Annotated in this window: 55 protein-coding genes and 1 tRNA gene (1 of these 56 running past the window's edge); 33 read left to right on the plus strand and 23 right to left on the minus strand. The window is 69.7% G+C overall.

Annotation, left to right across the window (positions count from 1 at the left end; translation table 11 throughout):
- Nucleotides 1-125: 125 nt before the first annotated feature.
- Nucleotides 126-356: a hypothetical protein gene (locus AC0IW9_RS04525; RefSeq protein WP_471647017.1), complete on the minus strand. Its 231-nt coding sequence runs from the start codon at nt 354-356 to the stop codon at nt 126-128.
- A gap of 238 nt (nt 357-594) precedes the next feature.
- On the opposite strand from AC0IW9_RS04525, the gene AC0IW9_RS04530 reads away from it, so the two are divergent.
- The 3 genes from AC0IW9_RS04530 (at nt 595) to AC0IW9_RS04540 (ending at nt 4,257) form a co-directional block, all read left to right on the plus strand.
- Nucleotides 595-1,833: a glycosyltransferase family 4 protein gene (locus tag AC0IW9_RS04530; protein WP_471647018.1), complete on the plus strand. Its 1,239-nt coding sequence runs from the start codon at nt 595-597 to the stop codon at nt 1,831-1,833.
- Between the two features lie 248 nt (nt 1,834-2,081).
- Entirely contained in the window at nt 2,082-2,738 is a 657-nt protein-coding gene (locus AC0IW9_RS04535; RefSeq protein ID WP_471647019.1) for a response regulator transcription factor, read from the plus strand.
- 103 nt (nt 2,739-2,841) lie between these two features.
- The gene (locus tag AC0IW9_RS04540; RefSeq protein ID WP_471647020.1) at nt 2,842-4,257 is read left to right on the plus strand and encodes a mannose-1-phosphate guanylyltransferase/mannose-6-phosphate isomerase; all 1,416 of its coding nucleotides are present in this window, start codon (nt 2,842-2,844) and stop codon (nt 4,255-4,257) included.
- Between the two features lie 352 nt (nt 4,258-4,609).
- Here AC0IW9_RS04540 and AC0IW9_RS04545 read toward each other — a convergent pair whose 3' ends face one another.
- The 8 genes from AC0IW9_RS04545 to AC0IW9_RS04580 all read right to left on the minus strand — a co-directional run bounded on the left by AC0IW9_RS04545 (nt 4,610) and on the right by AC0IW9_RS04580 (nt 12,874).
- Nucleotides 4,610-5,734, minus strand: a complete 1,125-nt coding sequence (locus tag AC0IW9_RS04545) for a Bug family tripartite tricarboxylate transporter substrate binding protein (RefSeq protein ID WP_471647021.1) — start codon at nt 5,732-5,734, stop codon at nt 4,610-4,612.
- Nucleotides 5,735-5,836: 102 nt separating this feature from the next.
- A complete protein-coding gene (locus tag AC0IW9_RS04550; protein WP_471647022.1) occupies nt 5,837-7,108 on the minus strand; it encodes a TRAP transporter large permease in 1,272 nt (423 codons plus the stop codon).
- Nucleotides 7,105-7,629, minus strand: a complete 525-nt coding sequence (locus AC0IW9_RS04555) for a TRAP transporter small permease (protein WP_471647023.1) — start codon at nt 7,627-7,629, stop codon at nt 7,105-7,107. The genes AC0IW9_RS04550 and AC0IW9_RS04555 overlap by 4 nt, the downstream gene beginning before the upstream one ends.
- Nucleotides 7,630-7,631: 2 nt before the next feature.
- A complete protein-coding gene (gene dctP / locus AC0IW9_RS04560) occupies nt 7,632-8,654 on the minus strand; it encodes a TRAP transporter substrate-binding protein DctP (RefSeq protein ID WP_471647024.1) in 1,023 nt (340 codons plus the stop codon).
- 267 nt (nt 8,655-8,921) lie between these two features.
- Entirely contained in the window at nt 8,922-9,350 is a 429-nt protein-coding gene (locus AC0IW9_RS04565) for a hypothetical protein (protein WP_471647025.1), read from the minus strand.
- Between the two features lie 7 nt (nt 9,351-9,357).
- The gene (locus tag AC0IW9_RS04570; protein ID WP_471647026.1) at nt 9,358-9,651 is read right to left on the minus strand and encodes a hypothetical protein; all 294 of its coding nucleotides are present in this window, start codon (nt 9,649-9,651) and stop codon (nt 9,358-9,360) included.
- Nucleotides 9,652-9,750: 99 nt separating this feature from the next.
- Nucleotides 9,751-10,392, minus strand: coding sequence for a response regulator transcription factor (locus AC0IW9_RS04575; RefSeq protein ID WP_471647027.1), 642 nt, complete (start codon nt 10,390-10,392; stop codon nt 9,751-9,753).
- Entirely contained in the window at nt 10,382-12,874 is a 2,493-nt protein-coding gene (locus AC0IW9_RS04580) for a PAS domain-containing protein (protein ID WP_471647028.1), read from the minus strand. The genes AC0IW9_RS04575 and AC0IW9_RS04580 overlap by 11 nt, the downstream gene beginning before the upstream one ends.
- 496 nt (nt 12,875-13,370) lie before the next feature.
- On the opposite strand from AC0IW9_RS04580, the gene AC0IW9_RS04585 reads away from it, so the two are divergent.
- The 3 genes from AC0IW9_RS04585 to AC0IW9_RS04595 all read left to right on the plus strand — a co-directional run bounded on the left by AC0IW9_RS04585 (nt 13,371) and on the right by AC0IW9_RS04595 (nt 15,885).
- The gene (locus AC0IW9_RS04585; RefSeq protein ID WP_471647029.1) at nt 13,371-14,198 is read left to right on the plus strand and encodes a PRC-barrel domain-containing protein; all 828 of its coding nucleotides are present in this window, start codon (nt 13,371-13,373) and stop codon (nt 14,196-14,198) included.
- Nucleotides 14,199-14,335: 137 nt separating this feature from the next.
- Nucleotides 14,336-14,497, plus strand: coding sequence for a DUF1328 domain-containing protein (locus AC0IW9_RS04590; RefSeq protein WP_471647030.1), 162 nt, complete (start codon nt 14,336-14,338; stop codon nt 14,495-14,497).
- A gap of 116 nt (nt 14,498-14,613) precedes the next feature.
- Entirely contained in the window at nt 14,614-15,885 is a 1,272-nt protein-coding gene (locus AC0IW9_RS04595; protein WP_471647031.1) for a cation:proton antiporter, read from the plus strand.
- Nucleotides 15,886-15,929: 44 nt separating this feature from the next.
- Here AC0IW9_RS04595 and AC0IW9_RS04600 read toward each other — a convergent pair whose 3' ends face one another.
- Together AC0IW9_RS04600 and AC0IW9_RS04605 are read right to left on the minus strand one after the other, a co-directional pair.
- On the minus strand, nt 15,930-17,018 hold the full coding sequence (locus AC0IW9_RS04600) for an endonuclease/exonuclease/phosphatase family protein (protein ID WP_471647032.1): 1,089 nt from the start codon (nt 17,016-17,018) through the stop codon (nt 15,930-15,932).
- Between the two features lie 692 nt (nt 17,019-17,710).
- On the minus strand, nt 17,711-18,412 hold the full coding sequence (locus AC0IW9_RS04605) for a dienelactone hydrolase family protein (protein ID WP_471647033.1): 702 nt from the start codon (nt 18,410-18,412) through the stop codon (nt 17,711-17,713).
- 236 nt (nt 18,413-18,648) lie between these two features.
- On the opposite strand from AC0IW9_RS04605, the gene AC0IW9_RS04610 reads away from it, so the two are divergent.
- The 5 genes from AC0IW9_RS04610 to AC0IW9_RS04630 all read left to right on the plus strand — a co-directional run bounded on the left by AC0IW9_RS04610 (nt 18,649) and on the right by AC0IW9_RS04630 (nt 22,743).
- On the plus strand, nt 18,649-20,118 hold the full coding sequence (locus tag AC0IW9_RS04610) for an MFS transporter (protein WP_471647034.1): 1,470 nt from the start codon (nt 18,649-18,651) through the stop codon (nt 20,116-20,118).
- A 94-nt stretch (nt 20,119-20,212) separates the two neighbouring features.
- On the plus strand, nt 20,213-20,623 hold the full coding sequence (locus tag AC0IW9_RS04615) for a hypothetical protein (protein ID WP_471647035.1): 411 nt from the start codon (nt 20,213-20,215) through the stop codon (nt 20,621-20,623).
- Nucleotides 20,624-20,704: 81 nt separating this feature from the next.
- Nucleotides 20,705-21,217: a flavin reductase gene (locus tag AC0IW9_RS04620; RefSeq protein ID WP_471647036.1), complete on the plus strand. Its 513-nt coding sequence runs from the start codon at nt 20,705-20,707 to the stop codon at nt 21,215-21,217.
- Between the two features lie 38 nt (nt 21,218-21,255).
- Entirely contained in the window at nt 21,256-22,182 is a 927-nt protein-coding gene (locus AC0IW9_RS04625) for a LysR family transcriptional regulator (RefSeq protein ID WP_471647037.1), read from the plus strand.
- Nucleotides 22,183-22,527: 345 nt separating this feature from the next.
- Nucleotides 22,528-22,743 (plus strand): hypothetical protein, encoded by a 216-nt coding sequence (locus AC0IW9_RS04630; protein ID WP_471647038.1) that lies wholly within the window; start codon nt 22,528-22,530, stop codon nt 22,741-22,743.
- Between the two features lie 278 nt (nt 22,744-23,021).
- Here AC0IW9_RS04630 and AC0IW9_RS04635 read toward each other — a convergent pair whose 3' ends face one another.
- The 5 genes from AC0IW9_RS04635 to AC0IW9_RS04655 form a co-directional block, all read right to left on the minus strand.
- Nucleotides 23,022-24,131: a branched-chain amino acid ABC transporter substrate-binding protein gene (locus AC0IW9_RS04635; RefSeq protein WP_471647039.1), complete on the minus strand. Its 1,110-nt coding sequence runs from the start codon at nt 24,129-24,131 to the stop codon at nt 23,022-23,024.
- A gap of 64 nt (nt 24,132-24,195) precedes the next feature.
- Nucleotides 24,196-24,918, minus strand: a complete 723-nt coding sequence (locus AC0IW9_RS04640; RefSeq protein WP_471647040.1) for an ABC transporter ATP-binding protein — start codon at nt 24,916-24,918, stop codon at nt 24,196-24,198.
- Entirely contained in the window at nt 24,915-25,757 is an 843-nt protein-coding gene (locus tag AC0IW9_RS04645; protein WP_471647041.1) for an ABC transporter ATP-binding protein, read from the minus strand. Before AC0IW9_RS04645 ends, AC0IW9_RS04640 begins: the two co-directional genes overlap by 4 nt.
- Nucleotides 25,757-27,064: a high-affinity branched-chain amino acid ABC transporter permease LivM gene (gene livM / locus AC0IW9_RS04650; protein WP_471647042.1), complete on the minus strand. Its 1,308-nt coding sequence runs from the start codon at nt 27,062-27,064 to the stop codon at nt 25,757-25,759. The genes AC0IW9_RS04645 and livM overlap by 1 nt, the downstream gene beginning before the upstream one ends.
- Entirely contained in the window at nt 27,061-27,975 is a 915-nt protein-coding gene (locus AC0IW9_RS04655) for an ABC transporter permease subunit (RefSeq protein ID WP_471647043.1), read from the minus strand. The genes livM and AC0IW9_RS04655 overlap by 4 nt, the downstream gene beginning before the upstream one ends.
- A gap of 131 nt (nt 27,976-28,106) precedes the next feature.
- Here AC0IW9_RS04655 and AC0IW9_RS04660 point away from each other — a divergent pair, with 131 nt between their 5' ends.
- The 10 genes from AC0IW9_RS04660 (at nt 28,107) to AC0IW9_RS04705 (ending at nt 37,804) form a co-directional block, all read left to right on the plus strand.
- Nucleotides 28,107-28,700 carry a carboxymuconolactone decarboxylase family protein gene (locus tag AC0IW9_RS04660; protein ID WP_471647044.1) on the plus strand — a complete coding sequence of 198 codons (594 nt, stop codon included), beginning with the start codon at nt 28,107-28,109 and terminating at the stop codon, nt 28,698-28,700.
- Nucleotides 28,701-28,739: 39 nt separating this feature from the next.
- Nucleotides 28,740-29,795, plus strand: a complete 1,056-nt coding sequence (locus AC0IW9_RS04665) for a hypothetical protein (protein ID WP_471647045.1) — start codon at nt 28,740-28,742, stop codon at nt 29,793-29,795.
- Nucleotides 29,796-29,933: 138 nt separating this feature from the next.
- Entirely contained in the window at nt 29,934-32,060 is a 2,127-nt protein-coding gene (locus tag AC0IW9_RS04670; protein WP_471647046.1) for an acetate--CoA ligase family protein, read from the plus strand.
- A 51-nt stretch (nt 32,061-32,111) separates the two neighbouring features.
- Nucleotides 32,112-33,227 (plus strand): Zn-dependent alcohol dehydrogenase, encoded by a 1,116-nt coding sequence (locus AC0IW9_RS04675; RefSeq protein ID WP_471647047.1) that lies wholly within the window; start codon nt 32,112-32,114, stop codon nt 33,225-33,227.
- Nucleotides 33,224-33,535 carry a DUF6166 domain-containing protein gene (locus AC0IW9_RS04680; RefSeq protein WP_471647048.1) on the plus strand — a complete coding sequence of 104 codons (312 nt, stop codon included), beginning with the start codon at nt 33,224-33,226 and terminating at the stop codon, nt 33,533-33,535. Before AC0IW9_RS04675 ends, AC0IW9_RS04680 begins: the two co-directional genes overlap by 4 nt.
- Nucleotides 33,536-33,725: 190 nt before the next feature.
- Nucleotides 33,726-34,463 carry a GntR family transcriptional regulator gene (locus AC0IW9_RS04685; RefSeq protein WP_471647049.1) on the plus strand — a complete coding sequence of 246 codons (738 nt, stop codon included), beginning with the start codon at nt 33,726-33,728 and terminating at the stop codon, nt 34,461-34,463.
- Nucleotides 34,464-34,515: 52 nt separating this feature from the next.
- Entirely contained in the window at nt 34,516-35,322 is an 807-nt protein-coding gene (locus AC0IW9_RS04690; RefSeq protein ID WP_471647050.1) for a sterol desaturase family protein, read from the plus strand.
- A 4-nt stretch (nt 35,323-35,326) separates the two neighbouring features.
- Nucleotides 35,327-35,530, plus strand: coding sequence for a hypothetical protein (locus tag AC0IW9_RS04695; protein ID WP_471647051.1), 204 nt, complete (start codon nt 35,327-35,329; stop codon nt 35,528-35,530).
- Nucleotides 35,531-36,376: an aspartate/glutamate racemase family protein gene (locus tag AC0IW9_RS04700; protein ID WP_471647052.1), complete on the plus strand. Its 846-nt coding sequence runs from the start codon at nt 35,531-35,533 to the stop codon at nt 36,374-36,376.
- A 555-nt stretch (nt 36,377-36,931) separates the two neighbouring features.
- Nucleotides 36,932-37,804, plus strand: a complete 873-nt coding sequence (locus AC0IW9_RS04705; protein ID WP_471647053.1) for a hypothetical protein — start codon at nt 36,932-36,934, stop codon at nt 37,802-37,804.
- Here AC0IW9_RS04705 and AC0IW9_RS04710 read toward each other — a convergent pair whose 3' ends face one another.
- The 4 genes from AC0IW9_RS04710 to AC0IW9_RS04725 form a co-directional block, all read right to left on the minus strand.
- Nucleotides 37,805-38,860: a 2-oxoacid:ferredoxin oxidoreductase subunit beta gene (locus AC0IW9_RS04710; RefSeq protein WP_471647054.1), complete on the minus strand. Its 1,056-nt coding sequence runs from the start codon at nt 38,858-38,860 to the stop codon at nt 37,805-37,807.
- The gene (locus tag AC0IW9_RS04715) at nt 38,857-40,692 is read right to left on the minus strand and encodes a 2-oxoacid:acceptor oxidoreductase subunit alpha (RefSeq protein WP_471647055.1); all 1,836 of its coding nucleotides are present in this window, start codon (nt 40,690-40,692) and stop codon (nt 38,857-38,859) included. The genes AC0IW9_RS04710 and AC0IW9_RS04715 overlap by 4 nt, the downstream gene beginning before the upstream one ends.
- An 11-nt stretch (nt 40,693-40,703) precedes the next feature.
- On the minus strand, nt 40,704-42,503 hold the full coding sequence (locus AC0IW9_RS04720) for an FAD-dependent oxidoreductase (RefSeq protein ID WP_471647056.1): 1,800 nt from the start codon (nt 42,501-42,503) through the stop codon (nt 40,704-40,706).
- Between the two features lie 202 nt (nt 42,504-42,705).
- Entirely contained in the window at nt 42,706-43,479 is a 774-nt protein-coding gene (locus AC0IW9_RS04725) for a hypothetical protein (RefSeq protein ID WP_471647057.1), read from the minus strand.
- A 146-nt stretch (nt 43,480-43,625) separates the two neighbouring features.
- Between AC0IW9_RS04725 and AC0IW9_RS04730 the strand changes: the two genes are divergently transcribed.
- The 10 genes from AC0IW9_RS04730 (at nt 43,626) to AC0IW9_RS04775 (ending at nt 50,263) form a co-directional block, all read left to right on the plus strand.
- Nucleotides 43,626-43,850 carry a hypothetical protein gene (locus tag AC0IW9_RS04730; RefSeq protein ID WP_471647058.1) on the plus strand — a complete coding sequence of 75 codons (225 nt, stop codon included), beginning with the start codon at nt 43,626-43,628 and terminating at the stop codon, nt 43,848-43,850.
- Between the two features lie 148 nt (nt 43,851-43,998).
- Nucleotides 43,999-44,553: a dCTP deaminase gene (gene dcd, locus AC0IW9_RS04735; protein ID WP_471647059.1), complete on the plus strand. Its 555-nt coding sequence runs from the start codon at nt 43,999-44,001 to the stop codon at nt 44,551-44,553.
- An 11-nt stretch (nt 44,554-44,564) separates the two neighbouring features.
- On the plus strand, nt 44,565-45,824 hold the full coding sequence (murA, locus tag AC0IW9_RS04740) for a UDP-N-acetylglucosamine 1-carboxyvinyltransferase (RefSeq protein ID WP_471647060.1): 1,260 nt from the start codon (nt 44,565-44,567) through the stop codon (nt 45,822-45,824).
- Between the two features lie 17 nt (nt 45,825-45,841).
- A complete protein-coding gene (gene hisG / locus AC0IW9_RS04745; RefSeq protein WP_471647061.1) occupies nt 45,842-46,525 on the plus strand; it encodes an ATP phosphoribosyltransferase in 684 nt (227 codons plus the stop codon).
- The gene (gene hisD / locus AC0IW9_RS04750; protein WP_471647062.1) at nt 46,522-47,820 is read left to right on the plus strand and encodes a histidinol dehydrogenase; all 1,299 of its coding nucleotides are present in this window, start codon (nt 46,522-46,524) and stop codon (nt 47,818-47,820) included. The genes hisG and hisD overlap by 4 nt, the downstream gene beginning before the upstream one ends.
- A gap of 142 nt (nt 47,821-47,962) precedes the next feature.
- Complete coding sequence (gene infA, locus AC0IW9_RS04755; RefSeq protein ID WP_471647063.1) at nt 47,963-48,181, plus strand: translation initiation factor IF-1; 219 nt, start codon at nt 47,963-47,965, stop codon at nt 48,179-48,181.
- A 26-nt stretch (nt 48,182-48,207) separates the two neighbouring features.
- Complete coding sequence (locus tag AC0IW9_RS04760) at nt 48,208-48,774, plus strand: Maf family protein (RefSeq protein WP_471647203.1); 567 nt, start codon at nt 48,208-48,210, stop codon at nt 48,772-48,774.
- Nucleotides 48,771-49,922 carry a ribonuclease E/G gene (locus AC0IW9_RS04765; protein WP_471647064.1) on the plus strand — a complete coding sequence of 384 codons (1,152 nt, stop codon included), beginning with the start codon at nt 48,771-48,773 and terminating at the stop codon, nt 49,920-49,922. The genes AC0IW9_RS04760 and AC0IW9_RS04765 overlap by 4 nt, the downstream gene beginning before the upstream one ends.
- The gene (locus tag AC0IW9_RS04770; protein WP_471647065.1) at nt 49,912-50,106 is read left to right on the plus strand and encodes a DNA gyrase inhibitor YacG; all 195 of its coding nucleotides are present in this window, start codon (nt 49,912-49,914) and stop codon (nt 50,104-50,106) included. Before AC0IW9_RS04765 ends, AC0IW9_RS04770 begins: the two co-directional genes overlap by 11 nt.
- Nucleotides 50,107-50,187: 81 nt before the next feature.
- Nucleotides 50,188-50,263: transfer RNA gene (locus AC0IW9_RS04775), tRNA-Phe, on the plus strand.
- A 154-nt stretch (nt 50,264-50,417) separates the two neighbouring features.
- Here AC0IW9_RS04775 and AC0IW9_RS04780 read toward each other — a convergent pair.
- Nucleotides 50,418-52,046: a flavin-containing monooxygenase gene (locus tag AC0IW9_RS04780; RefSeq protein WP_471647066.1), complete on the minus strand. Its 1,629-nt coding sequence runs from the start codon at nt 52,044-52,046 to the stop codon at nt 50,418-50,420.
- 153 nt (nt 52,047-52,199) lie between these two features.
- Between AC0IW9_RS04780 and AC0IW9_RS04785 the strand changes: the two genes are divergently transcribed.
- Nucleotides 52,200-53,180 carry a Bug family tripartite tricarboxylate transporter substrate binding protein gene (locus AC0IW9_RS04785; RefSeq protein WP_471647067.1) on the plus strand — a complete coding sequence of 327 codons (981 nt, stop codon included), beginning with the start codon at nt 52,200-52,202 and terminating at the stop codon, nt 53,178-53,180.
- A gap of 9 nt (nt 53,181-53,189) precedes the next feature.
- Here the strand turns inward: AC0IW9_RS04785 and AC0IW9_RS04790 are convergent, their stop codons facing one another.
- Nucleotides 53,190-53,960: an enoyl-CoA hydratase/isomerase family protein gene (locus tag AC0IW9_RS04790; protein WP_471647068.1), complete on the minus strand. Its 771-nt coding sequence runs from the start codon at nt 53,958-53,960 to the stop codon at nt 53,190-53,192.
- Nucleotides 53,957-54,898 (minus strand): alpha/beta hydrolase, encoded by a 942-nt coding sequence (locus tag AC0IW9_RS04795; RefSeq protein WP_471647069.1) that lies wholly within the window; start codon nt 54,896-54,898, stop codon nt 53,957-53,959. Before AC0IW9_RS04795 ends, AC0IW9_RS04790 begins: the two co-directional genes overlap by 4 nt.
- Nucleotides 54,899-55,051: 153 nt before the next feature.
- Here AC0IW9_RS04795 and AC0IW9_RS04800 point away from each other — a divergent pair, with 153 nt between their 5' ends.
- A protein-coding gene (locus AC0IW9_RS04800) for a LysR family transcriptional regulator (protein ID WP_471647070.1) crosses the window boundary here: on the plus strand, nt 55,052-55,502 show its 5' end (the start). It continues 524 nt past the right edge of the window; 451 of the gene's 975 nt are visible here — the first part of the coding sequence; it begins with the start codon at nt 55,052-55,054; its stop codon lies beyond the right edge, outside the window.

Raw genomic sequence — 55,502 nt, forward strand, 5'->3', positions numbered from 1 at the left:
TGAATTCAACCCTGGATTAATTTTCCCAATGGATTTCACTCATCGTGATGGGAATCCGACGCGGCATGGCCATCCCACTTGCGCCGCCTGACGGCACGGCACACCTGGATGCGCTGCCCGGCGCCTCAGCCACCCAGGCGCAGCAGCACGGATTGCCGCACCGCCGGGTGCCGCAGCCCGATCCGCCCCGGCGCCATCGCGGCGCTCCAGCCGCTCGCCCGCGCATGGCGCATGAGGCGCGACGGCAGCACCACCACCCCCTCCAGGGCACGGCGGGAGGAGACCAGGATCTGGTCACTGTCGAACTCCACCCGCCAGCCATCACGCTGTGCCAGGCGAAGCAGGGTCGAGAGCACGGACCAGTCGGTCCTTTCGAGCGCAGCTTGCATGTTTCGGGAAAGACGCGAGCCGCGCCGCTGTTGCCGCGCCGCGCGCATTCGTGCAGCACGCAAGCGCGAACCGCGTGCAGGCCCGCCCATTGGACTCCTTCGGCCCGATGCGGCATGAGCGGCCTTCGCCCGGCGCCGCCACCCCCGGAATGATCGGCCCCATGGTCGGCCGCAACGGTTGACCCGAGCACAGGACCCGAGGCCCATGCGCGCGCTCTTCGTCCATCAGAACTTCCCGGCGCAATATCGCCACGTCGCCCGCGCCCTGGCGGCCCGGCCCGGCGTGCAGGTCATCGGCCTCGGCGAGAATGCCGGGGAGACGCTGCCCGGCGTGCAGCACCTGCGCTACAAGCCGCCCGCCACGGGCGCCGCCTCCACCCACCGCTACCTCCGCCGCTTCGAGAATGCGGTCTTCCGTGGCCAGCAGGCAGCCCGCGCCGCGCTGCAGCTGAAGGAACGCGGCTTCACCCCGGATATCGTCTGCTGCCACCCCGGCTGGGGCGAGGGGCTCTTCCTCCGCGACATCTGGCCGGACACCAAGCTGCTGTTCTACTGGGAGTTCTACTACCACTCCACCGGCGCCGACGTCGGCTTCGACCCGCCGGGGCAGGTCTCGATGGATGATGCCTGCCGGGTCCGCATCCTGAACGCCAACCACCTGGTCGCCCTGCAGACCGCGGATTGGGGCCAGACGCCCACGCAGTGGCAGGCCAGCCGCTTCCCCGCCTGGGCACGGGAGAGGATCTCGGTGGTGCACGAGGGCGTGGATACCGAGGAAATCCGCCGCCTGCCCGATGTCGACATCACCCTGCCCGACGGCTGCCGCCTGCGGGAGGGCGACGAAGTGGTGACCTTCGTCGCCCGCGGGCTCGAGCCCTATCGCGGCTTCCACGTCTTCATGCGCAGCCTGCCGGAGATCCTGGCCCGCCGCCCCGCCGCGCAGATCGTCCTGGTCGGCGGCGAGGACCCGCACTACGGCGCCAAGCCGGCCGCGGGCGGCAGCTGGAAGGAGGTCATGCTGGCCGAGCTGGGGGAGAAGCTGGACCTGGCCCGGGTGCATTTCACCGGCAAGGTCCCGCACGCGACCCTGCTCGGCCTGCTCAGCCTGTCCCAGGCGCATGTCTACCTGACGTTTCCCTTCGTCCTGTCCTGGTCGATGCTCGAGAGCATGGCGCTCGGCTGCCTGGTCATCGGCTCCGCCACCGCCCCCGTGCAGGAGGTGATCGAGCATGGGGTGAACGGCCTGCTGGTCGACTTCTTCTCGCCGCAGGACGTCGCCGATACCGTGGTCCGCGCCCTGGCCGACCCCGCCGCGCATGCCCCGCTGCGGGCCGCGGCCCGCCGGACGGTGGTGGAGCGCTACGATCTCAACCGTGTATGCCTACCGCAGCATCTGGCCCTGATAGACGCATTGGTTGACGGAAGGAAACCCGAAGCTACCTGAAGCTGATGATGCAACCAAGGTAACACCTTGTTAACGCCTTAACGGGCGCTGGTAACGAGTTGTTGAAGATTTGCATGGCACGATTTGACTCGTGACAAAGGCGTGCTGCACTGCACACTATCATTCGTAAACAATCCTGGGTTGATGGATTGTCGGCTTGGCGAGGTGGCTGCAACAGCGGCAGAGGATAGTCCATGGTTCAGCTTGGGCTCGGCATTATCGAAACCGACGCGACGTTTGGTCGGAAAATGGCCAATTTTTTCACGGAGCACGGCTTTTCCGCCGAGGTTCACGATGACGCGCGGCCGCTTCTCGCCCGCCTGCCCAGCCGCCCGCCTCGCATGGTCGTGCTGGGCGAGGGCCGGGAACCTTCGGCCGCCCTGCAAACATTGCGGCGCATCCGGGATATCTCCCTGGTCCCCTGCATCATGATCGTCGGCCGGTCGGATGACCTGAGCGAGATCATGGTGCTGGAAGCCGGGGCCGATGACCTGGTGGACCGGGACCTGCCGCTGCGCGCCGTCCTCGCCCGCATCCGCGCCGTCCTCCGCCGCGCCGAATGGGGCGCGTCCGAGGCCGAGCCGGCGGTCTCGGTCGGGGGCTGGCGCCTGATCGCCAGCCGCCGCCAGCTCCTCCGCCCCGATGGCTCGGAATGCGCCCTCACCACCGCGGAATTCGACCTGATGACGATGCTGGTCGAACACCGCGGCCGCGCCATCAGCCGCGACTCCATCGCCGAGACGGTCTTCCGCCGCCCCTTCCGGGCCGAGGACCGCACGGTCGACAACCTCGTGCTCCGCCTCCGCCGCAAGCTCGGCCCGGCCCAGCTCGATTGCATCAAGACGGTGCGCGGCGCCGGCTACATGTTCGCCGGCTTCGCCGATTGCGGGCTGCGGGTCGCCTGATCGCCCCGCCCGGGAACAAATGGCCCGATAACGTCTTGGCGCTGCCGGCTTCCCGCCATCTTCCTTCTGCTATAACTCGCCCCAAGCTTGGCGGAGGGTGCTCGTGACGATCGTGCCGGTTATTCTCTCGGGTGGCACCGGGACGCGGCTCTGGCCGCTTTCCCGTGAAGGCTATCCGAAGCAATTCTGGCCCCTGGTCAGTGCCGAGACCATGCTGCAGGAAACCGCCGGCCGCGCCCTCGGCCCGGATTTCGCGCCGCCCGTGGTCATCTGCAACGAGGCGCACCGCTTCCTGGTCGCGGAACAGCTTCGCGCCGTCGGCATCAAGGGCGCCCGCATCCTGCTGGAACCGGCCGGCCGCAACAGCGCCCCGGCCGTCGCCGCCGCCGCCCTGCTGGTGGCCGAGCAGTCCCCGGATGCGGTGCTCTGGCTCATGGCCGCCGATGCCGCCATCACCGACATGCCCGTCCTGCATGCGGCGCTGGACAAGGCCGTGGTCGCCGCCCGCGCCGGCCAGATCGTCACCTTCGGCATGCAGCCCACCGCGCCCGAGACCGGCTACGGCTATATCGAGGCCGGCGCCGAGCTGCCCGGCGCCCCCGGCGTCCAGGCCGTGACGCGCTTCGTCGAGAAGCCGGATGCCGCCAAGGCCGCCGATTTCCTCGCCGGCGGCCGCCATCTCTGGAACAGCGGGATGTTCGTGGCGACCGCCGCCACCCTGCTGGCCGAGCTCGAGGCCCATGCGCCGGAGGTCCTGCGCAGCGTCGCCGCGGCCATCGCCGCCGCGACCCGGGACCTAGACTTCGTCCGCCTCGGCGCCAGCGCCTTCACCACCGCCCCGGCCATCTCCATCGACTATGCGGTGATGGAGAAGACCCACCTCGCCGCCGTCGTCCCCGCCAGCATCGGCTGGTCCGACCTCGGCTCCTGGGGCGCCCTCTGGGAAGTCGGGGCCAAGGACGCCCGGGGCAACGTCGCCACCGGCCCGGTCGAGATCGTGGACAGCTCCGGCTGCTTCATCCGCTCCGAAGGCACCCTCACCGGCGTCATCGGCCTGACGGACATCGTCGTGGTCACCGCCGAGGATGCCGTCCTCGTCATGCCGCGCGACCGCGCCCAGGACGTGAAGCAGCTGGTCGACCAGCTCCGCCGCGCCGGCCGCAAGGAAGCGACCGAGCACCGCCGGATCTACCGCCCCTGGGGCAACTACGAAGGACTGATCCAGGGCGACCGCTTTCAGGTGAAGAAGATCCAGGTCCGCCCGGGCCAGAAGCTCTCCCTGCAGAAGCACTTCCACCGCGCCGAGCACTGGGTCGTCGTCAACGGCACCGCCATCGTCCACCGCGACGGCGAGGACATCATGCTGCGCGAGAACGAGAGCATCTATCTCCCGCTCGGCTGCGTCCACCGGCTGGAGAATCCAGGGATGATCCCGCTGAACCTCATCGAGGTCCAGGTCGGCGCCTATCTCGGCGAGGACGACATCGTCCGCATCGAGGATACCTACGGCCGCAGCTGAACCCGGCGCCGGGGGAGTATGCGCTTGCCCATAAGCTGTCCCTGCCCAGAACCGCAGCGCTTCCAGCATGTTGCGGTGGGGTGCAGACATCGACGGCTTATGGGAGAGGGCGGCGGCCTTCGCGCCTGAGCGAGATTGCCTGGCGCGCAAGGTCACCCCATGGCGTCCTGTCAGGCTGCTTCGCAGCCGGTGCGGTTGGGCTCCGCCCAGCCGCGAGTGATGGGCCGGAACGGCGCCGGCGGCTGGGATGCTCGCAGGCCCGGCAGGAGAACCATTCGCGGACGGTCTGGATGACCTTCTACCGGCCCGGCCGCCGCCGGCAGACCTCCGGACGCTGGGCATGAACGCCTCGTCAGTTCACCGCCGCACCCGGCAGTTTCGCGCCTGAGGTCCGGATCAGGTCAGCGAAAAGTCGCTCCTGCGCCTGCCGGAAATCGATCAGCTCCCTGGAGGTCGTCCACCAGGTCGTGGCGCCATTCTCCTCGAACCGGCGCCGCAACCCGGCATCTCCCAGTGCCTCCTTCGTCATCGCCGAAAGGCGGCTCACCACCGCCTGCGGCATCCCGGCCGGCCCGACCAGGCTGCCCCAGGAGGTAATGCTGAAGCCCGGCAGGAAATCCGCCATCACCGGCAATTCCGGCGCCGCCGCGCTGCGTTCGCTGCTGGTGACGGCGAGGGCCCGCACCTGACCATCCCGCGCCGCCACGATGGCGGTCGTCATGTTGTCGAACATCAGCTGGATCCGCCCGGCCAACAGGTCGAGCATGGCGGGAGCCCCGCCGCGATAGGGGATGTGCAGGATATCCAGCCCCGCCTTCTGCTTGAACATCTCCATCGACAGATGCGGCGAGGTGCCGAAGCCGCTGGAGCCGTAGGTGTACTTCCCCGGGTTCCTCTTCAGCAGCGCGATCGCCTCCGGCACCGTGCGCGCGGGAAAGTCCTTGGCGACGATCAGGATATTCGGGACCTTCCAGATGCCCGAGATGAAGCTGAAGTCGCGCGCAGGATCATAGGGCAGGTCAGGCAGGATGCTGGGCGCGATCGAAAGCGAAGCGACGCTGCCGAGCCCGACCGTATAGCCGTCGGCGGGCGCCTGCGCGATCGCGGCCTGGCCCACGGTACCGCCGGCGCCACTCCGGTTCTCGACGATGAACTGCTGTCCGGCCAGGCTGCTCATCCTCTCGCAAAAAAGCCGCGAAAGGGTGTCGGTGGTACCACCCGGCGTGAAGACGTTGATATAGACCACCGACCGGTCGGGCCAACCGGCTGCGGCATTGCCCTGCGCCTGCACCGATGTCGCGCCCGCCAAGCCCGCTGCCCCCAGCAGCAATGCCCGCCGCGGAAGGCGCGCGGAGTCCTTCGTCTGCTCCATGATCCTGTCTCCCAGTGCCCGGCTCGTTGCTGGCCGGGTCGATTGTTGTGTCGTCCATCGAGGCGAAGCGCAGGCACGTAAGGCAGCAGCGGCGCTGGTCTGCATGGCGGGCCACCGCCATGCGCGGACCGGCGCGGTGCTACCCGATCGCCGCACCGCCCGGCCCGGCAGGCCAGGGCAGGCACGGACGCCCGGGTGCCCGGCCCATCACCCGTAGACCAGCCAGGGCAGGGTCATGGAAATGGCCGGGATATAGGTCACCAGGATCAGCAGCACGAGCATCAGCACGAGGAAGGGCCAGATGCCGCGGATCACCTCCGACAGCGGGCACCCCAGGATGCCGGCCAGAACGAAAAGGTTCAGCCCGACCGGCGGCGTGAGCAGGCCGACCTCCATGTTCATCGTCGTGATCACCCCGAAATGCACCGGGTCGATGCCGAGCGGGTGCAGCAGCGGCAGCAGCACCGGCATCGTCAGCAGCAGCACCGAGAAGACCTCGAGGAACATCCCGAGCAGGATCAGCAGCAGGTTGACCGCGATCAGGAACTGCCACCAGGCCAGGTCGAATTCGGTTGCCCAGTCGACGATCCGCGACGTGACGCCGGACTCGGTCACCCAATGCCCGAAGACCAGGGCGACGGCGATGATGATCATGATGGAGGCGGCATTGCGCACCGCCTCCGCCATCACGCGCAGCAGCTCGCCCGGGCGCACGCCCTTGTAGACGAAGACCGAGAGGAAGATGGCAACCACGGCCGAGAGCGCGGCGCACTCGGTCAAGGTGACGACACCGCCGTACAATCCCCCCAGGACGATGACCGGCACCGAAAGCGCGGGCAGCGCGAAGATGCTGCGCCTCCAGCGCTCATCGGATGACAGCTTGGCCTCGCGGGCATAGCCCTTGCGCCGGGCATAATAGACCACCCAGCCGCCGATGGCCGCCGCCTGCAGCAGCCCCGGCACCAGGCCGGCGAGGAACAGGCGGGTGATCGCCTCATCCGCCAGCACGCCATAGACCACGAAGGCCAGCGACGGCGGGATGAGGATGCCGAGCGTGCCCGAAGCCGCCACGATGCCGGCGGCGAAATGCCGCTCGTAGCCGGCCCTCAGCATGGCCGGCACCAGCACCGTCCCCATCGCCATGGCCGTGGCGACCGACGAGCCGCACATCGCGGCGAAGATCGTGCAGCAGACGACGCAGACCAGGCCGAGCCCGCCGGGGATGTCGCCGACCCAGGCCTCGGCGGCGCCGATCAGCGCGCGCGCGACATTGCCGCGCTCCATGAAGACCGCGGCGGCGACGAAATACGGCACGGCGAGCAGCGTCGTCGAATTGAGCTCGTCGACGATCTTCTGCGCCATCGGCAGCAGGCTCTGGCCCTCGGCCAGCATGGCGGTCATCGCCGTCGTGCCCATCACCAGCCAGATCGGCACGCCGAGCGCCAGCAGGACCGCGAACAGGGGCCAGATGAGGATCATGCCTTCCCTTCCCCGATGCCGAAGGCCCGGCCGAGCCGCAGCAGGTAGCGCAAGGCCATGAACCCCATGCCGAGCGGCAATGCCGCCTGATAGATCCAGAGGGGAAAGCGGAGGGTCGTCGTCGAGACGTCGCCGAAGTCCCAGGTGTCATAGGTGATCTGGGTGCCGAGCCAGCAGAAGGCGACTGACATGGCAAAGCCCAGGGCATCGCCCAGGACCAGCACCGCCCGGCGCATGCCGGCCGGCATCCGGTCGACGAACAGATCCGCCTTGATGTGGCGGTTCGCCGCGGTCACCGCGGCGAAGGAGATGCAGACGGCCCAGACGACGAGATAGACCTGGACCTCGTCGCCCCATTCGATCGTATGGGCCGGGAAGAAGGTCCGCAGCAGGACGTTGATCACCGAGAGCGCCAGGGCCAGCAGCCCAAGCCCCCCCACGATGATCGCGTCCAGCCAGTCCAGCAGGCCACGGCGTTCCGCGGCCGCCCCGGTCGCCACCTCCGCGCTCGGATAGGCCATGGTCAGGCGACGCCGGCGGCGCGGATTTCCTTGAGAACGCTGGCGACGAGCGCCTTGTCCACGCCGATATCCGAGGCGACCTCGTCCTGCGTCGCCATGAGCTTCTCACGGATGGCGGCCACCGCCTCGGGCGGAGCGGTGACGATCTTGATGTTGTTCTTCTCCAGCATGTCGCGTGCTTCCTGCTGCGCCTTGCCGGCCTCGGCCCGCTCCTCGGCCACGCCTTCCTGCCAGGCGGCCGTCAGCGCCGATTGGTCCCTGGAGGAAAGCTTGTCCCAGAACCGCCGGCCCACCATCGGGACATACTGGTTGAAGCACTGGAAATCCTCGAAACAGTAGCGCACGCCCGCGTCCCAGAGCTTGGCGGTGCTGGCGCTCTCATGCGTCGTGATGAGGCCATCGACCGTGTTCTGGCTCAGCGCCAGCGGCACATCGGGCCAGGGCACCAGCACGGGGTTGCCGCCTATCGTGCGGATGCGGGCCGCATTGGCGCTGCCCCCCGGATGCCGGATGCGCAGCCCCTTGATCGCATCGAAGCCGTCGAGCGGCGTCGTGGTCGCGTAGAAATGCTGGGGGCCGAGATCCCACCAGCCGCCGAGCACCTTCACCCGCAGTCGCTCCTCGACCTTGCCGTTGATGGCCTGGCCGGCAGGCCCATCCATGATGCGATGCAGGAGGTCTGCCTTCAGTCCGTAGAACATCGGCAGCGAGGACAATGCGGCGTCGGGGGCGACGCCATCGAGGTTCCACCAGCCCGGCAGCCCCATCTCGACGGCGCCCTGGCGCAGGCCCTTCGGGATATCCCGGTCGCGGAAAAGCTGGGCCGACGGGAAGAGCCTCGGCGCGACCGCGGCACCGAGCCGCTGCTGGATCCGCGCGATGAAGGCCTCGGTCTTCTGGTTGCGCACATGGGTCGGATTGGTATCGAGCGAGATGCGCATCTGCTCGGCGGCGAAAGCCGGACGCAGCGGCAGCGCCACGGCTGCACCCAAGCTGGCAAGCATGAACGGACGGCGCTTCATCATCACTGGCTTGTCTCCCTGACATCGCTTTTTATTTACGGCCATGCTTGGCGAGGCGGCCTTCATGACCGCAAGGCCAGCCCGCGGGGCTCGGTCGGCGCGTGCCGCCCCTCGTCGTCAACGCATGCGGTGAAGGCCACCAGGCGTCACGCCGTGCGCGGCCTGATCCGCCCATCTGGCGTGATCCATGACGAAGGGCGACCCCGTGCCATTACCTAGGGAACCGATTCGATCACGCCCGGCCCAAGTCCCGGTGCGGGAGGGCGGAGGCTACGGCGCCTTCAAATTCGTGCAGGCGGTCCACCATTCCGTCGTGGCCACGGCATCGCGCAGGGCAGTCACCACGCCACCATCCTGCTGGCCGAAGTCCAGGGCGCAGACTGCTCCTGCGGGCGTCTCCAGCCGTCGGATCGTCACCTGCCGGCAGCCATCCGGCAGGGCGCCGCCGGCGTTCCCCTGCATGAGGAGCTGGGCGCCGTCACGCGATTTGCAGACCGACAGCTGCTGGGACTGCGCCCATGCCGGTGCCGTGCCGACGATGCCCAGAAGGGCCATTGCACCCATGAAGCCATGTCGCATGCTGGTTGCTCCGCTGTTTGGCCCAGACAGGATGTCGACCTGGCTGGGGAGTTGCGTGCCTGCATCCATCGTTTCGATACCACGCGCCCGGCGCTGCCTCGCCCATGTGGTCCCGGCCATCCTCCGCTCAGCCCCGCTGTCCCAGCCGCCAATGGCGCTGCCCTTCCGGAAGCAGGTACTCAAGCGCGGCGACTCCCGCGCCCACCCCCACGAAGGCAATGAGGAAGCGGACCGGAACGCCGGACAGCGAGGTGCCCATGAGTGCCGCCCCGCCGATGCCGTTCAGGATCCCGGCAATGGTCGCCGCCAAGAAAATGCGGATCCGGGCGGTGAAATACGGGCGGCCGGTTATGAAGAACAGCAGCACGACCACGACCGCGGCCAGCACACGGTACATATTGGCGGTTGTATCCAGCATCATCGCCGCTCCAGCTCCTTCGAGGGCACAGGCTGCAAAAGAGTGGTGCTGCCTCCCCGGCGCCGGAACACCGTAGTTTCCCCTAGCTCGGCCTGCGCGCGGCTAGCGCAGCACCGGCTGGTCGAGACCCGCCGCGAGAGCGATCCGCACCGCCTCCGACAGGCTTTCCGCCCGCAGCTTCCCCATCAGGTTGGCCCGATGAATTTCCACGGTGCGCGGACTGAGCCCGAGATCGATGGCGATGACCTTGTTCTGCCGGCCGGCCACCAGGCCCTGCAGCACCTCCCGCTCCCGCGGCGTGAGCGCGGCGACACGCCCCGCCGCATCGGTCGCCTCGCGCGCCCGTTCCAGCGTTTCGTCCCCACGCCCGAGCGCCGCTTCGACCGCACCCAGGATGGTCGCCGCGGCATAGGGCTTCTCGACGAAGTCGCAGGCCCCGGCCTTCATGGCCTCCACCGCCAGCGGCACGTCGCCATGCGCGGTGACGACGACGACCGGCAGGTGGAGGCCGCGCCGCTTCATCTCCCGCAGCACCGCCAGCCCATCCATGCCAGGCATGCGGATGTCGAGGAGAACGCAGCCGAAGGCCAGGCTTCGTTGATCCGTGCCGAGGAATGCCTCGCCCGAGGCATGCGCCTGCGTCCCGATCCCGGCTGCCTGCAGCAGCAGGGTGAGGGACCGCCGCACGACGGCCTCGTCATCGACCACATGCACGATCTTCGCCATGCCGCCCTCATCCTGCATCGGCCTGCTCCTCCTCATCCGGGCCATGCGGCAGGGCGGGAAGCACGAAGTGAAACACCGTGCCGCCTCCTGGCCTTGCCGCGGCCTCCAGCCTTCCGCCATGCGCCTCGACGATCGAGCGGGAGATCGACAGGCCGATTCCCATCCCATCCTGCTTCGTCGTCACGAAGGGCTCGAACAGGCGTCCGTCGAGACCCGCGGACAGGCCCGAGCCGGTATCCGCCACGCTCACCGCGACAGCGCCGTCCTCATGCCGTCTGGTGGCGACCACGAGGTCCCGCCTCGGTGCCTCCTGCATGGCCTCGATGGCATTGCGCACGAGATTGACGATGACCTGCTGCAGCTGCACGGAATCCACCAGGACCGCCGGCGCCGCCGCGGACAATTCCAGGCGCAGCGCGACACCGCAGTCCGGCATGCCGCTCAGAACCAGCGAGACCGCTCGCTCGATGATCGCGTTGATGTCGGCGCGGCGCTTCTCCGTATCGCCCCGGCCCACGAATTCCCGCAGGCGCCGGAGGATGCGCCCGGCCCGGACCACTTCCCCGGCCGAATCCCCGATCAGGTCGCGCACCGCCGCATAACCCGCCGGCTCCAGCGGCGGGTCCCGCCGCAGGAGAAGGCTCGCGGTTTCGGCGAAGTTCGCCGCGGCCGTCAGCGGCTGGTTCAGCTCATGCGCCATCGCCGTTGCCATCGCGCCCATGGCATTGATGCGGGCAACCCGGAAGAGCTCGCCCTGGGTCTCCTGCAGCCGTGCCTCCGCGCGGCGCCGGGCGGTGATATCGCGCGACACGCCGACGATGCCGAGCATGGCACCGCTGGTGTCGCGCCACGGCGCCTTGGTCGTCAGGATGTTCCGCTGCGTGCCGCCGGGCCCGCTGACCTCCTCCTCCGACATCTGCGCCTTGCCGGAGGCAATGACCACGCGGTCCGCCGCGTCGATCTGCGCGGCGATGCCCGGTGGCGCCAGATCCTCGATGCGGCGGCCCAGGGCGGCCTCGGCCGTCGTGCCGAGCAGAGCCGCGGCGGATGGGTTGAGCAGGACATACCGCCCCTGCCGGTCCTTGGCGAAGATCGAATCGGCGCTGCATTCGAGCACGGAGGACAGCAGGTCCCGATTGCGCCGCAAGGCCGCCTCCGTCTCGCGCAGCGCGGTGATGTCGTTGCAGGCCTCGACCACTTCCGTCGTCCCGCCGTTGCCGTCGCGGCGCAAGGCCCATTGGCTCGCTACCATCACCTGCTGGCCATCCGCCCGCCGGTGGCACAGGGCACCATGCCATTCGCCGCAGGCGACGAGCTCGGTCCTGAGCTCGGCGAGCGGGCGGGGATATTCGGTCGAGAGCAGGTCGCAAGCGACTTGGCCGATGGCCTGCGCCCGCGTCCAGCCCAGCAGGCGCTCCATTCCCGCAGTCCACAGGGTTATCCGGCCGGCATGATCGCGCACGAAGACCTGCGCCTGGTCCAGCGTCTCGAGCAGTGCCTCCCGCTCGGCGGCGCGGCGGCGCGCTTCCGCCTGCGCCGCGGCGAGGACCTCGGCGACGGCATTCACCTCCCGCACCGGGGTGGCGAAAGGGCTGCCCGGCGCGGGCGCGGCCGCGGTTTCCGCCATGCCGGCCAAGGCCTCGATCGGCAGCGCGATGCGGCGGGCGAAGGCATGCGCCAGGGCTGCCGCGAGGGCGCCGAGCGCAAGGCCGAAGGCCGTGGTGAGGCAGGCCGATCGGCGCAGCGGCGCGGCAAAGACCGCTTCCGGCAGTGAGACGACGGTCGTCCATCCCGAAATTGCCGAGCGCGCATAGGCGGCGACCGAAGGCGTGCCGTCGTTCGCTTCCGCCCGCAGCCAACCATAATCCTCCTCGCCGATGCCGTTCAGCATCTGGGCCGGCAACCGCAGGCCGGCGTACCGGGCGGCATCGCTGCTGCGTGCGGCGACGATACCCTTGCGGTCGGCCAGGCTGGCGACCATCCCTGGCGGCACTTCCTCCCGCGACAGGAGGCTGCCGAGCACGGTGGTCGGAACCGCCAGCTCAAGGAGGTAGCGAACCGTCCCATCCTGGGTCCTGACCGGCGCCACCACCAGGAAGCTTTGCGGCGTGGTCATCAGCACGTCGGAGATCTGCGGCCGTCCGGTCGCCACCGCCGCCTCGTCGGGCTTGCTCGATGGCCCGGTGCCCACCCGGTGCGGCCCGCTCGGGCCGGTGCTGGTCAGCAGCCGCCCCGAAGGATCGCGCAGCATGATGGAGGCGCCGGCCGGTCGCGGCACCTCCGCCGACCTGTCCTGGAAGGCAGCGAGATTGCCGGCGCGGAGATAATCCGAGGTCGCCAATACCTCGAGCATCGCCTGATAGGTGGCCAGCCCGCGATCGAGGGAGATCGCGATCTGCCGCGCGGCCTCATGCGCGACGCTCTGATGCCGGGCGCGCTCCCCCTCCGCCATCTGGAACAGGAGGAAGCCACCGAGGCCAAGCATCGGACTCAGCAGCACGGCGCATAGCACGCCGAGATGCCAGGCCACTGGTCGGCCCGATGAAGCAGGCTGCTGCATGTCCCTGCTACTTCGCTGTGACTTTGGCAGACCCAGGGTCCGGTGCCGTGCGCAGGAGCGCGGCACTTCAGGCGAGGGCTGCGCGTCGAAACGTCTCCGCCGTTGCATCGGTTCCCTAGGGGTTGATCCGGGGTCGCGTCCGCTGCCGCGAAAGCCCAGCTTCCGGTGGTCTGTGGCGACGTCGACGTCCGTCGCCGGGTTGCTGCCCGCGATGGGCAGGCCGTCTCGCCGCAGACGCCGCGGGCCATGCGCATAGCGGCAGTTCGTCCGGTGGCTCCAGCGCCGCCTCGGGCGGCGGCAACGCGAGCGGAGGCAGCCAGGGCCGCCAGGTCGCGGCTGCCAGGTCGAGGCCGCCACGCCAGGTCTACCGGATCAGGGCGGCATGACCCGATCGGCGCCTGGACCACCGGGCCAAACAGAACGACGGAGGCGACCGATGAATCCCTATCGCACGACGACAGCGCTGGTGACCCTTCTGGTCCTCGGCGGCAGCGGCCTCGCCGCAGCCCAGGGGCCGCAGGGAGCCAGCCAATCCGCCATGCCGCCGCAGGCCGCGAGCCAGGGCCAAGGGCAGGGCCAGGTGGCGAAGCAGCTGCAGCAGGCCGAGCAGGGCCTGCGCCAGGCGCAGCAGCGGCTCTCCGACGGCGGCCAGGGCGGGCAGCAGCCGGACATGCAGCCCGTGCGGCAGGCCTTGACCCAGGCGAAGCAGGCGTTGGGCCAGATGCCGCTGCAGGCACAAGGCCAGGATGCCTACGAGAAGGCGCAGCAGCAGCTGACCGAGACGCAGGACGCGCTGCAGGGCAATCCGCCGAACCGGCAGCGGGTCGCCACCCGGTTGCGCGAGGCGGCGGATGCCTTGGCCGGGCTGCACCGCGGCATGGGCAGCGGCGGCACCGCGGCCGCCTCCGGCCCGCAGCAGCAGGCCGCCGGCATGCCGCTCATGAGCGTGCAGAACCTCATCGGCACCAATGTGGTCGGCGCCGATGGCAAGGATACCGGCGAGATCCAGAACCTGCTGATCGACGGCAACAACCGGGTCCGCGCCGCGGTCGTCGAATGGGGCGGCTTCCTCGGCATCGGGGACCGGAGCGCCGTGGTGCCGATCGACCGCATCCAGCTCGGCAGCGCGGCCGGCGGCACCGGCAAGGCCGAGCTGAAGATGACCAAGGGGGAGCTGGAGAAGCTGCCGCGCTACGACAGCAGCCATGCCCGCGACTACGGCCGCGAGCAGGGCTGGGGCGACAGCATCCGGCTGTTTCGTTGACCTGGGCGGGGTGCGCCGGACCGACCACCATTCCGCAGCGATAGCCCGACATCCGGATCGAACCGGCCGGATCCGCGACGTCCCGGCCTGCCTCATGCAGGCCGGGACCGCCATCATCGAAACCGAGGGAAATCGACATGCTCACCTGGGCCATCATCGCATTGGTCGTCGCCGTCATTGCCGGCGCATTGGGCTTCACCGGCGTGGCGAAAACGGCGGGCACGCTGGCGAAGGTGCTGTTCGGCATCTTCCTCGTGATCGCCCTGGTGCTCTTCGTCCTCGGCGCCGCCATCGTCTGACCTGCAGGGCAGGCCGGCGCAGGGGGACGTCGGCGACTTGACCGCAGGGGGCAGGCGCGCCATTGCCGAAGCCGGGGACGGGACGCCGTCGCGGAGATCTTGCCCATGGTGCCGTCGTGATCTCGAACTTCGATCTGCTGGCGCTGCTGCTTACCCTTTCGGCGCTGTTCGGGTGGCTGAACAGCCGCTTCATCCGCATGCCGCACAGCATCGGGCTGCTGGTGATGGGGCTCATCTCGTCGCTGCTCCTCGTGCTTCTGGAACTCGCCTATCCCGAGGAGCAACTCTACGACGACCTCGCCCAGGCGCTGCGGCAGATCGACTTCACCGCCGTGGTGATGAACGGCATGCTGGCCTTCCTGCTGTTCGCGGGCTCCATCAACGTCAACCTGGCAGCGCTGCGTGACCGCGCCTGGCCGGTCGCATCCCTGGCCGTGGTGGGCACCCTGCTGTCCACCGGCATCGTCGGGGGAGGGTTCTGGGCCGTGGCCCAGCTGGCCGGCCAGCCGATACCGATCCTCTGGGCCCTGGTATTCGGGGCGCTGATCAGCCCGACCGACCCGGTGGCCGTGCTCAGCGTCCTCAAGAACGTCGCGGTGCCGGAATCCCTCAAGGTCGAGATGGAGGGCGAGGCGCTGTTCAATGACGGCGTCGGCATCGTGCTGTTCACCCTGCTGGTCGGCTTTGCCACCGGCGCGGGCGGTGACCACGCCGGTGTCGGCACCGTGCTGGGCCACTTGGCGCAGGAAGCGGGAGGCGGCCTGGCGCTGGGGTTGATCACCGGCTACCTCGCCTACCGGGCGATGCGAAGCATCGACGACTTCGCCGTCGAGGTGCTGATCACCCTGGCCCTGGTCGCCGGGACCTATGCCCTGGCGCAGTGGCTCGGTGCCAGCGGGCCGCTGTCGATGGTGGCGGCAGGACTGCTGATCGGCGACCGCGCGCCGCGCGACGCCATGAGCGACCGCACGCAGGGCTACGTGACGGCCCTGTGGACCCTGGTGGACGAGGTCCTGAACTCCCTGCTGTTCCTGCTGATCGGCCTGGAGGTGCTGGTGCTGCGCTTCCAGTCCAGCGTGCTCGCCCTCGCCCTCGCGGCCATCCCGGTGGTGCTGCTGGCACGCCTGATCGCCGTCTCGGCGCCCCTGCTGGCCTTCCCCTGGAGCAACCGGCTGTCGATCCGCAACGTCCCCTTCCTGACCTGGGCCGGGGTGCGCGGCGGCATCTCGGTCGCCCTGGTCCTGTCGCTGCCCGAAAGTCCGTTCAAGGCCGCGTTGTTGGCCGCGACCTACGCGGTGGTGCTGTTCACCATCGTCTTGCAGGGCTCCACGCTCGGGTTGGTGGCGAAGTACACGCTGGAACGGCCCGGAGTTCACAAGCGGGACTGACTGCGGGAGGACCGCCGGCCGGATATCCAAGGGACCGTCGCTGGTCAGTCCCGGTCGACAGCCTTGCCCTGCCCTCGTGCCACGGTCCGGCGCGCTTGCGCGACGTCATCGTGATGCATGCTGCGGCGCGCGATGGGGCCGCGCAGCCGGCAGAGGTCGACCAGCAGCGGCAGGTGATCCGAACCGAAGGCGGGCAGCACGCGCATCGCCGCCACGGACCAGCCCGGGCCAGGCAGCACGTGGTCGAGCGGCCAGCGCAGCAGCGGATGGTCCGCGTGCCAAGTCATGAACACCCCCCGGCCGATGCGGGGGTCGCCGAAGCCGCCGAGATGCCGGAGGCGTTGAAGCGCTTCCTCCCACGGCACCGCGTTGAGGTCCCCCATCACGACATGTGGCAGGGCGTCCTCGCTCGCCGCCAGGGCCGTGGCCATCAGCTGGGCGTCGCGCTCCGCGGTGCTCTGCCCCACCTGCGGCGGACGCGGATGGATCGCGTAGAGCTTCACCAGGTCGCCCGATGGCAGCGTCACGGTCGTGAATACCGACGGATTGCGCGAGCCGGTCAGTTGCCGGATCTCGGTATCCTTCAGCGGCAGCCGGGAGAACAGGTGCACGCCGAAGTAGTTCTCCTGCGCCTGCGCGACGCCATGCGGCATGCTCGCGCTGAGCGGGGCGAGTTCGCCCTCCCACCACGCATCGGTCTCCTGGAACCAGGCGATATCGGGATCGGCCTGCCGGACGAATTCGAGGAGGCGGTGATCGTGCTGGTTGGTCATCTGCACATTGACCGTGAGGATCCGCAGACGCTCCCCGACGGCGCATCGTCCCGACACGACCTCCGGCGCCGGCCAGGGCAAGGCCAGCGGTGCGACATAGGGCGCAAGCAGCACGGCGTCCCAGGCGATGGCCGCGGCCAGCACGGCGGCACCGCACCAACTCCACCGGCCCCGGCGCGGCAGCAGGATCAGCAGCGCCAGCGCGACGGCCATTGCGGCCAGCACCTCGAGACGAGGATAGTCGAGATAGCGGACCCACCACAGGTCGGTCGGCCACGCGGGCAGGACGGTTGCCACGAATCCGGCCATCGCCGACAGGAGCAGGACGGCACGCGCTCCGGCGAGGATCACCGCCGGCATGGAGACGGTCCGCACATCATCTGCTGGAAAGGTCCTTGCGTCGCTCGCGCTGAAGCTGCTGCAGGTCCAGACGACAGTCCCGGTCTGTCGGAGGCCTTGCTTGAATCGTGCCGGCAATCCCGGCACAGCCGCTCCCGGACGATGATTCGACCTCGAAGAATGAAACTAATATTGCCTGGTTCGGTTAGGACAACGTTGCATCCGGGGTCTCGTCATGAAGAAACAGCTTTTGGTCTTGGTTGCAGGCTTGGGCCTGCTGGCCGCATGCGACATGTCCGGCAATCGGCACTCGACGACCAGCGGTGAACCGATGAGGCCGAGCGCATCGTCGCCCACAGGATCCGTCAACAGCGGGGCAACGGGTGGTGGCGTGCCGACCCCGATCCAGCCTGGTGGCGCCGGGGGCGTTGGGAGTGGCAATCAGCCGGGGCGCGCCGGCACGTCCTCCCGCTAGCAGACGGGCGCCGGGCGCATCGTTCCTGGCCTGTTGAGCGGCCAGGAACGATGCGTGTCGCCGCCCCCCGCAGCCCGGCCACCAGCCGCAGCGCCAAGGCTGCCGATGCCGGCCAAAAGCTGCCGCGCGCCTAGCGAAGGCCGCGACGGCTCATGGAGGCATGCCGCAAGCCTTTGCAAAGCCGGCTTCTGGGCCAGCGCATAGCCGGGGAGAGGATTCCCTCCCCGGCCCCCCCGTCTCAGCCCAGCACCTTCGCCAGCAGCTCCGCCGTCCGCCCATTGGCGATGGTCGCCGCCCGTGCGTCCCAGCTATGCCCGCCCATCCGCGCGAAGGCATGGTCCACGCCTGGATAGACATGCACCGCCACGCCAGGCTTGTCCTTGAGCCCGGCCACGATCTTCTCCCGCGCCTCCGGCGGCACGAAGCCGTCCTTCTCCGCGATGTGCAGGATCAGCGGCGCCTTGATCGCCCCGGCCTCGCCCAGCAGACCCTCCAGCCCGACGCCGTAGTAGCTGACATTGGCATCCGCATCGGACCGCGCCGCCATCATGTAGGCCAGCCGGCCGCCGAGGCAGAAGCCCATGGTCGCCACCTTGCCATTGGCGCCGTCCATCGTGCGGGCCTGGGCCACCACCGCCTTCAGGTCCTCAATCGCCTTGTCCTGGTCCATGCCCTTCATCAGCGCGAAGGCCCGGTCCCATTGCGCCTGGCCCTGGTCGGGGTCGAGCTGCACGCCAGGCTCCTGGCGCCAGAACAGGTCGGGGCTGATGGCGATGAAGCCCATCTCCGCCACCCAGTCGCTGAGCTTGCGCATGGCGTCGTTCACGCCGAAGATTTCCTGGATCATGACGACGACCCCGGCCGGCTTGCCCTTGGGCATCGCCAAGTAGGCACCGAACCGGCCGCTGCCATCGGTCGCGGCGATCTGGATCTCGGGCATTGCTCTCTCCTCCTTGCGTCGAACGCGCTGCGCGGCATCTAAGCCGTACATGCCCCGCTTTGCCATGCCCGTTGCGATGACAACGGCGGCCCCGCGGCGCGGACAAACGCCTCGGTTGAGGCCGGTTCGCACCCCCATGGCCACACCCGACGCCGCCAGCCAGCCATCCGGTTACGTTCGGTTAAACCACCCCCACCCCGCCGCGTTGCACCCCCCGCAAGGGAGACCCGGCCAACATGCGCGATACGCCCGGCACCGCCAACGGTGACCGCTTCGAGACCGACGTCCCCGCCCGCCTCGACCGCCTCCCCTGGAGCGGCTTCCACTGGCGCGTCGTCATCGCCCTCGGCATCACCTGGATCCTGGACGGGCTGGAGGTGACGCTGGTCGGCAGCCTCGCCGCCGCCATCCACCAGAGCCCCAGCTTGGCTCTGACCGAGACCCAGATCGGCCTCACCGCCTCCGCCTACCTCATCGGCGCGGTCCTCGGCGCGCTGGGCTTCGGCTGGCTGGCCGACCGCATCGGCCGCCGCCGGCTCTTCTTCATCACCCTCATCGTCTACATGGTCTCCAGCATCGCCACCGGCTTCGCCTGGAATTTCTGGACCTTCGCGCTCTGCCGGATGCTGACCGGGGCCGGGATCGGCGGCGAATACGCCGCGGTGAATTCCGCCATCCAGGAACTCATCCCCGCCCGCCTCCGCGGCCGCGTGGACCTCTTCGTCAACGGCACCTTCTGGGGCGGCGCCGCCATCGGCGCCATCACCTCCCTGGTGGTGCTCGACCCCGCCATCATCGACCCCGAGATCGGCTGGCGCGCCGCCTTCGTCGTCGGCGGCGCCCTCTCGCTCGGCGTGCTGCTGCTGCGCCGCCACCTGCCGGAAAGCCCCCGCTGGCTGATGCTGCACGGCAAGCCGGAGGAAGGGGAGCAGATCGTCGCCGCCATCGAACGCGACGTGGCCGCCGAGAAGGGCCCGCTGCCGCCCACCACCTATGGCCCGACCAAGCTGCATCGCCGCGGCGCCGCCAGCCTCGCCGAGATCTGGCACACCATGTTCCAGACCCACCGCGACCGGGCGATCCTCGGCCTGACGCTGATGTCCTGCCAGGCCTTCTGCTACAACGCGGTCTTCTTCACCTATGCCCTGGTACTGACCAAATTCTACGCAATCCCGGCCCATCACATCGGCTGGTTCATGCTGCCCTTCGCCCTCGGCAACCTGGCCGGCCCGCTGCTGCTGGGCCGCTTCTTCGACACCATCGGCCGCCGCCAGATGATCACCGCCACCTATGGCCTGGCCGGGCTGCTGATGGCGGCGACCGGCCTGGCCTTCGCCCAGGGCTGGCTGACCGCCTGGGAACAGACCGCCGCCTGGACGCTGATCTTCTTCTTCGCCTCCGCCGCCGCCTCCGCCGCCTATCTGACGGTCGGCGAAAGCTTCCCGCTGGAGATGCGGGCCATGGCCATCGCCCTGTTCTATGCCATCGGCACCGCGGTCGGCGGCGTGGTCGGCCCGACGCTGTTCGGCTGGCTCATCTCCAGCGGCCAGCGCGGCGACATCCTCTGGGGCTACCTCATCGCCGCGGCCCTGATGCTGGTCGCCGCCGCCACCGAATGGCGCCTCGGCTTCGCCGCCGAGGGCCGCTCGCTCGAGGATGTCTCGGCGCCGCTTTCCAGCAACACGAACAGCGCGCATCCGGGATAACGATAAATTATGGGTTAAAGCCCTTGGCGCAACCGAACTGGCCTCTTATCATCGCGTTACGCAACTTGTGATTGTGTGACGCAAGGCGAGTAAAATGGTCTCCAGCGGTCAATTCGGCGTCGCCCAGGATGATTGGGAACAGGTCTGGCAGGACTATGACCGGCGTAAGCCCGCCGCCGTGGTCCAGCCCGTGGCGGAAGTCCGCCCGTCCCTCCGCAACCGCGTATCCCGGTCGCAACGCCAGCACCGCAACCTCGGCGCCCTGCTGGCCCTGGCCGGCTGCCTGAGCCTGTCGCCCCTGCCCGGCGTGTCGGAGGCCAACCGCTACCCGGCCCCGGCCGAGGCCCTGGCCAGCCTGGTCTCCCTCGCGCCCGAGGAAGCGGAGCTGCCGCCGCTGACCGCCGCCGTCTCCCGCCTCGCCGCCGAATCCTCCGCCGCCGCCTGCTGGGTCATGCGCCTGGCGCCCAGCGCAACCCCCTGGGCCCAGCCCTGCGTGGAGCCCTGACGGCAATGGCCCGCCCCCCGATGGCATGCGCGGCACGCCGCATGCTTTAATCGCGCCCAACAACCCAAGGCGCGCCTCCCCATGTCCGTGACCAAGCAAGACTACCGCGATGCCATGGCCCGTCTGGGCGCCGCGGTGAATGTCATCACCACCGGCGGCCCGGCCGGCCGCGGCGGCTTCACCGCCAGCGCCGTCTGCAGCGTGACCGACGACCCGCCGATGCTCCTCGTCTGCATGAACCGCAACGCGACGGCCGCCCCCGCCCTGCGGGAGAACGGCACCGTCTGCGTCAACGTCGTCGCCGCCGGGCAGCAGGATGTCGCCATGGTCTTCGCCGGCGTCACCAAATGCACCATGGCGGAACGCTTCGATGCCGGCACCTGGGCGACGCTCGCCACCGGCGCGCCGGTGCTGCAGGGCGCCGTTGTCTCCTTCGACTGCAAGGTCGCCGATATCGTCGACAAGGGCACCCACAGCGTCATCTTCGCCGAGGTCGCCGGCATCCGCACCGGCAGCCAGCACGACCATGGGCTGATCTACTTCGGCCGCGACTACCACCCCGTGGGGCATCCGGCCGGCAAGACCGCCGCCTGACGCGCCCCCCAGACCCGGCACCCAGACCCGGCACCCGCATGGCCCTGCGCCCGGATGAATCGGAGCTTCGCCGGCTCGACCTGAACCTGCTGCCGGTCTTCGTCGCGCTGATGCGGGAACGCAGCGTGACGCGGGCCGGCCAGGCGCTGTTCCTGTCCCAGCCCGCGACCTCCGCCGCCCTCGCCCGGCTGCGCGCCGCCTTCGGCGACGAGCTGCTCATCCGCAACGGCAAGCTGCTGGAGGCGACGCCCCGGGCCGAGGCCCTGCTGGCCACCCTGGTCCCCTCGCTGCAGGCCATCGCCGCGACCCTGGCCGGCGCCACCCCCTTCGACCCGGCGACCGACGAGCGGGTCTTCCGCGTCGGCTGGACCGACGACGTCGGCATGGCCGCCAAGCCGCTGCTGACGCGCATCTGGAAGCTGGCGCCGCATTGTCGGCTAGTGATCCGCGCCGCCAATTACCGCACCATCCCGACCATGCTGGAAAGCGGCGAGATCGGCTTGGCGCTCGGCTTCATGACGGATGACCTGCCCGCGGTCGCCAAGCAGCGGGTCCTCCGCCGCGGCCATTTCCAGGTGCTGCGCTCGGCCGATACCCCGCCCGTCGACCTCGACGCCTATTGCAGCCGGCCGCATGTGCTGGTGACGCCGCGCGGGGACCTGACCGGCTTCGCCGATGCCGCCCTCGAACGCATCGGCCGCAGCCGCCGCGTGGTGCTGGGCGTGCCGGAATTCGGCCTGCTGCGGCAGGTCCTGCTCGGCACCGACCTGCTCTGCACCATCTCCGATGCGCTGGTCGAGGCCCTGCTGGCGCCCGAGGCCGGCGGCGGCCTGGCGGCCGACCCGCTGCCGCTGCCGACCCAGGATTCGGTCATGCGCATGGCCTGGCGCACGGCGCTGGACGACGATCCGGCGGAAAGCTGGCTGCGGGCGCAGGTGGTGGCGGTGCTGGCGCGGCGGGGTTGAAATCGGCGGGCGGTTCGGGGTATAGGAATATAATCAACGACACCTTCTGCTGCCGCGGGCGCCATGCAGCCTGGAAGTGGCTCAATTCTAAAATTTTCCAGGTTGGATCGAAGCATATCAATGGCTTAGCTTCGGAAAAATAAACGAAATTGAGCCAAATTTTACCGAATTTAGGGAAGTTGAGCCGAATTTAGCTGAATTGTGCAGGATTGAGCGCCAAGCTTGCTCCCTCGCAATCATCCCGACCGGATTGCCGCCCGACCTCCATGTCGGACCCTTGCCGGGCGTGAAGACCGGCCCTTATTGTTGCCAATACGTAATATTTTATGCAGTTGGACGAGTCCCATGCAAGACGATGACCCGGGAGCATCCCCTTCCGCCGCAGGCCAACGCGTCGCCTGCGAGGCCTGCAACGGCACCGGCACCGGCTTCGCCGAGGACGGCGACTGGATGGAGACGGACCTGCCGGTCTGCCGCGTCTGCTACGGCGCCGGGGAGCTGGACGACTCGGACCCGCACGACCCCGTCCCGCCCCCGCGGCCGGGCCAGGCCCGGCAATAGCCCAGGCCCCGAGATCGCCTGCCCCCCCGGATCGCTTGACCCCAGACATGCGGAAGGCCCGGATGGTCTCCCATCCAGGCCTTCCCATTGCTGCAGCCGTTGCCGGCCTATGCAAGGCTCAGGAAGCCATCTCCGCAGTGGCGGCGACGATGATCCAGGCCGCGGGCAGGGCACACGGCATATGGCAATGAGACACTGGATCACCTCCTTTCGGTTGTTGACGACGGAGGGAATCCTGCACCCTCCGCCACCCCGAAAGCAAGCACTCCCTGCGGTTGTTACACCTCGACGTATTCGCCGTTCTTCCAGACGTAGAAGACATAATCCGGCACCGTCACGTCGCCCTTGCGGTCGAAGCTGATCGGCCCCAGCACGGTGTTCCAGGGGCCGGAAGCCTTCATCGCATCGGCCACCTTCTTCGGATCGACGCTGTTGATCTTGGCCGCCGCTGCCGCCCAGATCTCGACCGCGGCATAGGTGTAGAGGACGTAGCCCTCCGGATCGATGTTCTTCGCCTTGAAGCTGGCGACGACGGCGGCGGCGGTCGGGCGCTTGCGCGGGTCGGCGCTGAAGGTCATCAGCGCGCCCTCGCCGGCGGCGCCGGTGATCTGCCAGAAGTCCTTGGTCACCAGCGCATCGCCGCCGATCATCGTCACCGCCATGCCCTGTTCCTTGGCCTGGCGCAGGATCAGCCCGGCTTCGGTGTAGTAGCCGCCGATGTACATCACCTCGATCCCGGCGCCCTTGAGGCGGGAGACCAGCGCGTTGTAGTCGCGCTCGCCCGGGGTATAGGCGGCATAGAGCGTCTCGGTCACGCCATTGGCGTTGAGCGCCTTCTTGGTCTCGTCCGCCAGGCCCTTCCCATAGGCCTGGTTGTCGTGAAGGATCGCCACCTTCTTGCCGCGGAAGTTCTTGGCGATATAGGTGCCGGCGATCAGCCCCTGCTGGTCGTCCCGGCCGCAGACGCGGAAGGTGTTCCAGCCGCCGTCGTCGGTATAGCGCGGGTTGGTGCTGGCCGGGCTGATCTGCAGCACGCCCTCCTCCGCATAGACCTTGCTCGCCGGGATGGAGCTGCCCGAGCAATAATGCCCGGCGACCATCGCCACCTTGCGCCCCGAGAGCTGGTTGGCGACCGAGACCGCCTGGCGCGGATCGCAGGCATCATCGGCGATCTCGAGCGCGAGCTGGCGGCCGAGCACGCCGCCCTTGGCGTTGAAATCGGCGACGGCCTGGGTCGCGCCGATCTTCATCTGCTCACCGGCCGCGGCATTGGAGCCGGTCATCGGCCCGGCGCAGGCGAGGCGGATGGGGCCGCTGCCTTGCGCATAGGCAGCGCCCGCGAAGGGCACCGCAGCGGTGGTCGCGATCAATCCCCGACGTGTCAGCATCTCGGTGCTCTCCTGCCTGATGGGCGGCCAGACGGGCCGCCTTGGTTACGATGCTAATCCAGCTTCACCCATGCCCGCCACCGAGATAGGCGTCCCTGATCTCCGGCCGGGCCAGCAAGGCGAGGCCCTCGCCCTCCATGGTGATCCGGCCATTCACCAGGACGTAGCCCCGGTGCGCCAGCCGCAGCGCCTGGTTGGCGTTCTGCTCCACCAGCAGCACCGTCAGCCCGGTTTCGGCATTCAGGGTGCGGATGGCGCCGAAGATCTGCCGCACCACCAGCGGCGCCAGGCCCAGCGAGGGCTCGTCCAGCAGCAACAGCTTCGGCTTCGACATCAGCGCCCGGCCGATCGCCAGCATCTGCTGCTCCCCGCCCGAGAGCGTGCCGCCGCGCTGGGCGATGCGTTCCTTCAGCCGGGGGAACAAGGTGAAGACCTGCTCGAGCTGCGGCTTCGGGTCGCCCTTCAGCAGCGCCTCGGCGCCCATCAGCAGGTTCTCGTAGACGCTCATGCGCGGGAAGATGCGGCGGCCCTCGGGGGACTGGGCCAGGCCGCGCCGCATGGTCAGATGCGTCGCCTCCCCGGTGATGTCCTCGCCGCCCAGCAGGATGCGGCCCAGGCGCGGCTTCGGGTCGCCGCAGATGGTCATCAGCAGGGTGGACTTGCCGGCGCCATTGGCACCGATGAGGGTGACGATCTCCCCCGGCATGACATGCAGGGAGACCTCGGACAGCGCCTGCACCGCGCCATAGCCGGCCGAGACATGATCGACTTCGAGCAGCGGCGTCATGCGGAAACGGCGTCCTCATCCTCGCCGAGATAGGCGGCGATCACCTTCTTCTCCGCCCGCACCGCGGCCGGCGGCCCATCGGCGATCAGCACGCCGTGGTCCAGCACCACCACCCGGTCGCTGATCCGCATCACCACGCCCATGTCGTGCTCGATCAGCAATATCGAGGTCCCCTGCGCCCGGATCTCGAGCAGCAGCTTCGCCAGCTCGTCCGATTCGCGCGGGTTCAGCCCCGCCGCCGGCTCATCGAGGCACAACAACGCCGGCTCCGTGCACATGGCCCGGGCGATCTCGAGCCGCCGCTGCGCGCCATAGGGCAGCGCCCCGGCGGGATCGTCGGCGCGGTCCATCAGGTTGGTCGCGGTCAGCCAGCGCTTGGCGCGCTCCACCGCCGCCCGCTCGGCGGCCGGGTAGCGCGACAGGCCGAGCACCGCGCCGATGCCCCAGCCGGTCGCCGCCATCAGCGTGACGTGCTGGGCGATCAGCAGGTTCTCCAGCGCGGTCATGCCGGCGAACAGGCGGATGTTCTGGAAGGTGCGGGCCACGCCGGCACGGGCGATCCGGTGCCCGGCGAGGCGCTGCAGCTCCACCGGCTCGGTATCCGGCTTGTGCAGCCGGATGACACCCTCGCTCGGCCGGTAGAAGCCGGTGATGCAGTTGAAGAGGGTGGTCTTGCCGGCGCCGTTCGGGCCGATCAGCGCGGTGATCTCGCCGCGCCCGGCGGCGAAGCCCACGGCCGAAACCGCGGTCAGCCCTCCGAAGCGCATGGTCAGCCCGGCGACTTCCAGGATCGGCATGACCCGCCGCGGCGGATGCAGGACGCGGCCACGGTCGCTCATCAGCTGCCCTCCCCGACGAGGTCGCCGCTGATCGCTTTCTTCTTCCCCAAGGCGATGGAGGGCGTCCGCGTCCCGACCAGCCCCCGCGGCCGCAGCACCATGATGACCACCATGGCGCCGCCGAAGACCAGCATCCGCCATTCCTCCAGGCCGCGGAACACCTCGAAGCCGCCGATCAGCACCAGCGCCGCGACGGCGACGCCGATCTGGCTGCCGAGGCCGCCGAGCACGACGATGGCGAGGATGATGGCGCTCTCGATGAAGGTGAAGCTTTCGGGACTGATGAAGGCCTGCCGCGTGGCGAAGAAGGCGCCGGCGAAGCCGCCGAACATCGCCCCCAGCGCGAAGGCCGAAAGCTTGGTGGTGGTGACGTTGATCCCGAGCGCGCGGCAGGCGATCTCATCCTCCCGCAGCGCCTCCCAGGCGCGGCCGAGCGGCTGGCGGCGCAGCCGGATCGTCACCCAGTTGGTCAGCAGGGCGAGGCCGAGGATGAGGTAGTAGAGGAAGATGACGCGGTGGCTGACCGAGGGCTCCAGCCCGAAGAAGCCGGCGAAGGTGCCCTCCCCGCCGGACATGGAGAAGGGCAGGCCGAAGAAGCTCGGGCGGGGAATCCCGGTGATGCCGTTCGGCCCCCCGGTGGCGCTGGCCCAGTTGATGAGCACGACGCGGATGATCTCGCCGAAGGCCAGGGTCACGATGGCGAGGTAGTCGCCGCGCAGCCGCAGTACCGGGAAACCGAGCAGGATGCCCCAGAAGGCGGCGAAGATCCCGGCCAGCGGCAGGCAGATCCAGAAGGATAGGCCGAAATACTGCGCCAGCAGCGCATAGGAATAGGCGCCCACCGCGTAGAAGGCGACGTAGCCGAGGTCGAGCAGCCCGGCCAGCCCGACCACGATGTTCAGCCCCCAGCCGAGCATCACATAGGTCAGTACGAGAATTCCGAGGTCGAGCACGTAGCGGTCGACGCCGGGGATCGCCGGCAGCACCAGCGCGACGGCGAGGAAGGCGGGCGCCGCCAGCCGGCCGGCCTGCTGCAGCCGGTCGGTCCAGGGCCCCGGCGCGGTGCTCGGCCGCAGGCCGCGGCGCCCGGTCCACATCACGAGCGCCAGCCGGCCGAGGAAGACCAGGCCGCAGAGGATGGCCGCTTCCTTCCAGCGGAAGCGCAGGGTCAGCCCGCCGCTGCCGCCGATGTCCGTCCGCAGCGCCACCAGCGGCACAAACAGCAGCATGGCGACGACGGTGGCGATCAGCGCATCCTTCAGCGCGAGCCCAAGCCGGCCAGCCGGCGCGGCCTTCGACGCGCTCATACCTTCTCGACCTCCTGCCGGCCGAGCAGGCCGGTGGGCAGGAAGATCAGCGTCAGCACCAGGATCGAGAAGGCGGCGACATCCTTGTACTGCACGCTGAAATAGGCCGACCAGAAAGTCTCGATCAGCCCGATCAGCAGCCCGCCCAGCACCGCCCCGGGCAAGGATCCGATGCCCCCCAGCACGGCGGCGGTGAAGGCCTTCACCCCCGCGAGGAAGCCGATGTAGAAATCGATCACGCCGTAGCGCAGCAGGTACATGGTCCCCGCGACCGAGGCGAGCGCAGCGCCGATGACGAAGGTCAGGCTGATGGTCCGATCTGTATCGATCCCGAGCAGCCCGGCCATCTTGCGGTCCTGCTCGCATGCCCGCATGGCGCGGCCCAACGGCGTCCGCGTCACCAGCACGGTGAAGACCGCGAGCACAGCGAGCGTCACGCCGATGATCAGCATCTGCGTATAGGCCAACTGCACCACGAAGCCGTCCTGGCGCATCACCTCGATGCCGCCGGCGACCAGCGTCTCCATCGGCTTGACCCGGGCGCCCTGGCTGACCTGGACGAAATTCTGCAGCACGATGGACAGCCCGATCGCCGAGATCAGCGGCGCCAGGCGGAAGCTGCCGCGCAGCGGGCGATAGGCGATCCGCTCGATCGCCCAGCCGTAGATGCCGGTGATGACGATGGAGATGAGCAGCACCAGCAGGATCGCCGCCGGCCCGCCCATGATCCCGCCCATCGAGAGCAGCAGCACCGCAATCAGCGAAACGAAGGCGCCGATCATGAAGACATCGCCATGGGCGAAATTGATCATGCCGATGATGCCATAGACCATGGTGTAGCCCACCGCGATCAGGCCGTAGATCATCCCCAGGCTGATCCCGTTGATCAGCTGCTGCAACGCATAGGCCAAGGTTTTCTCCCGGCAGCCAGTCCCTGTCCCGCGAGGCTAGCCAGCCGGCCGGCCCCGGGATAGCGAAAGTTGCCGCCCTGGCGCGGCGAGGCGATGATCCTGCCCGCCAACTGGGCAAGGGGACCTCCAAGATGCCATCCGATACGACATTGCCGGCCGATGACGGCCGGTCCGGCCGCCTCCCGCCCATCCCCGAGGGCCGGATGACGCCGCGCCAGAAGGAGGTCGCGGCCGGGATCGCCGGCGGCCCGCGCGGCGGGCTGCGGGGGCCCTTCCCGGCCATGCTGCGCAGCCCGGAGGTCGCCGACCGCTTCCAGAAGGTGGGCGAGTACCTCCGCTTCGGCAGCTCCATCCCGACGGCGCTGAACGAGCTGGCGATCCTGATCACCGCCCGGGCCTGGTCGGCCCAGTACGAATGGTATGCCCACCACCTGCTGGCGATGAAGGCCGGGCTGCCGGATGCCATCGCCCAGGCGGTGGCCGAGGGTCGCCGGCCCGAGGGCATGGATCCCGACCAGACCCTCATCTACGAATTCTGCACCGAGCTGCATGCGACGAAATTCGTCTCCGATGCCACCTATGCGGCGCTGCGCGACCGCTTCGGGGAACAGGGCGTGGTCGATGTCATCGCGGTCAGCGGCTATTACGTGGCCGTGGCGATGACCCTGAACGTGGCGCAGGTGCCGCTGCCGCCCGGCGTGCCGGTGCCGCTGAAGCCGCTCTAGAATGATCCGCCTGCCGGTTGCTGCGTTGCAGCAGCCGGCATGACCCTCACCAAGCTCCTCCTCCCCCTGCTGCTCGCGGGCTGCTCCCTCGGCGTCGGCCCGCAGCGGCTTAATGTCGACCAGCTCGGCTATGCCAGCACCATGGGGGAAGGGCTGAAGCGGCAGATGCTGCTGAACATGGTGCGGCTGCGCTATGCCGACGTGCCCGCCTTCGTTTCGGTCACCCAGATGATCTCCGGCTATACGATGCAGAGCACGGCGCAGCTCGGGCTCAATGCCTATCCCAATGCCGCGCCGGGCAATTTCGTCACCGCCGCCGGCACGGTGCAGTACACGGACCGGCCGACCTTCACCTTCACCCCCGTCACCGGGGAGCAATTCGCCCAGTCCTACCTTCGCCCCCTGGCCCCGGCCGAGCTGCTCTCGCTGGCGCAGAGCGGCGCGCCGGTCGACCTGCTGTTCCGCATCGGCGTGCATTCGGTGAATGGGCTGACCAACGAGACGACCCGCAGCGGCGAGGCACGGGAGGCCTCGGGCGGCTTCCAGGAGCTGATGCGCACCCTGGCCGAGATCCAGCACGCCGGCGCCCTGGGGCTGCGCTTCGAGCGGCAGGGCCAGGGGGCGAGTCAGGGGACCAAGGTCTTCCTGCTGCTGGACGACGGCGATGCCGGGCTGCGGTCCCGGGTGCAGCTGGCGCGGCGGCTGCTGGGCGCCGAACCCACGGCGCGGGAGCTGGAAGTGGTCTATGGCCGCCGCCGCGGCGGGCCGAACCAGGTCGCGCTGCTGACCCGGTCCATGCTGCAGGTGCTCTATGAATTCGGCAACCAGATCGAGGTCTCGGAGGCCGATGTGCAACGCGGCGAGACCCGCCCCACCGATCTCGGCGACCCGCGCGACCGGCTGATGCGGGTGCGTCAGGGCCCGCGCGCCCCGGCCGATGCCTATGCCGCGGTGAGCTACCGGGACCGCTGGTACTGGATCGAGGCGGGGGACTTCCGCTCCAAGCTGTCCTTCACCTTCGCCTATATCCTGCAGGTACTGGCCGAGAGCGGCCGGGGCCAGGCGGCGCCGGTGGTGACCATCCCCACCCAATAGCCTGCCCCGCCGGAGGTTGACCCCGCGCCCGTCGCGGCTAGGCTGGCCGCGGGTTCAAGCAAGCCCGCCTTCGAAGGCGGGGCATGGGGAGGGGCGGTTGCAGCACCAGCATTCCACGGCCGGGCGGATCCTCGCGGCATGAGCGCGCCCGAGCCATTGCGCGACCCGGCCTCGCTCCGCCGGCTGCTCTCGCCCCGCAGCGTCGCCGTGGTCGGCGTCTCGGCCGACCCGATCGGTTTCGGCGCCCGCAGCATCTCCAACATGAAGAATTTCACCGGCCCGGTCTGGGCGGTGAACCCGAAATACGCCGGCCAGGAATTGCACGGCTATCCCTGCGTCGGCAGCATCGCCGACCTGCCGGAAGCCCCCGACTGCGTGCTGCTGGCGCTGCCGCGCACCGGCATCATGGCGGCGGTCGAGGCCTGCATCGCCAAGGGCGTGGGCGGGATCATCGCCTTCGCCTCCGGCTATGGCGAGACGGGGCTGGACGACCGCATCGCCGAGGAGGAGGTTCTGCGCGAGACCTGCCGCGCGGCGGGGCTGCCGCTGGTCGGCGTGAACTGCCTCGGCATCGTCGACCACGTGCTGAAGGCCGGCGTCACCTTCATGCCGGAATATCCGCGCATGACCGCGCCGCCCGGCGGCGTCGCCATCACCAGCCAGTCCGGCGCGCTGGGCTATGCGCTGATGCAGGCGGCGGAGCGCGGCTTCTCGGTCTGCCACATGACCACGGCGGGCAATGCGACCGACCTCGATGTCTGCGACCTCGCGGCCTACCAGCTCACCATGCCGGAATGCCGGGCGGTGGCGCTGGCGGTGGAGGGGCTGCGGGACGGCCGGCGGCTGGCGCTGCTGGGCGATGCGGCGCGGAAGGCCGGCAAGCCGATCGTGGTGCTGAAGCTCGGCCGGGGCGAGGCGGGGGCGGCGGCCGCCGTCTCCCATACCGGGTCGCTGGCCGGCAGCGCCGCGGCCTGGAGCGCCGCCTTCAAGCGCGCCGGCATGGTCGAGGTCGAGGATTTCGACGCGCTGCTGGAAACGGCGGGGCTGTTCGCCAAGGCGCCGAAGCCGACCGCGCCGGGGGTTGCCATCATCACCCCCTCCGGTGGGGCGGGCATCATGGCGGCGGACCATGCCGAGGCGCAGGGGCTGTCGATGCCGCAGCCGATGCCGCAGACCGAGGCGGTGCTGCGTGCCGCCATCCCCGACTTCGGCGCGCCGCGCAACCCGTGTGACCTGACCGCGCAGGTCGCCTCCAACCCCGCCAGCTACGACGCCTGCATGGAGGCGATGCTGACGGACCCGCAATACGGCTGCGCCGTCATCCCGGTGGTCTATTCGCATCATGCCTCCACGCAATTGCGGATGGAGCAGCTGCGGCCCTATGCGGCGAAATTCGGCAAGCCGCTGATCATCGCCTGGATCCCCGAGCGGCTGGAGGGTCCCGGCGTCGAGAAGGCGGATTCGGTGCCGGAGCTGATCGTCTTCCGCTCCATGCGCCGGCTGATGAATGCGATCCGGCTCTGGCTGGAGCACTACGGGCAGGTGGTGCCGGGGCCGGTCGCGGCGCCGGCCGGGCTGGGCGCGGCGCTCGCCTCGCTGCCGGGCGGCGAGGCGGTGCTGATGGAGGCGGAGGCCAAGGCGCTGTTCGCCAAGGTCGGCGTGCCGGTGGTGGAGGAACGCCGGGCGGCGACGCCGGCGGCCGCCGCGGCGGAGGCGGCCTCGCTCGGCTTCCCGGTGGTGCTGAAGCTGGACAGCCCGGACATCGCCCACAAGACCGAGGTCGGCGGCGTGAAGCTGAACCTGGCCGACGGGCCGGCGGTGGAGGCTGCCTTCGCCGCCATCATGGCCAGCGCGAAGCAGCATGCGCCGCAGGCCCGGCTGGATGGCGTGTTGGTGCAGCGGATGTCGCAGAAGGGGATGGAGCTGATCCTCGGCGCCCGGCGGGACGGGCAGTTCGGCTCGCTCGTGCTGGTCGGCACCGGCGGCGTGCAGGCCGAGCTCTGGCGCGACGTGGCGCTGGACCTGGCCCCGGTCAGCCCGGCCCGGGCGGAGGAGATGCTGCGCAGCCTGAAAGGCTTCCCGCTGCTGGATGGCTTCCGCGGGGCGCCGAAGGCGGATATCGCGGCTGTCGCCGCCGCGGTCTCGGCCTTCTCGGTGCTGGTCGCCGAGGCAGGCGAGAAGCTGCAGGAGGCGGAGGTCAATCCGCTGATCTGCGGGCCCTGGGGGTGCCTGGCGGTCGATGGCCTGGTGCGCTGCGGGCCGTGACATATCAGCACACCATGGGCTAGCTTCCGCCACGCGGGTGGGAGTGCGTTCATGGCGATGCAGCGGGCGCGGGCGGCGGTGCTGCGCGAGATCGGCCGGCCGATGGCGATCGAGCCGGTCGTCGTCGGGCCGATGGGGCCGGGCGACGTGCTGGTGCGGGTCGCCGCGGCCTCGCTCTGCCATACCGATCTCGAGGTGATCGAGGGGCAGCTCGGCCTGCGGCTGCCGGCGGTGCTGGGGCATGAGGTCGCCGGCCGGATCGAGGCGCGGGGCACCGAGGTGACGGGCTTGGCCCTGGGCGACCCGGTGGTGCTGTCGTGGAATCCGCATTGCGGGCAGTGCTTCTATTGCGGCCGGGCGCAGCCCATCCTGTGCGAGCAGTATCTCGGCAATGGGCCCAAGGCCGGCCACTTCGACGGGCGGCCGCGCTTCGCCTGCGACGATGGCGCGCCGCTGCACCAGCTCATGTATCTCGGCGGCTTCGCGGACTACGTCGTGGTGCCGGCGCAGCAGGCGGTGCGCGTGCCGGAGGCGATGCCGCTGGATCGCGCCTGCCTGCTGGGCTGCGCGGTGATGACCGGCTTCGGCGCGGCGACGCATATCGCCGGCATCGAATGGGGCGCGGTGGTGCTGGTAATCGGCGCCGGGGCGGTGGGGCTGGCGGCGATCCAGGGCGCGCGGCTGGCGGGCGCCGGGCGGATCGTCGCGGTGGACCCCAATCCGGCACGGCGGGCCATGGCGGAACGCGCCGGCGCCACGGTGCTATGCGACCCGCTGGCCGAGGATCCGGCGGCGCTGGCGCGGTCGCTGACCGCGGGGCGCGGCGCCGATGTGGTGATCGAGGCGGCGGGCGCCTCGGCCGGTTTCCGCGCCAGCGTCGAGGCGGTGCGGCCGGGCGGTCGGGTGGTCTGGCTCGGCAAGCTCGGGGTGAATGACGAGATGGCCTTCCGCTGGGGCGCGCTGATGCAGGAGAAGCGCATCCTCCGCAGCAGTTATGGCGGGGCGCGGCCGGCCGAGGATTTCCCGGCCATGGCGGCGGCCTATCTCGATGGCAGGCTCGACCTGGACAGCCTGGTGACGGCGCGGATCGGGCTCGAGGATATCAACGAGGGCTTCGCGGCGCTGAAGCGCGGCGAGGCCATCCGATCGGTGGTGGTATTCGCATGACGATCTACGAGGGTGGCCGTGGCCTGGCAGGGGCGGAAGTGACGGCTGATGGCCAGCCGCTCGATCCGCGGTTCGAGGTGAAGACATTCTCGCCCATGGGCTACGAATGGACCTACGAGGGCGACGGGCCGCGGCAACTGGCATTGGCCTTGCTATGCGACCACCTGGGCGACCCGCAGCGGGCGCTGGCGCTGGTCGAGGATTTCATGCGCGACGTGGTTGCCGAATTGGACAATGCCTGGCTGCTGACAACGGAGGATATCGCGGAAGCGTTGCTGCGATTGCAGCCAAAGGGAGCGCATACCTGACGGCCGATGGCCGCAGATATGCGCTCAACCCACTGGAACCAACCCTCCCTAAACCCGGCTTTCCGCAGGGTGGATATACCAAGACTGATGTACAGGTTGATATATCTCTCGCATGCAGTGTCGCCGCAGGCGCTTCCGCTGTCAATATCGGCAGTTGCTGCCTGCCCCATGAGTCGTGAAAGCAGCGCGCATGCCTGATCAGACCCCGCCGCGCCGTGCTGCCGCCAGCGCCAGTACGGGGCCCAATCCGGGCATCCGCCGCCGCAAGGCCGCCGCGGCGGATGCGGATGCGACCATGACGGAACAGGCCTATCGGGCGATCGAGGAGGCCATCGTCACCCTGGCCCTGCAGCCCGGGGAGGTGGTGAGCGAGGCGCAGCTTTCGACCCGTTCCGGCTTCGGCCGCACCCCGGTGCGGGAGGCGCTGCAGCGGCTGGCGCGGGAGCGGCTGGTGCGGATCCTGCCGCGGCGGGGCATCGTCGTCGCCGCCGTCGATATCCGCGAGCAGCTCCGGCTGCTGGAGGTCCGGCGGGAGATCGAGCGGCTGACCGCCCGGGCGGCGGCGCGCCGGGCGGATGCGGCGCAGCGGGACCGGTTGCGCGCCATCGCCGAGGCCATGACCCAGGCCGGCGCGACCAATGACGAGACCGGCTTCCTGCGGCTGGACCGGGAGCTGAACCTGCTGCTGCTGGACGCCGCGCACAATGAATTCGCCGCCGCGGCGATGGCGCTGATGCATGGGCTGTCGCGGCGCTTCTGGTTCATCCACTGGCGGCGCAGCGCCGGGCTGCCCGAAGCCTCCGCCGCGCATGCCGCGCTGGCCCGGACCATCGCCGACGGCACGCCGGAGGAAGCGGCCGCGGCCTCCGACCGGCTGATGGATTACATCGAGAGCTTCACCCGGGCGACGGTCGGTCCCGAGCCTTGACAGCCGCGCGCCATGGCGCTGATATATCAGCGCGGTGTCGCGGAGGTTGGTCATGGATGGTTCGGTCGAAGCGCTGAAGCGTGAGCGGCTTTCCCGTCGGCAGCAGGCCTTCCGGGCGGATTTCCGTTCGAAGATCGGCGCGCTCTATCATGGCTGGGTGCATGTGGCGCTGATCTACGCGATCGGCGGCGCGGCGATCTGGTATGCGGCGCGGCAGGTCGAGGCGCCGGCCTGGTACGAATGGCTGGTGGTGCCCGCGGCCTTCCTCGGCGCCAATGTCTTCGAGTGGTGGATCCACAAATACGTCATGCACCGCCCTATCAAGGGCTTCATGGGCATCTACAAGCGGCACACCCTGGCGCATCACCAGTTCTTCACCGAGACCGAGTTCACCGTGGACAACACGCGGGACTTCCGCATCGTCTTCTTCCCGCCCTATGCGCTGATCACCTTCCTCGCGCTGTCTCTGGTGCCGGCCTGGGTGATGCGGAGCCTGGGCTTCCCCGATGCCGGCTGGCTGCTGCTGATCACCAATACCGCGCTCTACCTGAACTACGAGTTCTTCCACTTCTGCTGCCATACGAAGGATGACCGGATCGTCCGGCACATTCCCTTCATCAACACCATCCGGCGGCATCATGCGGCGCACCACAACACCGCCATCATGATGGAGCGGAACTTCAACCTGACCTACCCGATCGCCGACTGGTTCTTCGGCACCTCGGACCTCAAGCGCGGGCTGCTCGGGCATCTGCTGAACGGCTACGACGCCTCGCATGTGCGGCGCGACCTGAAGCGGGTGAAGCATACGCTGGACGACCCGCGCGCCGGGCGGCCGCATGCCATGGCGGCGGAGTAGCGCCATGGCCGCGATCACGCCGCTCGATGGCGGGCGGATCAAGAAGTCCCGCGCTTCCTTCATCGGCGGCATCGCCGTCGGCATCGGCGTCTTCGTGCTCTGGACGGCAATCACCCGCGACCTGGACGTGTCGGGCAACGGGATGACGCTGCTGGGCATCGCCGTCAGCCTGCTGGTCGGGCTATGGATCTGGCGCGCCGATCTCTGAGTGCCTAGCCTGCCCCGCAACAGCGGGGGAACGGCGATGCGGATCTGGTACCAGTCGATGACGCGGGCGGAAGCCTGGCCGGCCTATACGGCGGCGCTGCACCGCACGCTGGCCGCCGCGGCGGACCCCGGTACGGAATTCGAGATCCACGGCATCACCAAACGCGGCGGCATCGGCGACCAGTACCGCAGCCTCGAATTCATCGAGACGATCGAGGTGCTGGAGAATGTCGCGCGCGCCGAGGCGGCGGGCTTCGACGCCGTCGTCATCGGCAATATCGCCGACCCGGGGCTGCGGCCGGCGCGGGAGATGGTCTCGATCCCGGTGCTCGGCCTCTGCGAGACGGCGCTGCTGACCGCTTGCCAGATGGGCGCCTCCATCGGCCTGGTGGTGGCCAACGACAAGCACCAGTCCAAGGTGATGGAGAACGTGACCCTGGCCGGGCTCGGCAGCCGGGTGGTGGCGGTGGAGCGGATGCAGGTGGACCGGCTGGTCGACCTCGATGCCGCCTTCGCCGGCGGCCCGGCGCGGGACCGCATCATCGGGCAGTTCATGGCGGCGGCCGATGCCTGCGTCGCGCGGGGCGCCGAGGTGGTGATCCCGGCCGCCGGCGTCGCCATGATCCTGTTGGCGGAGGCGGGCATCCAGGATGCCGGCGGCGGCGCGCCGGTGCTGAACGCCTCCGTCGCGCTGCTGAAGGCGGGGGAGCTGGCGGTGAAGCTGGACCGGCTGATGGGGGGCCGCTTCACCAGCCGGCGGCGGACCTATGCGCAGCCGCCACCCGGGCAGATCGCGGAGCTGCGCGCAGCCTATGGCGCGATCTTCCCGAAGATCGCGCCGGGTTGAGACGATGCGGCTTCGTTCCCGCCGCGGTTTCTCCCGCCGGGCAAGGCAATGATCTGGAACCTGCTTTTCATGCCCACGTTGGTCGGGATGGCAGCATTTTTCGCCCCATCGTCAGCGAGGACATGCCATGAGCAGGAACTACGATACCTACAACTACAACCGCCCCATCGTCGGGGTCGGGATTGCCGCCGTCGTCTGCGTTGCGGCCATGTATCTGCTGGAACGCATCTTCTGATCCAGCAGGCGGGTTAGCGCGAATACTTGGAACGGGCCTGCGCCCGGGCTCGGCTGGGCGCGACCAAAATACCACAGCGGTGACGTGTTCCATCACGTCGTTGCAACCGATCCGCGGGTTCATCGCTTTATTCCTGCAAGGCTGATTGCGGGGGGCAGGCGGTGGATCAGGCATTGCAGGCAGGGCTCCAGCCGACGCATCCGATTCCGGATGGCACGCCAGGCATGTTGCTCTCCGCATTGCCCGACGGCTGGCGCCTGATCGGGCGATGCCGGTTCGGCACCGCGGGTCCGGTCGGACCGGCGAGCGGCTGCCATGCCTTGGCGCATCCCGGTATCGGGCTGGCGCTGGTCGATGTCGCGCCGGATGCCACCCCCAATGCGGAAGCGCGGCTGCGCCGGGCCCTGAGCGCGGCGAATTTCTGGCAGGCCTTTCCCGGCACCCTGCCGGTCTGGCACGACCGGATCGAGATCGGCGCGGTGCGCAACCTGCCGGGGCTGATGGCCGAGGGCTTCGGCACCCTGCCGCCGCTGACCGTGCCGGGGAAGGAAGCCTGGATCGAGGCAGCCCGCAGGGCGCTGGCCGCGGATGCCGCCTGGGAGGTGCCGGGCCTGGCGGTGCGCCCGAGGGTGCTGGCCCCGCCTCCGCCGCCGGAGGATGATGACGAGGTCGACGACAGGCCGAGGCGGTCCCCGGTCCGCCGGCGTGGCCGGTGGCTGGCAGCCGGCCTGACCGGCGGCCTGGCCTTGCTGGCAGGCCTGGCATGGCTGGGGAGCGACCCGGCGGAGACGCCGCCCGCACCGCCGCCGGCCCAGCTTGCGGCGGCGGCCATCCCGGTGGCGCCGCAGCCCGAGCCGGTTCAGCCCGCGCCGCCACCCTTGCCACGGCTCGAAAGGGTTGTGGTGGCCTTGCCGGAACCGGTCATCGTCCCGCCGCCTGCCGCTGCCCCACCGCCCCTGCCGGTCGAACCGGCGGCGGTGGTGGAGCCCGAGCCACCGGTGGTGCCGCAGGTGGAGGAGGTGGCGCTGGTGCTGCCGCCCCCTGCCCCGCCGCCCGCGCCGCCGTTGCGTCGTGCCTCGGCGCCGCGGATCGACCCGGGCTGCACCCGGGCGCTCTATCGCTACCAGCAGGGGCTGGCGCTGACGGCAGCCGAGGCGGCGCATGTCCGCAACGGCTGCGCCACGCGGCGCTGACTACCGCAGGCTGGCGTTCAGCTTCTCCAGCGCCTTGGCGCCGGGGTTCAGCGCGGCGTCACCCAGCCGGTTGAGCGGCAGGGCGACGGTATCGATGTTGGCGTGCAGGTCCTGCGGCTCGGGCTCGATGTAGAGCAGGCCGGTGACGATCTCCCCGGCCGCCTTGCGTTCATGCAGGTGGTGCATGGCGCCGACGCGGTCGGTCGGGTCGTAGTCGGCATGCAGCTTCCGCAGGCGCAGCACGGAGCCGTCGTGCTGGGTGACGTCGCGGACCTCGCCCGGGGCGTATTCGGCGGTGATGGGATTGCGGCCGATGATGACGTCGAGGTGGTTCATCGCCTCGTTGTGCTCGCGGACGAAGTCGTAGGACTTGGTCGAGCCCTCGTGGTTGTTGAAGGCGACGCAGGGGCTGATGCAGTCGATGAAGGCGGGGCCGTCGTGCCGCATTGCGCCCTTGATGAGGGGGACGAGCTGGTCCTTGTCGCCGGAGAAGCTGCGGCCGACGTAGGTGGCGCCGAGCTGGAGGGCGATGCCGATGAGGTCGATCGCCTCGTCGGTGTTGACGGCGCCCTTCTTGGCCTTGGAGCCCTTGTCCGAGGTGGCAGAGAACTGCCCCTTGGTCAGGCCGTAGACCCCGTTGTTCTCGACGATATAGGTCATGTTCACGCCGCGGCGGATGCTGTGGGCGAACTGGCCGAAGCCGATCGAGGCGCTGTCGCCGTCGCCGGAGACGCCGAGGTAGAGGAGTTCGCGGTTCGCCAGGTTGGCGCCGGTCAGCACGCTGGGCATCCGGCCATGCACGGAATTGAAGCCGTGGCTGGCGCCGAGGAAGTAGTCCGGCGTCTTCGAGGAGCAGCCGATGCCGGACATCTTGGCGACGCGATGCGGCTCGATGTCCAGCTCGAAGCAGGCCTGGATGATGGCGGCGCTGATGCTGTCGTGGCCGCAGCCGGCGCAGAGGGTGCTGATCGCGCCCTCATAGTCGCGCCGGGTGAAGCCGAGGGCATTCACCGGCAGGCGCGGGTGATGCAGCTTGGGTTTCGGGAGGAAGCTCATTCCGCGGCGGCTCCGGCGAAGGGGAGGACTTTGTTGGCGAGGACCTTGTCGCCGATGGCGGCGCGGATGAAGCGCGCGGTGATCGGCGTGCCGTCGTAGTGCAGCACGGGGATGAGCTGCTGCGGCGCGATGCTGCACTCGTTCATGATGAGGGTGCGGAGCTGGGCGTCGCGGTTCTGCTCGACCACGAAGACCGTGTCGTGCTCGGCGATGAAGGCATCCACATCCGGGTGGAAGGGGAAGGCACGGATGCGGAGGGCATCGACCTGGATGCCCTCAGCCTCGAGCGCCGTCAGCGCCTCCTGCATGGCGGCGGAGGAGCTGCCGTAATAGATGACGCCGACCCGCGTCGGCTCCGGCGCGCGGCGCAGGACGGGATGGGGCACCACGCCCTTCGCCGTCTCGAACTTCTGCAGCAGGCGCTGCATGTTGTCGACATAGGCGGCGCCGACTTCGGTGTACTTTGCGAAGCGGTCGCGCGAGGTGCCGCGGGTGAAGAAGGCGCCCTTGTTAGGATGGGTGCCGGGGTAGGTGCGGTAGGGGATGCCGTCGCCATCGGCATCGAGATAGCGGCCGAAGGTCTTGCCGGCTTCCAGCTCCTCCGCCGTCATCACCTTGCCGCGGTCCATGCGGCGGGTGTCGTCCCAGGCGAAGGGCTCGCAGAGCCAGTCGTTCATGCCGATGTCGAGGTCGAGCAGCACGAAGACCGGCTGCTGGAAGCGGTCGGCGATGTCGAAGGCATCGGCGCCGAACTGGAAGCACTCGTTCGGATCTTCAGGAAACAGCACGATGTGCTTGGTATCGCCGTGGCTGGCATAGGCGGCGGCGAGCACGTCCGACTGCTGGGTGCGGGTCGGCATGCCGGTGGAGGGGCCGGCGCGCTGCACGTCGAAGATGACGGAGGGGATCTCAGCGAAGTAGGACAGGCCGACGAATTCCTGCATCAGCGAGATGCCGGGGCCGGAGGTGGCGGTGAAGGCCCGCGCCCCGTTCCAGGCGGCGCCGATGACGATGCCGATGGAGGCCAGCTCATCCTCGGCCTGGACGATGGCATAGCGCTTCTTGCCGGTCTCCGGCTCGGTGCGGAAGCGGCGGCAGTATTTCTCGAAGCCCTCGGCCAGCGAGGTCGAGGGGGTGATGGGGTACCAGGCGCAGACGGTGGCGCCGCCATAGACGGCGCCCAGCCCGGCGGCGCTGTTGCCATCGACGTAGATGCGCTCGCCCACCTTGTCGGCGCGTTCCAGGGTCAGGCTGAGCGGGCAGGCGAGGTTCGCCAGGGCCCAGTCGCGGCCCATGTGGAAGGCGTCGCTGTTCGACTTCGCCAGCTTCTCCTTGCCCTTGTAGGATTCGGACAGCAGCGTCTCGACCACGCCGGGGTCGATCTGCAGCAGGGCCGAGAGGGCGCCGACATACATGATGTTCTTGAAGAGCTGGCGCTGCCGGGCATCGGTATAGGCGGCGTTGCACATCTCGGTCAGCGGCACGCCGATGACGTTGATGTCCTCGCGGAAGCGGCTGCGCGGCAGCGGCCGGGTGCTGTCGTAGAAGAGGTAGCCGCCGGCATCGATCTCGGCGACGTCGCGGTCCCAGGTCTGCGGGTTCATCGCCACCATCATGTCGACGCCGCCGCGCCGTCCCAGGTGGCCCTCCCCGCTGACGCGCACCTCGAACCAGGTCGGCAGGCCCTGGATGTTGGAGGGGAAGATGTTGCGGGAGGCGATGGGGATGCCCATGCGCAGGATCGACTTGGCGAACAGCTGGTTGGCGCTGGCCGAGCCGGAGCCGTTGACATTGGCGAATTTGACGACGAAGTCGTTGGTCGCCGTGATCACGCCGGTTCTCATCACGCCTGGCATGCGTGGACCCTCTCGAGCTTCGGCTTGGCCGTTTCCAGGAAGAATTTCTGCATGTCCCAGGCGCCGGTCGGGCAGCGCTCGGCGCACATGCCGCAGTGCAGGCAGACGTCCTCGTCCTTCACCATGACGCGGCCGGTCTTGAGGCCGTCCGCGACGTAGATCTCCTGGGTCAGGTTCAGCGCCGGCATCTTGAGACGGTCGCGCAGCTCCGCCTCCTCCCCGTCCGGGGTGAAGGTGATGCAGTCGACCGGGCAGATGTCGACGCAGGCATCGCATTCGATGCAGAGGTTGGGCACGAACACGGTCTGCACGTCGCAGTTCAGGCAGCGCTGGGCTTCCTTGTAGGCCAGCTCGCGGTCGTAGCCGAGCTCGACCTCGGTCTTGATGTCGCGCAGCGCGACCTCGTTCTCGGCATGCGGCACCTTGAAGCGGAGATCGAGCGAGACCCCGCTGTCGTAGCTCCATTCATGGATGCCCATCTTCTGGCTGGACATCACCACCTCCGGCGGCGGCCGCACCGTCACGTCCTCGCCGCGGCAGAACATGTCGATGGAGACCGCGGCCTCATGGCCATGCGCCACGGCCCAGATGATGTTCTTCGGGCCGAAGGCGGCATCGCCGCCGAAGAAGACCTGCGGCAGGGTCGACTGCAGCGACTTCTCGTTCAGCTTGGGCAGGCCCCAGCGGTCGAACTCGAGGCCGAGGTCCGTCTCGATCCAGGGGAAGGCATTCTCCTGGCCGATGGCGACCAGGACCTCATCGGCCTCGATCGTCACGTCGGGCTCGCCGGCATTGACCAGCTGGCGGCGGCCATTGGCGTCGCGCTCGGCCTTGACCTTCTCGAAGACCATGCCGGTGAGGCGGCCGTCCTCGTGCAAAACTTCCTTCGGCACCAGCCAGTTGCGGATGGGAATGCCCTCGTGCTGGGCATCCTCCTTCTCCCAGGGGGAGGCCTTCATCTCCTCGAAGCCGGAGCGGACGACGACCGTCACCTGCTCGCCGCCGAGGCGGCGGGCGGAGCGGCAGCAATCCATCGCGGTATTGCCGCCGCCGAGGACGATGACGCGCTTCCCCACGCTCTCGATATGGCCGAAGGAGACGGAGGAGAGCCAGTCGATCCCGATATGGATATGCGCCGCGGCCTCGGCCCGGCCGGGCACGTCGAGGTCGCGCCCGCGCGGGGCGCCGGCGCCGACGAAGACCGCGTCGTAGCCCTCGGCCAGCAGGCCCTTCAGGCTGCCGACCCGCTGGTTGTAGTGGGTGACGACGCCGCCGCGGTCGGTGATGTAGCCGACTTCCTCGTCGATGACGCTTTCCGGCAGGCGGAAGCGGGGAATCTGGCTGCGGATGAAGCCGCCGCCCTTGGCCTGCTCGTCGTAGACATGGACCTCATAGCCCAGCGGGGCGAGGTCGCGGGCGACGGTGAGGCTGGAGGGGCCGGCGCCGATGCAGGCGATGCGTTTCCCGTTGCCGACCTCGGGGATCGGCGTCAGCCGGGCCAGGATGCCTTCCTTGTTGTCGGCGGCGACGCGCTTGAGCCGGCAGATCGCCACCGGCTCCTCCTCGACCCGTCCGCGGCGGCAGGCCGGCTCGCAGGGGCGGTCGCAGGTGCGGCCGAGCACGCCGGGGAAGACGTTGGAGTGCCAGTTGACCATATAGGCATCGGAGTAGCGCCCGGCGGCGATCATCCGGATGTACTCGGGGACGGGCGTATGGGCCGGACAGGCCCATTGGCAATCGACGACCTTGTGGAAGTAGTCGGGATTGCGAATGTCGGTCGGCTTCAAGCGCGCGACTCCGTGGTTCGAATGGACGCAAGGCGGGCCCTGACGAGGGCAGGCGGCATGGCCGCAGAATGCATTTCTTTCCTCCCCTGGCCCTTTGGGCGAGCGAACATTGCCCCAAGCCCGGCAAGCCCGCAACGACCTGACCGGAAGCGTGCCGATTGGAGAATTCGGGCCCTCGGGCGGGCCGTGCCGAGGGGGGCGGCTATCCCGCCTGGCGGATCGGCGGGGCGAAGGCGGCCGGCATGGCGCGCAGCTCGGCCAGCAGGGGGCCGAGCAGCATGGCCTCCAGCGCCTGCAGCGCCTGGGCGCCAGCCAGCCCATCCATGACCCGGTGGTCGAAGGAGAAGAAGACCTCCACCGTCCCATCCGGGCCGATCGGGCCGTAGTTCAGGAAGCCGGCCCAGGGGGCGACGACCGAGCTGATGGCCACCCGCTCCTCCCCCAGGACCGAGACGCCGAAGGTGCCCCACCAATTGGGGACCTGCCGGCCGAGGTTGAGCCCGAGCCAGAACAGCAGCCGGCGCAGCGGCCAGGGCAGCCGGGCGATGGCCAGGGCGCGGCGGTTGTCGCGCAGGCTCTCGACCGGGGCGGTCTTCGCCTCCCGGATGCGGGCGGCGATCTCGGCCAGCGGCAGGGCGGCGGGGTCCTTGATGCGGGCGAAGAACAGCCCGGGCTCGCCCTGCCAGTCCCGGCTGACGACGACGCAGGCGACCGCGGCGGGAAGCTGGTAGAGCCGCGGCCAGGGGAGCTGGACATAGACCTGGCGCAGCACCGGCATGTCCTGGGCGGCAAGGCCGAAGGCGCGGGCGAAGATGGCGGACCAGGGCGGCCGGTCCGCCGCCAGGCCGCGCGCGGCGACCAGAGGGGCCAGCGCCAGCCTCATCGAGAGCGTGGCCCGCGGCACCCGGGCGGCGGCATAGGAGAACTCCGTGGCCAGGCGGCGCGGGAGGGACAGGGGGACGGCATGTCCCTTCATGGCAAGGCACGGAGCATGGCGGAGCGTTAGCGGCGCGACGGGGCCAGCGGCCTTCACGTTCCCGCTGGTCGGGGGCCGGCAACGCAAGCGTGATGGACGGCAGCCGGACGATTGACGCCGGGGCGGGCCGCGGACAGCCTGGGGCCATGGCCCAGCCCCCATCCGAAGCCCCAACCGACCCCAAGCCCCGCCACGCCGACCGGGTCAGGGCGGAGAGGGAGGCACGGCAGGCGGCGGCGCTGCGGGCCAACCTGCGTCGCCGCAAGGCCCAGGCGCGGGGGCGGGAGACGGTGGCGCCGGGCGACCCCGTGGCGGGGCCGGATGCCGAAGGGCCGGAAGACCTCAGCCCGAAGGACGCAGGTCAGGGCTGATGGCACCGCCGGTTGCCGCTGGGGGTGGGCTGGGCTAAGGGGGCCGACCAGACGGGCCCGGTACGGGCCCGCGATGCCGCCGTGGCCGAATGCCAGCGCCACACGCCTGCCCGTACGATCCCTCACCCGACCCTTGGGGCCGCCCGCCATGTCCATCATGCCCGACCACTGGATCCGCCGCATGGCGGCCGAACACGGCATGATCGAGCCCTTCGTCGAGAGCCAGCGGCGGGAAGGCACCATTTCCTTCGGACTCTCTTCCTTCGGCTATGACGCCAGGGTAGCGGATGAGTTCAAGGTTTTCACCAATGTGGACAATGCCCTGGTGGATCCGAAGAATTTCTCCGAGTCCGGCTTCGTCACCCGGCAGGGGGATACCTGCATCGTGCCGCCGAACTCCTTCGTGCTGGCCCATACCGTGGAATACTTCCGCATCCCGCGCGATGTCCTGGTGATCTGCCTGGGCAAGTCCACCTATGCCCGGTGCGGGCTGATCGTGAACGTGACGCCGCTGGAGCCCGAATGGGAGGGCCAGGTGACCATCGAGATCAGCAACACCACGCCCCTGCCGGCCCGCATCTACGCCAACGAGGGGATCTGCCAATTTCTGTTCCTGCAAGGCTCCAGCGCGCCCGAGGTCAGCTACAAGGACCGGGCGGGGAAATACATGCACCAGCGCGGCGTCGCGCTGCCGAAGCTGTAGGGGCGCCAGGCATGGACCGTATCCGGGTACGCGGCGGCCGTCAGCTGGAAGGCCGCATCCCGATCGGCGGGGCGAAGAACGCCACCCTGCCGCTGATGGCGGCCGCCCTGCTCTCCGATGGGCCGCTGGTGCTGCGCAATGCGCCGGACCTGGCGGATATCGCCACCATGCGTGCCCTGCTGATCCAGCATGGGCTGGAGGTGGCGCATGACACGGCGGCGCGGACCCTGACGCTCTCGGGCTGCGCCAATAACCTCGTCGCGCCCTATGATCTGGTGCGGAAGATGCGCGCCTCCGTCCTGGTGCTGGGGCCGCTGGTGGCCCGGCACGGCAAGGCGCGGGTCTCCATGCCGGGCGGCTGCGCCATCGGCACCCGGCCGGTGGACCTGCACCTCAAGGGGCTGGAAGCGATGGGGGCGACCATCACCCTCGACGCCGGCTATATCGAGGCGGCGGCGCCGCATGGCCTGAAGGGTGCCCGCATCCTGTTCCCGGTGGTTTCGGTCGGGGCGACCGAGAACTTGCTGATGGCGGCCTGCCTCGCGGACGGTGTCTCCGAGCTGGTGAATGCGGCGCGGGAGCCGGAGATCGAGGATCTCGCCCTCTGCCTGATCGCCATGGGGGCGAAGATCGAGGGTGTCGGCACCGATCGGCTGACGGTGCATGGCGGCCAGGCCCTGGGCGCCGCGACCCATGCCATCGTGCCGGACCGGATCGAGGCGGGGACCTTCGCCTGTGCGGCGGCCATCACCGGCGGCTCCGTGCTGCTGGAAGGGGCGCGGACCGAGCATCTGGGCGCCGTGGCCCGCACCCTGCGGGAAGCGGGCGTGCTGGTGGAGGCCGAGGCCGATGGGCTGCGGGTCTCCCGGCTCAACGGCTTGCACGGCGTCGATGTGATGACCGAACCCTTCCCCGGCTTCGCCACCGACATGCAGGCGCAGTTCATGGCGCTGATGTCGGTCGCCGAGGGGGCCTCGATGGTGACTGAGACCATCTTCGAGAACCGCTTCATGCATGTGCCGGAGCTGAACCGAATGGGCGCGCGGATCAACGTCCACGGGGCCTCGGCCATCGTGCGCGGGGTGCCGAAGCTGTCCGGCGCGCCGGTGATGGCGACCGATCTGCGGGCCTCCGTCTCCCTCATCCTTGCCGGGCTGGCGGCGGAGGGGGATACCATCGTCAACCGCGTCTATCACCTCGACCGCGGCTATGAGCGGGTGGAGCTGAAGCTGGCCGCGGTGGGTGCCGATATCGAACGAATTGCGGGCTGAACGCCATGGATCTGCCGATGTCTACCGCCGCGACGGCGGCCGAAGCCGAAACCGGGCCGCTGATCCTGGCGGTGCCTAAGGGGCGCATCCTGAGCGAGCTCGGGCCGCTGCTGGGCCGGGCGGGGATCCATCCGGCGGCGGACTACACGGATGAGGATAGCCGGCGGCTGCGCTTCGAGACCTCCGACCCCAAGCTGGACGTGGTGCGCGTCAGGCCCTTCGACGTGGCGACCTTCGTGGCGCATGGGGCGGCGCATATCGGGGTCTGCGGCGCCGACGTGCTGATGGAATTCGACTATCCGGAGATCTATGCGCCGCTCGACCTCGGGATCGGGCAATGCCGGATTTCGGTGGCGGAACCGGTGGCGACGGCGGGGCGGGACGACCCGAGCCGCTGGTCGCGGATCGCGGTGGCGAGCAAGTACCCGAACGTGGCGCAACGGCATTACGCCGCCCGGGGCGTGCAGGCCGAGGTGGTGCACCTGAACGGGGCCATGGAGCTGGCGCCGTCGCTGGGCCTGGCGCGGGTGATCGTCGACCTGGTGCAGACCGGCAGCACCTTGAAGGCCAATGGGCTGATCGAGACGGAGGTGATCGCCAAGGTCACCTCCCGCCTCATCGTCAACCGCACCGCGCTGAAGACCATGCCGGAAGCGATCGGCGCCTGGATCGCCAAGTTCCGGGCGGCGCTGGCGGCATGAAGCGGCTGGATGTCCGGGAGGCCGGCTTCGAGGCCGGCTTCGCCGCGCTGCTCGACATGGCGCGGGAGACGACGGCGAAGGTGGATGCGGCGGTCGCCGGCATCCTGGCCGAGGTGCGGGCGGGCGGCGACGCTGCCCTGCTGGCGCTGACGGCGCGCTTCGACGGCTGGGCGCCGGCGGATGCGGTGGCGCTGCGGGTGACGGCGGCGGAGATCGATGCGGCGACGGCCGGCATCCCGGCCGACTTGTTGGCGGCGCTGGACCTGGCGGCGGAGCGGATCGAGCGCTTCCATGCGGCGCAGCGGCCGGCGGACCTCGAGCTGCCGGACCCGGCGGGGTTGACGCTCGGCATGCGCTGGACGGCGCTGGATGCGGTCGGGCTCTATGTTCCCGGCGGCAAGGCGGCCTATCCCTCCTCCGTCCTGATGAATGCGCTGCCGGCGCGGGTGGCCGGGGTCGGCCGCATCGCCATGGTGGTGCCGACCCCGGGCGGGGTGCTGAACCCGCTGGTGCTGGCGGCGGCGCGGCGGGCCGGGGTGACCGAGGTCTATCGGATCGGTGGGGCGCAGGCGGTGGCGGCGCTCGCTTTCGGCACGGCGAGCATCGCCGCCGTGGACCGCATCGTCGGGCCGGGCAATGCCTATGTGGCGGAGGCCAAGCGACAGGTCTTCGGCCGGGTCGGGATCGATTCCATCGCCGGACCGTCCGAGGTGGTGGTGGTTGCCGATGCCTCCAACGACCCGCGGCTGGTGGCGGTGGACCTGCTGGCCCAGGCCGAGCATGACGAGAGCGCCCAGGCCATCCTGGTGACCGATGACGCCGGCTTCGCCGATGCCGTCGCGGCGGCGGTGGAAGCCGAGCTGGCCACCCTGCCCCGCGGCGCCATCGCCGGGGAGAGCTGGCGGCGGCATGGCGCCATCATCCTGGTGCGGGACTGGGCGGAGGCGCAGGGCCTGGTGAACCGGCTGGCGCCGGAGCACCTGCAGGTGATGCTGCCTGATGCGCGCGGCTGGTTCGACGGGGTGCGGCATGCCGGGGCGGCCTTCCTCGGCCGCTTCTGCCCGGAGGCGCTGGGCGATTACGTCGCCGGGCCGAACCATGTGCTGCCCACCGGGCGGACGGCGCGCTTCGCCTCCGGCCTTTCGGTCTATGATTTCCTGAAGCGGACCACCTGGGTGGAGGCTTCGGCCGCGGGCCTGGCGGCAATCGGGCCGGCGGCGGTGGCGCTGGCCGAGGCCGAAGGGCTGCAGGCGCATGGCCGCAGCGTCGCACTTCGCCTGTCCAGCCCTCCTTGACCCGCATCCCCCCGGCGATCATGTTGCCGGCGCCAAGTCAATCCCCCCGGGGCGACGGTCTCCGCCTGATCCCATCCTGCGCCGGCCCATCCCGAGCCTGTGTGGCGCGGCGGTGGGCCGCCGCGCATTGCAAAGGTTTCTGATGTCAAAAGAGGACATGATCGAGTTCAGCGGCACCGTACAGGAGCTGCTGCCCAACGCGATGTTCCGCGTGAAGCTCGACAACGAGCACATGGTTCTTGCCCATACCAGCGGGAAGATGCGCAAGAATCGCATCCGCGTGCTGGCGGGCGACCGGGTCAATGTCGAGATGACGCCCTACGACCTGTCCAAGGGCCGCATCACCTTCCGCTTCAAGTAGCGGCCTTGGAGACGGGAAAACCGCCCCTGGTGCTGGCCTCGGCCAGCCCGCGGCGGCTTGAGCTGCTGGCGCGGATCGGGGTGGTGCCCGACCGGGTGCTGCCGACCGATATCGACGAGACGCCGCTGAAGGCGGAGGTGCCACGGCGCCTGGCCGCCCGGCTGGCTTCCGGCAAGGCGGCGGTGGCGGCGGCGCTGGCGCCGGGCGCGCTGGTGCTGGCGGCGGATACCGTGGTCGGCGTGGGCCGGCGCATCCTCGGCAAGCCGGCGGATGAGGCGGAGGCGCGGCGCTTCCTCGAGCTGCTCTCGGGCCGGCGGCACCATGTCTATACCGGGGTTGCGGTGGTGACGCCGGAGGGGCGGCAGCTCTCGCGCCTGGTGGATACCATCCTGACCTTCCAGCGGCTGACCCCGGCGCAGATCGAGGATTTCCTGGCAAGCGAGGAATGGCGCGGCGTGGCCGGCGGCTACCAGATCCAGAAGCGGGCGGAGGTCTTCGTGCGCTTCTTGTCCGGGTCCCATTCCAACGTGGTCGGGCTGCCGCTGTTCGAGACCGCCCAGCTGCTGCGCGGGGTCGGCTGGCTGCGGCCGTGAGCGGCACGCGCATCCTGGTCAGTGCCTCCCCGGGCGAGGTCCGCGTGGCGCTGCTGCGCGGCGACCGGCTGGACGAGGCCTGGGTGGAGCGCCCGGCGCGGCCGGATGGCGTGGGCGACCTGCAGCGGGCGCGGGTGACGGCCCTTGCGCCGGCCATGGCGGGGGCCTTCCTGGCGCTCGCCGGGGGCGAGAGCGGCTTCCTGCCGGAATCCGAGGCCGGGCCGGTGCGGCAGCCGATCGGCAAGTCCGTCTCCGAGGGGCAGGTGCTGGTGGTCCGGGTCACCCGGGCCTCCCAGGGCGGCAAGGGCGCGCGGGTGAGCGCGCGGGTGCCGCCCGAGGCGCTGGCGCCGCTGGTGCTGCCGCCGGGCAATGCCCCTGCCCTGCTGGCCCGTGGGCCGGAGGCGGCCCTGCGGCTGGCCCGTGCGATGCCGGAGGCGATGGTGCTGACCGATGGCGCGGCGGTCGCGGCGCGGCTGCGCGGGTTGCTGGGCGCGACGCGGGTGGGGTTCAGCCCGCGGCCGGTGTTCGATGAGGCGCTGGAGACGGAGTTCGACCTGCTGGCGGGGCCCGAGGTGCCGCTGGAGGGCGGCGGGCGCATCCTGGTGCATCCGACGCCGGCGCTGACCGCCATCGACGTGGATGCCGGCAGCGCGGCCGGGGAGCGGGATGTGCTGGCCCAGGCGCGGGTGAACGAGGCGGCGGTGCTGGCGGCGGCGCGGCAGATCCGCCTGCGGCAATTGGCCGGGCCGATCCTGCTGGACCTGGCGGGGATGACGGCGAAGCGGCGGGCGGCGCTGGCGGAGCCGCTGACGCGGGCGCTGGCGCCGGATCACCTCGCGCGGCTGCTGGGGCTGGGGCCGCTGGGGCTGTTCGAGATTTTGCGGCAGCGGGTGCATCCGCCGCTGCATGAGGTGCTGGCGGGGCCGCTGACGCCGGGGCTGGCGGCACTGCGGCAGGTGCTGCGGGAGGCGGCGGCGGCGCCTGGGCGGCGGCTGGCGCTGCGGGCGGCACCGGCGGTGCTGGCGGCGCTGGATGCGGGGCCCCTGGGGGAGGCGGCGGCGGCCTTGGGGCAGCCGCTGGTACTGCGGGCGGAACCGGGGCTCGGCTGGGGCGATTGGCGAATCGAGGAGGCGGGCGATGGCGGATGAGGCGAAGAGCCCGGCAGCACGGCCCTGCGCCGTCTGCGGCAAGCCGGTGGAGGCCGGGAGCCGGTTCCGGCCCTTCTGTTCGGCGCGCTGCCGGCAGGTGGACCTGGGACGCTGGCTGGCGGGGGACTACGCCATTCCGGGCGGTGCACCGGAATTGTCGGAGGATGACGATACAGCGGGTTGAGCGGGTGGACAGGGCGCGCGGCTTCGGCTATTTCCCGCGACCTCTGCTGCGGACCCTGGGCGATGCCTGGGGGTTGCTTGGGCCCAGGTAGCTCAGTTGGTAGAGCATGCGACTGAAAATCGCAGTGTCGGTGGTTCGATTCCGCCCCTGGGCACCATCCCTTCAAAGAGCCGGAAGCCTTTGGAGATTTTTCGCAAAATAGACTGCTGATCGCGTTGCGCAGCCTCCACGCCGTGCCAAGCGTCCTGCAGTGACCGCCAGCGCCCGGCCAGGCGGGCCTGCATCATGCAGTCCCGCCGCCGCACAGCCTTTCAACGCAGCGCCAGTTCCCGATACCCCTTCGCCGCCACCTCGTCGCACCAGGCCCGGTAGGCCGGCGCGCTGCCGCTGTAGCGGGCGATGACGCGGGTCTGCTTGCCCTCCACATTGCTGTTGAAGCCGGTGAACCAGGAATTGACCTCGTTCGAGAGCAGCCCGGCGCCGACCGATTTCACATGCTCGGTCCAGGCCGCCACCGCCGCCGCGGTCGCTTCCGCCCGGGTCATTCCATCTGCCTGCATGCTGCGGATCAGCCCGGTCACCCAATCGACGTTGTACTCGATGCTGCGCGGGATATTGCCCAGCGCGGTATGCGGCCCCATCAGCATGAACATGTTGGGGAAGCCCTCGACCTGCACGCCGAGGAAGGTCTGCGGCCCCTGCGCCCAGGTGTCCTTCAGGCGCCGGCCCTCGGTGCCGCGGATATCGATGCGGTCGAAGCTGCCGGTGATGGCATCGAAGCCGGTGGCATAGACGATGATGTCGAATTCGTACTCAGCCTCGGTCGTGCGGATGCCCTGCGCCGTGATCCGCTCGATCGGCGTCGCCTTGATGTCCACCAGCTCCACGTTCGGCTGGTTGTAGACCTCGTAGTAGCGGGTCTCGAGCGGCACGCGGCGGGTGCCGAAGCCATGGTTGGTCGGGATCAGCTTTGTCGCGGTGGCGGGGTCCTTCACCCGCTGGCGGATCTTGCGGGCGACGAAGTCGGAAACCACCGCATTGGCCGCCGGGTCGGTCAGGTAGTCGCGGAAATTGCCGACCCAGATGCCGAAGCCGGGCGAGGCATAAAGCTTTTCCAGGAAGGCCTCGCGCTCCTCCGACGTCACCTCGAAGGTGCCGCGCGGGTCGGGCGTATGCAGGAAGCAGGAGAAGGTCTCCTGGCAGCGCTGGAACATGGCGGGGTAATTCGCCTTGATCTCGCGCTGCTCCTCCGCGGTGATCGGGCGGTTGTGCAGCGGCGCGCACCAATTCGGCGTCCGTTGGAAGATGGTCAGCTGCCCCACCGTCTTCGCCACTTCCTGGATGGTCTGCACGCCGGTCGCGCCGGTGCCGATCACCGCCACCCGCTTGCCGGTGAAATCCACCGGCTCATGCGGCCAGCGGGAGGTATGGAAGGCCTGGCCCTTGAAGTCGCCGATGCCCTCGATACGCGGCAGGGTCGGCGCCGAGAGCGGCCCGACCGCGGTGATCAGGAAGCGCGCCCGGTGCCGGCTGCCATCCTCCAGCGTCACGTCCCAGCCGCGCGCCGCCTCCTGCCAATGCGCCGCGGCGACGCGGCTGTGGAACTGGATGTCCCGCCGCAGGTCGAACCTGTCCGCGACATGGTTCAGGTAGCGCAGCGTCTCCGGCTGTGGCGCGAAATGTTCCGACCAATTCCATTCCTCCAGCAGCTCCTTCGAGAAGGAATAGCCGTAGGAATAGCTTTCGGAATCGAAGCGGGCGCCGGGGTAGCGGTTCCAGTACCAGGTGCCGCCCACGCCCGAACCCGTCTCGAAGACCCGCACCCGCAGGCCCAGCTCCCGCAGCCGCAGCAATTGGTACAGGCCCGAGATGCCGGCACCGATGATGATGGCGTCCCACTCCGCGGCATCGCCGCCCTGGGTCAGGGCTGAGGCTGACATGTCTTTTCGTTCCTCCATGCGCGTTTACCGAAACATCGGGCGCGGTGCTTCGCGGCAGGCTAACCGTGACGGGGCCGATGCTGCAAAGGCGGTCACGCCCGGCCGCGGCATGCGGTTTGCTCGCCTGACACCGAACGGCTTTCCGAGGACCGCATGACCGCTCCACGCCGCGCCCTGCTCGCCGCCTTGCCCCTGCTGGCCACGCCTGCCGTCCTGCGGGCCCAATCCGCGCCATGGCCCAGCCGGCCGCTGCGGATGATCATCCCCTTCCCGCCCGGCGCTTCCACGGATGCCGTGGGCCGCACCACCGCCAGCGTCATCGGCGCCCGCATCGGCCAGCCCGTGGTGGCGGAGAACCGCGGCGGTGCCGGCGGCAACATCGGCGCCGAGGCGGCCGCGAAATCCGACCCGGATGGCTATACCCTGCTCATCGCCACCATCAGCGCCGCCAGCATGGGGCCGCATCTCTATGCCAGGCTCGGCTACGACCCGGTGCGGGACCTGGTGCCGGTGGCGCGCACCTGCCATACGCCCAATTGCATCGCCGCCCGTATCGACCTGCCGGCGACGACCTTGAAGGAGGCGTTGGACTTGGCGCACGCCAGGCCGGGGCAGCTCACCATGGGCAGTCCGGGCAACGGCACTTCCGGCCATCTCATTGGGGAATCGCTGAACCGCGCCGCCGGCGTGACCATGCAGCATGTGCCCTATCGCGGCACTGCCCCCATGATGACGGACCTGCTCGCCGGCCGGCTCGACCTCGTGCACGACAACCTGCCCGCCTATGTGCAGCATGCGCGCGACGGCAAGCTGAAGATTCTCGCCACCACCGGCGCCGAGCGCTGGTATTCCGCGCCGGAGATCCCGACCGTGGCGGAAGCGGCGGACATGCCGGGCTTCAGCGCGATGATCTGGTGGGGCGTCCAGGCGCCGAGGGGCACGCCGGAGCCGATCATCCAGCAGGTGGCGGAAACCATCCTCGAAGGCTTCGCCACGCCCGAGGTCCGCGAACGCCTGCGCGGCTTCAGCATCGAGCCGGCCCCGCTGGGCAGCGCCGATTTCGCCCGTCACCTGGACAGCGAATACCAGCGCTGGGGCGAGGTGGTGCGGGCCGCGCAGATCCGGCTCGACTGAGCGGACCGGTCACGGCGGCGGCGCGGCCTGTTCCATCAGGGCCAGCCCCTCCATGGCCAGCCCATAGCCCAGCAGCTCCTGCATCCGCCGCTTCAGCACCTCGGTAAACATCAGCCGGGTGTAGCGCAGCAGCAGGGTAGGCTTCTGCGCCAGCGCCTCCGCATGTTCCCAGGCGCGGGCCAGCACCTGGTCCGGCGGCAATACCTCGGAGACCAGCCCCAGGTCCTTGGCCTCGGCGGCGGAAAGGGTCTGCCCGGTCAGCAGGAAATACCGCCCGCGGTTGATGCCCATCAGCAGCGGCATGACGATATGCATGCCGTCCCCCGGCAGCATCCCGGACATGAAATGCGCCGAATCCTGGAAGGCCGCAGTATCCGAGGCCAGCACGATGTCCGACAGCAGCGGAATCTCGCAATGCCGCCAGGCCGGGCCGTTGATCGCGGCGATGACCGGCACCTCGATGCTCAGCAGGTTCATCAGCAGGGCGCGGCCCTCCCAATGCACCCGGTCATAGGCATCGGCGGTGATGCCCTGCATCAGGGACCGTGTCCCGGTGGTGGCGCGGTGGCCGGAGAATTCCTCGCCGGTCCCGGTCAGGATCACCACCCGGTTGTCGCGGTCCCGTGCCACATCGGCGAAGGCATCCGGCAGCTCCCCATGCGGGCCAAGGCCCCAGCGCAGCGGCCCGTCATCGGTATGCAGCCGCATCTCGAGGATGCCGTTCTCCCGCCGCATCCGGATGCAGGCGTATTTCCCGGCATAGTCGGCGAAGCGGCTCATGCCGCCAGCCCCGCCCGCAGCGCTGCCGCCAGCCGATCCAGCGCCGGACCGGAGGCGGCGATCGCCTTGCCCATCGGCAGGAAGCCATGGATCACCCCCGGCGCCCGCCAGAGCGTGACCGGGATGCCCGCCTCCACCAGCCGCCGCGCATAGGCCTCGCCCTCGTCGCGCAGCGGGTCGTTGCTGGCGGTGAGGACGAGGGCCGGTGGCAGTCCCGTGACCGAGGCCGCCCGCAGCGGCGAGGCCCGCCAATCCGCGACCTCCCCCGCATGGTTCAGGTAGTGGTCGCGGAACCAGGCCATGCTGGCGCGGGTCAGCAGATGGCCCTCCCCGAACTGGTCGTGGGAGGCCGTGTCCATGGCGAAATCGGTGGCCGGATACAGCAGCAGCTGGAAGGCGATGGCCGGGCCGCCGGCCTCCCGCGCCAGCAGGCAGACCGCGGCGGCCAGGTTCCCCCCGGCACTGTCGCCGCCCACCGCGATCCTGGCCGGGTCCACGCCCAGGCTTGCCGCCTCGGCCGCCAGCCAGCGCGTCGCGGCGAAGGCGTCGTCCAGCGCGGCCGGGAATTTATGCTCCGGCGCCAGGCGGTAATCCACCGCCAGCACGACGCAGCCGGCCCGTTCCGCCAGATGCCGGCAGACGCCGTCATGGGAGTCGAGATTGCCCAGCACCCAGCCGCCGCCATGGAAGAAGGCCAGCGCCGCACTGCCCGCGGCCGGCGCCCCCGCGGGCCGGTAGAGCCGCAGCGGGATCGGCCCATGCGGCCCAGGGATCGACAGGTCCCGCACCTCCGCCACCGCCATCGGCTCCGGCGCCGTGGCGGCCCGCCCGGCCATGTAGGAGGCCCGCGCCCCCTCCGGGCTCAGCGTATCCCAGGCCGGCCGGTCCGGCGCATGGATGACCTTGAGGACCTCGGCGACATCGCGGTGCAGATTCATGGCGGCATTTCTCCCTCGCTTTGGGGCCAGCCTGGCCGCCTGTCCGGGACGGGGCAAGTTGCAGCGGGTAAGGAGAAGCATTGCACCGGCCAAGAAGCCTGCCATCCTTTCCCGGACCGCAGAGACGGGTAGGGGATGGAAACGCTTCAGAGCATGCGGCTTTTCGTCCGCGTGGCGAATTCCGACAGCTTCTCCGCCGCCGGCCGCGCTTTCGGCCTCTCCCCGGCCTCGGTCTCCCGCCATGTGAATGCGCTGGAAACCCAGCTCGGCGTGCGGCTGGTGCACCGGACCAGCCGCCAACTGGCGCTGACCGAGGCCGGGCAGCTCTACCTCCAGAAGGCCACCCGCATCCTCGCCGATATCGATGCGCTGACCGAACAGGTCGCCCAGCACCAAGCCAAGCCGCGCGGCCTGCTGCATGTGCATACCCGGGTCGCCATCGGCCGGGACTACCTCGGCCCGCTGCTGCCCGGCTTCCTCGCCCGTTACCCGGAGGTGACGGTGAAGCTCTTCCTGACCGAGGAGCCGCGCGACCTGATCGGCAACAACATCGATATCGCCATCCGCCTGGGCAACCTAGACGAGCCGCATCTGGCCGTCCGCA

This window comes from Belnapia sp. AC561, assembly GCF_979252845.1.

Bases quoted from the DNA above. Each gene is read 5' to 3' on its own strand.
- AC0IW9_RS04535 (WP_471647019.1), top strand. From the start codon at position 2,082: ATGGCCAATTTTTTCACGGAGCACGGCTTTTCCGCCGAGGTTCACGAT.
- AC0IW9_RS04645 (WP_471647041.1), bottom strand. From the start codon at position 25,757: ATGAGCGACCGTGGCCGCGTCCTGCATCCGCCGCGGCGGGTCATGCCG.
- AC0IW9_RS04565 (WP_471647025.1), bottom strand. From the start codon at position 9,350: ATGGCCGGGACCACATGGGCGAGGCAGCGCCGGGCGCGTGGTATCGAA.
- AC0IW9_RS04695 (WP_471647051.1), top strand. From the start codon at position 35,327: ATGGCCGCGATCACGCCGCTCGATGGCGGGCGGATCAAGAAGTCCCGC.
- AC0IW9_RS04635 (WP_471647039.1), bottom strand. From the start codon at position 24,131: ATGCTGACACGTCGGGGATTGATCGCGACCACCGCTGCGGTGCCCTTC.
- dctP (WP_471647024.1), bottom strand. From the start codon at position 8,654: ATGATGAAGCGCCGTCCGTTCATGCTTGCCAGCTTGGGTGCAGCCGTG.
- AC0IW9_RS04685 (WP_471647049.1), top strand. From the start codon at position 33,726: ATGCCTGATCAGACCCCGCCGCGCCGTGCTGCCGCCAGCGCCAGTACG.
- AC0IW9_RS04725 (WP_471647057.1), bottom strand. From the start codon at position 43,479: ATGAAGGGACATGCCGTCCCCCTGTCCCTCCCGCGCCGCCTGGCCACG.
- AC0IW9_RS04550 (WP_471647022.1), bottom strand. From the start codon at position 7,108: ATGATCCTCATCTGGCCCCTGTTCGCGGTCCTGCTGGCGCTCGGCGTG.
- AC0IW9_RS04555 (WP_471647023.1), bottom strand. From the start codon at position 7,629: ATGGCCTATCCGAGCGCGGAGGTGGCGACCGGGGCGGCCGCGGAACGC.
- AC0IW9_RS04710 (WP_471647054.1), bottom strand. From the start codon at position 38,860: ATGAGCTTCCTCCCGAAACCCAAGCTGCATCACCCGCGCCTGCCGGTG.
- AC0IW9_RS04770 (WP_471647065.1), top strand. From the start codon at position 49,912: ATGGCGGATGAGGCGAAGAGCCCGGCAGCACGGCCCTGCGCCGTCTGC.
- AC0IW9_RS04530 (WP_471647018.1), top strand. From the start codon at position 595: ATGCGCGCGCTCTTCGTCCATCAGAACTTCCCGGCGCAATATCGCCAC.
- AC0IW9_RS04585 (WP_471647029.1), top strand. From the start codon at position 13,371: ATGAATCCCTATCGCACGACGACAGCGCTGGTGACCCTTCTGGTCCTC.
- AC0IW9_RS04590 (WP_471647030.1), top strand. From the start codon at position 14,336: ATGCTCACCTGGGCCATCATCGCATTGGTCGTCGCCGTCATTGCCGGC.
- AC0IW9_RS04630 (WP_471647038.1), top strand. From the start codon at position 22,528: ATGCAAGACGATGACCCGGGAGCATCCCCTTCCGCCGCAGGCCAACGC.
- AC0IW9_RS04675 (WP_471647047.1), top strand. From the start codon at position 32,112: ATGGCGATGCAGCGGGCGCGGGCGGCGGTGCTGCGCGAGATCGGCCGG.
- AC0IW9_RS04795 (WP_471647069.1), bottom strand. From the start codon at position 54,898: ATGAATCTGCACCGCGATGTCGCCGAGGTCCTCAAGGTCATCCATGCG.
- AC0IW9_RS04690 (WP_471647050.1), top strand. From the start codon at position 34,516: ATGGATGGTTCGGTCGAAGCGCTGAAGCGTGAGCGGCTTTCCCGTCGG.
- AC0IW9_RS04615 (WP_471647035.1), top strand. From the start codon at position 20,213: ATGGTCTCCAGCGGTCAATTCGGCGTCGCCCAGGATGATTGGGAACAG.
- hisD (WP_471647062.1), top strand. From the start codon at position 46,522: ATGAAGCGGCTGGATGTCCGGGAGGCCGGCTTCGAGGCCGGCTTCGCC.
- AC0IW9_RS04620 (WP_471647036.1), top strand. From the start codon at position 20,705: ATGTCCGTGACCAAGCAAGACTACCGCGATGCCATGGCCCGTCTGGGC.
- AC0IW9_RS04570 (WP_471647026.1), bottom strand. From the start codon at position 9,651: ATGATGCTGGATACAACCGCCAATATGTACCGTGTGCTGGCCGCGGTC.
- AC0IW9_RS04790 (WP_471647068.1), bottom strand. From the start codon at position 53,960: ATGAGCCGCTTCGCCGACTATGCCGGGAAATACGCCTGCATCCGGATG.
- hisG (WP_471647061.1), top strand. From the start codon at position 45,842: ATGTCTACCGCCGCGACGGCGGCCGAAGCCGAAACCGGGCCGCTGATC.
- AC0IW9_RS04670 (WP_471647046.1), top strand. From the start codon at position 29,934: ATGAGCGCGCCCGAGCCATTGCGCGACCCGGCCTCGCTCCGCCGGCTG.
- AC0IW9_RS04730 (WP_471647058.1), top strand. From the start codon at position 43,626: ATGGCCCAGCCCCCATCCGAAGCCCCAACCGACCCCAAGCCCCGCCAC.
- infA (WP_471647063.1), top strand. From the start codon at position 47,963: ATGTCAAAAGAGGACATGATCGAGTTCAGCGGCACCGTACAGGAGCTG.
- AC0IW9_RS04665 (WP_471647045.1), top strand. From the start codon at position 28,740: ATGACCCTCACCAAGCTCCTCCTCCCCCTGCTGCTCGCGGGCTGCTCC.
- AC0IW9_RS04680 (WP_471647048.1), top strand. From the start codon at position 33,224: ATGACGATCTACGAGGGTGGCCGTGGCCTGGCAGGGGCGGAAGTGACG.
- AC0IW9_RS04575 (WP_471647027.1), bottom strand. From the start codon at position 10,392: ATGCAGGATGAGGGCGGCATGGCGAAGATCGTGCATGTGGTCGATGAC.
- AC0IW9_RS04780 (WP_471647066.1), bottom strand. From the start codon at position 52,046: ATGTCAGCCTCAGCCCTGACCCAGGGCGGCGATGCCGCGGAGTGGGAC.
- AC0IW9_RS04640 (WP_471647040.1), bottom strand. From the start codon at position 24,918: ATGACGCCGCTGCTCGAAGTCGATCATGTCTCGGCCGGCTATGGCGCG.
- AC0IW9_RS04545 (WP_471647021.1), bottom strand. From the start codon at position 5,734: ATGCAGACCAGCGCCGCTGCTGCCTTACGTGCCTGCGCTTCGCCTCGA.
- AC0IW9_RS04785 (WP_471647067.1), top strand. From the start codon at position 52,200: ATGACCGCTCCACGCCGCGCCCTGCTCGCCGCCTTGCCCCTGCTGGCC.
- AC0IW9_RS04605 (WP_471647033.1), bottom strand. From the start codon at position 18,412: ATGCCCGAGATCCAGATCGCCGCGACCGATGGCAGCGGCCGGTTCGGT.
- livM (WP_471647042.1), bottom strand. From the start codon at position 27,064: ATGAGCGCGTCGAAGGCCGCGCCGGCTGGCCGGCTTGGGCTCGCGCTG.
- AC0IW9_RS04625 (WP_471647037.1), top strand. From the start codon at position 21,256: ATGGCCCTGCGCCCGGATGAATCGGAGCTTCGCCGGCTCGACCTGAAC.
- murA (WP_471647060.1), top strand. From the start codon at position 44,565: ATGGACCGTATCCGGGTACGCGGCGGCCGTCAGCTGGAAGGCCGCATC.
- AC0IW9_RS04610 (WP_471647034.1), top strand. From the start codon at position 18,649: ATGCGCGATACGCCCGGCACCGCCAACGGTGACCGCTTCGAGACCGAC.
- AC0IW9_RS04600 (WP_471647032.1), bottom strand. From the start codon at position 17,018: ATGCCGGCGGTGATCCTCGCCGGAGCGCGTGCCGTCCTGCTCCTGTCG.
- dcd (WP_471647059.1), top strand. From the start codon at position 43,999: ATGTCCATCATGCCCGACCACTGGATCCGCCGCATGGCGGCCGAACAC.
- AC0IW9_RS04660 (WP_471647044.1), top strand. From the start codon at position 28,107: ATGCCATCCGATACGACATTGCCGGCCGATGACGGCCGGTCCGGCCGC.